General features: G+C 32.9%; 51 protein-coding genes and 1 pseudogene (1 of these 52 running past the window's edge). 27 read left to right on the top strand and 25 right to left on the bottom strand.

What is annotated here, in order from left to right; translation table 11 throughout:
* Together ACIQ2J_RS11880 and ACIQ2J_RS11875 are read left to right on the top strand one after the other, a co-directional pair.
* Positions 1–4,947, top strand: part of the annotated coding region (locus tag ACIQ2J_RS11880; RefSeq protein ID WP_396170054.1) for a T9SS type A sorting domain-containing protein (this coding region is incomplete at its 5' end). Its footprint begins 560 nt before the window's first position; 4,947 of its 5,507 annotated nt are in view.
* Between the two features lie 664 nt (positions 4,948–5,611).
* Positions 5,612–5,806, top strand: coding sequence for a hypothetical protein (locus ACIQ2J_RS11875; protein ID WP_396170052.1), 195 nt, complete (start codon positions 5,612–5,614; stop codon positions 5,804–5,806).
* 174 nt (positions 5,807–5,980) lie between these two features.
* On the opposite strand, the gene rpoN is transcribed toward ACIQ2J_RS11875, so the two are convergent.
* From rpoN to ACIQ2J_RS11860, 3 genes are all read right to left on the bottom strand, one after another.
* Positions 5,981–7,444 (bottom strand): RNA polymerase factor sigma-54, encoded by a 1,464-nt coding sequence (rpoN, locus tag ACIQ2J_RS11870; protein WP_396170050.1) that lies wholly within the window; start codon positions 7,442–7,444, stop codon positions 5,981–5,983.
* 73 nt (positions 7,445–7,517) lie between these two features.
* A complete protein-coding gene (gene asnS, locus ACIQ2J_RS11865) occupies positions 7,518–8,954 on the bottom strand; it encodes an asparagine--tRNA ligase (RefSeq protein WP_396170047.1) in 1,437 nt (478 codons plus the stop codon).
* A gap of 53 nt (positions 8,955–9,007) precedes the next feature.
* Entirely contained in the window at positions 9,008–11,425 is a 2,418-nt protein-coding gene (locus ACIQ2J_RS11860) for an RND family transporter (RefSeq protein ID WP_396170045.1), read from the bottom strand.
* Positions 11,426–11,611: 186 nt separating this feature from the next.
* On the opposite strand from ACIQ2J_RS11860, the gene ACIQ2J_RS11855 reads away from it, so the two are divergent.
* Positions 11,612–13,882: a cation:proton antiporter gene (locus ACIQ2J_RS11855; protein WP_396170043.1), complete on the top strand. Its 2,271-nt coding sequence runs from the start codon at positions 11,612–11,614 to the stop codon at positions 13,880–13,882.
* Between the two features lie 249 nt (positions 13,883–14,131).
* On the opposite strand, the gene ACIQ2J_RS11850 is transcribed toward ACIQ2J_RS11855, so the two are convergent.
* Positions 14,132–15,049 (bottom strand): hypothetical protein, encoded by a 918-nt coding sequence (locus tag ACIQ2J_RS11850; RefSeq protein ID WP_396170041.1) that lies wholly within the window; start codon positions 15,047–15,049, stop codon positions 14,132–14,134.
* A gap of 276 nt (positions 15,050–15,325) precedes the next feature.
* On the opposite strand from ACIQ2J_RS11850, the gene ACIQ2J_RS11845 reads away from it, so the two are divergent.
* Positions 15,326–15,547 carry a helix-turn-helix transcriptional regulator gene (locus tag ACIQ2J_RS11845; protein ID WP_396170030.1) on the top strand — a complete coding sequence of 74 codons (222 nt, stop codon included), beginning with the start codon at positions 15,326–15,328 and terminating at the stop codon, positions 15,545–15,547.
* Positions 15,548–15,702: 155 nt separating this feature from the next.
* On the opposite strand, the pseudogene ACIQ2J_RS11840 reads toward ACIQ2J_RS11845, so the two are convergent.
* From ACIQ2J_RS11840 to ACIQ2J_RS11820, 5 genes and pseudogenes are all read right to left on the bottom strand, one after another.
* Positions 15,703–15,900 (bottom strand): annotated as a pseudogene (locus ACIQ2J_RS11840) (cysteine peptidase family C39 domain-containing protein); the annotation flags it as partial.
* Positions 15,897–16,568 (bottom strand): thioredoxin domain-containing protein, encoded by a 672-nt coding sequence (locus ACIQ2J_RS11835; RefSeq protein ID WP_396170039.1) that lies wholly within the window; start codon positions 16,566–16,568, stop codon positions 15,897–15,899. The pseudogene ACIQ2J_RS11840 and the gene ACIQ2J_RS11835, both read right to left, overlap by 4 nt.
* 287 nt (positions 16,569–16,855) lie before the next feature.
* Positions 16,856–17,452, bottom strand: coding sequence for a hypothetical protein (locus ACIQ2J_RS11830; protein ID WP_396170037.1), 597 nt, complete (start codon positions 17,450–17,452; stop codon positions 16,856–16,858).
* A gap of 6 nt (positions 17,453–17,458) precedes the next feature.
* Complete coding sequence (locus tag ACIQ2J_RS11825; RefSeq protein WP_396170034.1) at positions 17,459–18,856, bottom strand: TlpA family protein disulfide reductase; 1,398 nt, start codon at positions 18,854–18,856, stop codon at positions 17,459–17,461.
* A gap of 76 nt (positions 18,857–18,932) precedes the next feature.
* Positions 18,933–19,166: a hypothetical protein gene (locus ACIQ2J_RS11820; RefSeq protein WP_396170032.1), complete on the bottom strand. Its 234-nt coding sequence runs from the start codon at positions 19,164–19,166 to the stop codon at positions 18,933–18,935.
* Positions 19,167–19,457: 291 nt separating this feature from the next.
* Here ACIQ2J_RS11820 and ACIQ2J_RS11815 point away from each other — a divergent pair, with 291 nt between their 5' ends.
* The gene (locus ACIQ2J_RS11815; RefSeq protein ID WP_396170030.1) at positions 19,458–19,679 is read left to right on the top strand and encodes a helix-turn-helix transcriptional regulator; all 222 of its coding nucleotides are present in this window, start codon (positions 19,458–19,460) and stop codon (positions 19,677–19,679) included.
* Positions 19,680–19,760: 81 nt separating this feature from the next.
* Here ACIQ2J_RS11815 and ACIQ2J_RS11810 read toward each other — a convergent pair whose 3' ends face one another.
* The 3 genes from ACIQ2J_RS11810 to pyrH form a co-directional block, all read right to left on the bottom strand.
* A complete protein-coding gene (locus tag ACIQ2J_RS11810) occupies positions 19,761–22,241 on the bottom strand; it encodes a DUF5686 family protein (protein ID WP_396170028.1) in 2,481 nt (826 codons plus the stop codon).
* Positions 22,242–22,345: 104 nt separating this feature from the next.
* Positions 22,346–22,906 (bottom strand): ribosome recycling factor, encoded by a 561-nt coding sequence (gene frr, locus ACIQ2J_RS11805; protein ID WP_396170024.1) that lies wholly within the window; start codon positions 22,904–22,906, stop codon positions 22,346–22,348.
* A 67-nt stretch (positions 22,907–22,973) separates the two neighbouring features.
* Positions 22,974–23,681 carry a UMP kinase gene (gene pyrH, locus ACIQ2J_RS11800; RefSeq protein ID WP_396170022.1) on the bottom strand — a complete coding sequence of 236 codons (708 nt, stop codon included), beginning with the start codon at positions 23,679–23,681 and terminating at the stop codon, positions 22,974–22,976.
* A 182-nt stretch (positions 23,682–23,863) separates the two neighbouring features.
* Between pyrH and ACIQ2J_RS11795 the strand changes: the two genes are divergently transcribed.
* Positions 23,864–24,457 carry a thioredoxin family protein gene (locus ACIQ2J_RS11795; protein ID WP_396170020.1) on the top strand — a complete coding sequence of 198 codons (594 nt, stop codon included), beginning with the start codon at positions 23,864–23,866 and terminating at the stop codon, positions 24,455–24,457.
* Between the two features lie 2 nt (positions 24,458–24,459).
* Here ACIQ2J_RS11795 and ACIQ2J_RS11790 read toward each other — a convergent pair whose 3' ends face one another.
* The 5 genes from ACIQ2J_RS11790 to ACIQ2J_RS11770 all read right to left on the bottom strand — a co-directional run bounded on the left by ACIQ2J_RS11790 (position 24,460) and on the right by ACIQ2J_RS11770 (position 27,536).
* Positions 24,460–24,795 (bottom strand): type II toxin-antitoxin system RelE/ParE family toxin, encoded by a 336-nt coding sequence (locus ACIQ2J_RS11790; RefSeq protein WP_396170017.1) that lies wholly within the window; start codon positions 24,793–24,795, stop codon positions 24,460–24,462.
* Entirely contained in the window at positions 24,771–24,935 is a 165-nt protein-coding gene (locus tag ACIQ2J_RS11785; RefSeq protein ID WP_396170015.1) for a hypothetical protein, read from the bottom strand. The genes ACIQ2J_RS11790 and ACIQ2J_RS11785 overlap by 25 nt, the downstream gene beginning before the upstream one ends.
* A 91-nt stretch (positions 24,936–25,026) precedes the next feature.
* Positions 25,027–25,410: a DUF4296 domain-containing protein gene (locus ACIQ2J_RS11780; protein ID WP_396170013.1), complete on the bottom strand. Its 384-nt coding sequence runs from the start codon at positions 25,408–25,410 to the stop codon at positions 25,027–25,029.
* 8 nt (positions 25,411–25,418) lie between these two features.
* Positions 25,419–26,759: a dihydroorotase gene (locus ACIQ2J_RS11775; protein WP_396170010.1), complete on the bottom strand. Its 1,341-nt coding sequence runs from the start codon at positions 26,757–26,759 to the stop codon at positions 25,419–25,421.
* A gap of 51 nt (positions 26,760–26,810) precedes the next feature.
* Positions 26,811–27,536 (bottom strand): polyprenol monophosphomannose synthase, encoded by a 726-nt coding sequence (locus tag ACIQ2J_RS11770; RefSeq protein WP_396170008.1) that lies wholly within the window; start codon positions 27,534–27,536, stop codon positions 26,811–26,813.
* 106 nt (positions 27,537–27,642) lie between these two features.
* On the opposite strand from ACIQ2J_RS11770, the gene ACIQ2J_RS11765 reads away from it, so the two are divergent.
* Positions 27,643–28,308, top strand: coding sequence for a DUF4271 domain-containing protein (locus tag ACIQ2J_RS11765; RefSeq protein WP_396170006.1), 666 nt, complete (start codon positions 27,643–27,645; stop codon positions 28,306–28,308).
* A gap of 17 nt (positions 28,309–28,325) precedes the next feature.
* Positions 28,326–29,075, top strand: a complete 750-nt coding sequence (locus ACIQ2J_RS11760; protein ID WP_396170056.1) for a uroporphyrinogen-III synthase — start codon at positions 28,326–28,328, stop codon at positions 29,073–29,075.
* A 325-nt stretch (positions 29,076–29,400) separates the two neighbouring features.
* On the opposite strand, the gene ACIQ2J_RS11755 is transcribed toward ACIQ2J_RS11760, so the two are convergent.
* The 3 genes from ACIQ2J_RS11755 to ACIQ2J_RS11745 form a co-directional block, all read right to left on the bottom strand.
* Positions 29,401–30,777: a saccharopine dehydrogenase family protein gene (locus ACIQ2J_RS11755; RefSeq protein ID WP_396170003.1), complete on the bottom strand. Its 1,377-nt coding sequence runs from the start codon at positions 30,775–30,777 to the stop codon at positions 29,401–29,403.
* Positions 30,778–30,890: 113 nt separating this feature from the next.
* Positions 30,891–31,205, bottom strand: a complete 315-nt coding sequence (locus ACIQ2J_RS11750) for a hypothetical protein (protein ID WP_396170001.1) — start codon at positions 31,203–31,205, stop codon at positions 30,891–30,893.
* Between the two features lie 2 nt (positions 31,206–31,207).
* Positions 31,208–31,969 (bottom strand): DUF3108 domain-containing protein, encoded by a 762-nt coding sequence (locus ACIQ2J_RS11745; protein WP_396169999.1) that lies wholly within the window; start codon positions 31,967–31,969, stop codon positions 31,208–31,210.
* Between the two features lie 123 nt (positions 31,970–32,092).
* Here ACIQ2J_RS11745 and ACIQ2J_RS11740 point away from each other — a divergent pair, with 123 nt between their 5' ends.
* Together ACIQ2J_RS11740 and pckA are read left to right on the top strand one after the other, a co-directional pair.
* Positions 32,093–32,479, top strand: a complete 387-nt coding sequence (locus ACIQ2J_RS11740; protein ID WP_396169997.1) for a DUF423 domain-containing protein — start codon at positions 32,093–32,095, stop codon at positions 32,477–32,479.
* A gap of 82 nt (positions 32,480–32,561) precedes the next feature.
* Positions 32,562–34,187 carry a phosphoenolpyruvate carboxykinase (ATP) gene (gene pckA, locus ACIQ2J_RS11735; RefSeq protein ID WP_396169995.1) on the top strand — a complete coding sequence of 542 codons (1,626 nt, stop codon included), beginning with the start codon at positions 32,562–32,564 and terminating at the stop codon, positions 34,185–34,187.
* Positions 34,188–34,409: 222 nt separating this feature from the next.
* Here pckA and ACIQ2J_RS11730 read toward each other — a convergent pair whose 3' ends face one another.
* From ACIQ2J_RS11730 to ACIQ2J_RS11720, 3 genes are all read right to left on the bottom strand, one after another.
* Positions 34,410–35,390: an acyl transferase gene (locus ACIQ2J_RS11730; RefSeq protein ID WP_396169993.1), complete on the bottom strand. Its 981-nt coding sequence runs from the start codon at positions 35,388–35,390 to the stop codon at positions 34,410–34,412.
* Between the two features lie 78 nt (positions 35,391–35,468).
* Positions 35,469–36,464: a T9SS type A sorting domain-containing protein gene (locus ACIQ2J_RS11725; RefSeq protein WP_396169991.1), complete on the bottom strand. Its 996-nt coding sequence runs from the start codon at positions 36,462–36,464 to the stop codon at positions 35,469–35,471.
* A gap of 94 nt (positions 36,465–36,558) precedes the next feature.
* Positions 36,559–36,894, bottom strand: a complete 336-nt coding sequence (locus ACIQ2J_RS11720; RefSeq protein WP_396169989.1) for a T9SS type A sorting domain-containing protein — start codon at positions 36,892–36,894, stop codon at positions 36,559–36,561.
* Between the two features lie 278 nt (positions 36,895–37,172).
* Here ACIQ2J_RS11720 and ACIQ2J_RS11715 point away from each other — a divergent pair, with 278 nt between their 5' ends.
* Entirely contained in the window at positions 37,173–37,856 is a 684-nt protein-coding gene (locus ACIQ2J_RS11715; protein ID WP_396169987.1) for a response regulator transcription factor, read from the top strand.
* A 32-nt stretch (positions 37,857–37,888) separates the two neighbouring features.
* Complete coding sequence (locus ACIQ2J_RS11710; RefSeq protein WP_396169985.1) at positions 37,889–38,932, top strand: sensor histidine kinase; 1,044 nt, start codon at positions 37,889–37,891, stop codon at positions 38,930–38,932.
* Here the strand turns inward: ACIQ2J_RS11710 and ACIQ2J_RS11705 are convergent.
* Entirely contained in the window at positions 38,906–39,976 is a 1,071-nt protein-coding gene (locus ACIQ2J_RS11705) for a glycosyltransferase (protein WP_396169983.1), read from the bottom strand. The two genes, ACIQ2J_RS11710 and ACIQ2J_RS11705, sit on opposite strands and share 27 nt — an antisense overlap.
* 94 nt (positions 39,977–40,070) lie before the next feature.
* Here ACIQ2J_RS11705 and trmB point away from each other — a divergent pair, with 94 nt between their 5' ends.
* The 9 genes from trmB to ACIQ2J_RS11660 all read left to right on the top strand — a co-directional run bounded on the left by trmB (position 40,071) and on the right by ACIQ2J_RS11660 (position 46,696).
* Positions 40,071–40,745 carry a tRNA (guanosine(46)-N7)-methyltransferase TrmB gene (trmB, locus tag ACIQ2J_RS11700; protein WP_396169981.1) on the top strand — a complete coding sequence of 225 codons (675 nt, stop codon included), beginning with the start codon at positions 40,071–40,073 and terminating at the stop codon, positions 40,743–40,745.
* Positions 40,746–41,381 (top strand): LysE family transporter, encoded by a 636-nt coding sequence (locus ACIQ2J_RS11695; protein ID WP_396169978.1) that lies wholly within the window; start codon positions 40,746–40,748, stop codon positions 41,379–41,381.
* The gene (locus ACIQ2J_RS11690) at positions 41,381–41,704 is read left to right on the top strand and encodes an MGMT family protein (RefSeq protein WP_396169976.1); all 324 of its coding nucleotides are present in this window, start codon (positions 41,381–41,383) and stop codon (positions 41,702–41,704) included. The genes ACIQ2J_RS11695 and ACIQ2J_RS11690 overlap by 1 nt, the downstream gene beginning before the upstream one ends.
* A 49-nt stretch (positions 41,705–41,753) precedes the next feature.
* Positions 41,754–41,891: a hypothetical protein gene (locus ACIQ2J_RS11685; protein ID WP_396169974.1), complete on the top strand. Its 138-nt coding sequence runs from the start codon at positions 41,754–41,756 to the stop codon at positions 41,889–41,891.
* A gap of 4 nt (positions 41,892–41,895) precedes the next feature.
* Positions 41,896–42,318 carry a type II toxin-antitoxin system VapC family toxin gene (locus tag ACIQ2J_RS11680; RefSeq protein ID WP_396169971.1) on the top strand — a complete coding sequence of 141 codons (423 nt, stop codon included), beginning with the start codon at positions 41,896–41,898 and terminating at the stop codon, positions 42,316–42,318.
* Positions 42,319–42,601: 283 nt separating this feature from the next.
* On the top strand, positions 42,602–43,186 hold the full coding sequence (locus ACIQ2J_RS11675) for a YceI family protein (protein ID WP_396169969.1): 585 nt from the start codon (positions 42,602–42,604) through the stop codon (positions 43,184–43,186).
* 23 nt (positions 43,187–43,209) lie between these two features.
* Positions 43,210–44,592, top strand: a complete 1,383-nt coding sequence (locus tag ACIQ2J_RS11670) for a hypothetical protein (RefSeq protein WP_396169967.1) — start codon at positions 43,210–43,212, stop codon at positions 44,590–44,592.
* A gap of 56 nt (positions 44,593–44,648) precedes the next feature.
* Positions 44,649–45,215 carry a YceI family protein gene (locus ACIQ2J_RS11665; protein ID WP_396169965.1) on the top strand — a complete coding sequence of 189 codons (567 nt, stop codon included), beginning with the start codon at positions 44,649–44,651 and terminating at the stop codon, positions 45,213–45,215.
* Positions 45,216–45,472: 257 nt separating this feature from the next.
* Complete coding sequence (locus tag ACIQ2J_RS11660) at positions 45,473–46,696, top strand: TlpA family protein disulfide reductase (protein WP_396169962.1); 1,224 nt, start codon at positions 45,473–45,475, stop codon at positions 46,694–46,696.
* 353 nt (positions 46,697–47,049) lie between these two features.
* On the opposite strand, the gene ACIQ2J_RS11655 is transcribed toward ACIQ2J_RS11660, so the two are convergent.
* Positions 47,050–47,802 (bottom strand): PKD domain-containing protein, encoded by a 753-nt coding sequence (locus ACIQ2J_RS11655; protein WP_396169960.1) that lies wholly within the window; start codon positions 47,800–47,802, stop codon positions 47,050–47,052.
* A gap of 312 nt (positions 47,803–48,114) precedes the next feature.
* Between ACIQ2J_RS11655 and ACIQ2J_RS11650 the strand changes: the two genes are divergently transcribed.
* The 6 genes from ACIQ2J_RS11650 to trxA all read left to right on the top strand — a co-directional run bounded on the left by ACIQ2J_RS11650 (position 48,115) and on the right by trxA (position 56,343).
* Positions 48,115–48,387 (top strand): helix-turn-helix transcriptional regulator, encoded by a 273-nt coding sequence (locus ACIQ2J_RS11650; protein ID WP_396169958.1) that lies wholly within the window; start codon positions 48,115–48,117, stop codon positions 48,385–48,387.
* 193 nt (positions 48,388–48,580) lie between these two features.
* A complete protein-coding gene (locus ACIQ2J_RS11645) occupies positions 48,581–49,711 on the top strand; it encodes a P-loop NTPase (protein ID WP_396169956.1) in 1,131 nt (376 codons plus the stop codon).
* A 45-nt stretch (positions 49,712–49,756) separates the two neighbouring features.
* Positions 49,757–49,996: a NifU family protein gene (locus tag ACIQ2J_RS11640; RefSeq protein ID WP_396169953.1), complete on the top strand. Its 240-nt coding sequence runs from the start codon at positions 49,757–49,759 to the stop codon at positions 49,994–49,996.
* Between the two features lie 94 nt (positions 49,997–50,090).
* On the top strand, positions 50,091–51,143 hold the full coding sequence (locus ACIQ2J_RS11635) for an NAD(P)/FAD-dependent oxidoreductase (protein ID WP_396169950.1): 1,053 nt from the start codon (positions 50,091–50,093) through the stop codon (positions 51,141–51,143).
* A 232-nt stretch (positions 51,144–51,375) separates the two neighbouring features.
* The gene (gene dnaE / locus ACIQ2J_RS11630) at positions 51,376–55,911 is read left to right on the top strand and encodes a DNA polymerase III subunit alpha (protein ID WP_396169947.1); all 4,536 of its coding nucleotides are present in this window, start codon (positions 51,376–51,378) and stop codon (positions 55,909–55,911) included.
* A gap of 111 nt (positions 55,912–56,022) precedes the next feature.
* Entirely contained in the window at positions 56,023–56,343 is a 321-nt protein-coding gene (trxA, locus tag ACIQ2J_RS11625) for a thioredoxin (protein WP_396169945.1), read from the top strand.
* The last annotated feature ends 1,328 nt before the right edge of the window (positions 56,344–57,671 follow it).

The following is a 57,671-nucleotide window of genomic DNA, read 5'->3' as shown; positions in this document are numbered from 1 at the left end:
GCAACTACGGAATATACTTTTACACCAACTGCTGGTCTTTGCGCTACAACCGCTACATTAACCATCACGGTTAATCCAAATGTAACACCAACATTCGATGCAGTTGATGCTATTTGTTCCGGAGCAAGTTTAACAGCATTACCAACAACTTCTAACAATTCGATTGAAGGAACATGGTCTCCAGAATTGGATAATACGGCAACTACGGAATATACTTTTACACCAACTGCTGGTCTTTGCGGTACAACCGCTACATTAACCATAACGGTTAATCCAAATGTAACACCAACATTCGATGCAGTTGCTGCTATTTGTTCAGAAACAAGTTTAACAGCATTACCAACAACTTCTAACAATTCGATTGAAGGAACATGGTCTCCAGAATTGGATAATACGGCAACTACGGAATATACTTTTACACCAACTGCTGGTCTTTGCGCTACAACCGCTACATTAATCATCACGGTTAATCCAAATGTAACACCAACATTTGATGCAGTTGATGCTATTTGTTCAGGAACAAGTTTAACAGCATTGCCTATAACTTCTAATAATTCAATTGAAGGAACATGGTCTCCAGAATTGGATAATACGGCAACTACGGAATATACTTTTACACCAAATGTTGGTCAGTGCGGTACAACCGCTACATTAACCATAACAGTTAATCCAATACTTACAGCAAGCGTAACTATTACATCTGACCCAACCGACTATACTATATGTGCTGGAGGCACTATAATCTTTACGGCAGCTCCAGTTTCTGGTGGGGATACACCAACGTACCAATGGAAGAAAGATGGAAATGATATTCCAGACGCAACCGAAGAGACATTTACTGCTTTAGACTTAACAAATGGACAAATTATTTCAGTTGTTATGACATCAAGCGAAACAAGTCAATGTTTGATTGGTAATCCTGCAACTTCAAATGGAATCAATGTTATTGTTAAACCAATTCTTGAAATAGTTACTCAACCAGTTCCAACAAATATTTGTATTTCTTCAGTAGAACCAGCAATTATTTCGGTTACTGCAACTGGAGGTTCCACTTCGGGATTGTCCTATCAGTGGCAAGTAAAAACTAGTGGAGAAGATTCACCATGGACTATTATTACTAACGATTCTGTTTATAGCAATTCGGACACAGCAAATTTAAGCATAGCACATGAAGAGGGTTCTTTAGCATTAAATGCAAATTCATATAAAGTTATTATTACTGATTTAAGTGATTCTGCTTGTGTTGCATCTATTACTTCCGATGAAGCTACTTTAACAGTTAATACTTTACCGGTGTCAGGAACTGTTTTTGGAAGATATGGAGAAATTTGCCCTAACTCACCCAAAACATTAATTAATTATAATGGTAGTGGTGGTATTATTCAATGGGAAGAATCTTTAGATGACATAACATATACTCCAATTGTTGGGGCTAATTCTTACTTATATTTAGCTAATTATTCAGAAAATAAGTATATTAGAATTGTAAGAACAAATGGCGCTTGTCCATCTGCAATTACAAATCCATTTGTAGTTCAAGTTAGCAGTACATCTGTTGCAGGAACTATTTCAGGAGGCGCTATTACTATTTGTTCTGGTCAAGATTTTGAGTTAACTCTAAATAACTCTTCCGGTAATGTGCTATGGCAACAAGCTGTTGTTACAAATGGTGTTCCAGGTAATTATATTGATACGAGCAAAACGGATAAGACATTTTCTAACGCTTACTCCTTTTCAACACCTCAATCTATTCGTCTTATTAGAGCAAAAGTAACTGTTGGAGAATGTTCAACAACAGAATATACGGAACCTGTAACAATAACTATTTTAAAATCAGTAGCAGGAACTATCTCTGGAGCAGGGAGTATCTGTTCAGGAGATTCAAAATTATTAACATTAGGAACGCATACTGGTGATGTTCAATGGCAGTCATCGACTAATGATCTAGATTGGAATGATATTGAACTAGCAATTGGAAACAGTTATTCCGCACAACCAACAACTAATACATCTTATAGAGTAAAAGTTACAAGCGGTGGTTGTACTTCTGCATATAGTAAAGTTGTTAAGATTATTGTTAATGAACAAGTGACTCCTGGAACTATTACAGAAGGTAATTTTTCAGTTTGTTCTGGTGTTTCTTCATCATTACATTTACTTGGCAATTCGAACAACAACATAACTTGGTATAAATCAGTTAATGGGGACGCAATAAATCCAACTTGGACAAAAATTTTAAATACAACTTCTTTAACACTAATTACAGATGATGGAATTACATTAAGTACAGGTAATTTAGTAGCTTCTACATGGTACAAAGCCACTTTAACTAATGGAGTTTGTAGTACATCTACTCCAATAATAAAAGTTACTGTTACACCAGTTGCGAAAGCCGGTACTATTACTACTGATACTTCTTCGGTATGTATAGGAAATGACATTACTTTTACTTTAAATAATAATGTAGGTACGGTTCAATGGCAGTCTGCAACAATTGCATCTGGTAGTTTTTCAAATATTGCTGGTGCAACAGGAACAAGCTATACTTTATTAAGTCCAACAGCAACTTCCAATAAAAACTATAAAGCAGTTGTAACAACAGCAAACGAAAATGGTGTTTGTTTTACAGCATCAGTTGTTAAATCAATAGTTATAAATCCATCAGCAATTGGCGGAACTATTATAGGTGGTGGAACTGTATGTTCTGGTAGCTCAAGTACATTAAAAATATCAGGATCTGTGGGAGCTATTCAATGGGAATATTCTATAACCGGAGATGAGGATAGTTATATTCCTGTTCCAGTAGGAATAGATACACCAGCTGCAACTTTTACGTCTAATTCTCTTACTAGAACCAATACTACCTATTTAATAAAAAACATTATAAATCCAACTTTCTTTAGAGCAAGACTTACAAGTGGAGTTTGTGATTCTAATAATTCTAATGCGGTTCAATATATTATAGGAACATCTTCAGTTGGAACAATTGCATCACTAGATTCTACAGTTTGTAAAGGTACAGGTACTACAATTAGTTTAGGAGATTCAGAAGGAACCGTTTCTTGGTATAAATCTACAACTTCTGTGGATTCAGCTTCTGCAGCAGCGGATTGGACTTTAGTTCCATTATCTACAACAGTTACAAGAACGGCATTACCTACTGGAAATTTAACAGCTACTACTGCTTATTATGCTAAAGTAACTATTGGAGAATGTTCTTCAACAACTTCAGATGTTGTTATAGTAAGTGTAAGTCCACTTACGGTTGTGAAAACAATTACAGGCGCTGGAGCTATTTGTAACGGAGCAAGTAAAGTACTTACTTTGGCAACAGGTTCTGTTGGTTCTATCCAATGGCAATCATCTATTACATCGGCTACAGCAACAGATTTTGCAGACATAAGTGGCGCTACTGATTCAGTGTCATTAACAGTAAGTCCAACAGTGACCACTTGGTATAGAGTGGTGGCTACAAGCGGTGTATGTTCTTCAAAAGTTAGTGCAGCAGTTGCAGTTACTGTAAGTCAAACAACAGCTGTTGGGACACTTTCAGCCCTTGCTACAACACTTTGTACTGGTGCTGGAACTACAATTAGTTTAACTAGTGCTACCGGAACTATTTCATGGCAAAAAGCTAAAGTTACTAATGGAGTAATTGGAACATTTGCTGCAGTTTCAGGAAATGTAACTACTACATTAGCCACAGGAAATCTAACGTCTACTACTGCTTATAAAGTTTTAGTGTCAGCTGTCGGGGCTTGTACTGCATCTTCCTCTGATCCAATAATAATAAATGTAAATCCTATTTCTGTTGTGAAAACAATTTCAGGAGGTGGAGCTATTTGTTACGGAGCAAGTAAAGTACTTACTTTGGCAACAGGTTCTGTTGGTTCTATCCAATGGCAATCATCTATTACATCGGCTACAGCAACAGATTTTGCAGACATAAGTGGCGCTACTGATTCAGTGTCATTAACAGTAAGTCCAACAGTGACCACTTGGTATAGAGTGGTGGCTACAAGCGGTGTATGTTCTTCAAAAGTTAGTGCAGCAGTTGCAGTTACTGTAAGTCAAACAACAGCTGTTGGGACACTTTCAGCCCTTGCTACAACACTTTGTACTGGTGCTGGAACTACAATTAGTTTAACTAGTGCTACCGGAACTATTTCATGGCAAAAAGCTAAAGTTACTAATGGAGTAATTGGAACATTTGCTGCAGTTTCAGGAAATGTAACTACTACATTAGCCACAGGAAATCTAACGGCTACTACTGCTTATAGAGTTGTAGTGTCATCTGGTGGAGCTTGTTCTGCATCTACTTCTGATCCGATAACAATTACCGTTAGTCCTGCAGCAAAATCTGCAGCAGTTACTGGTCATTCAGGAGCTACTACTTTAGCTACGGCTGTTTGTAGTGGAGCAAGAACATTAACGTTAGCTTCAACTTCTGTGGGTTCTATCCAATGGCAATACTATAATGCTGGAACTAGTACTTCAACTATTACTAATACGAGTGTAGTTTCTTGGACTGATATTGTTGGAGCAACTACTGCTACCAATAGTGCAGCTAGTTTATTAACTGGTAATGTTTGGTTCCGAGTTAAGTTAACAAGTAGTCCATGTGCTACATTAGCCTATACTACGCCTGTAAACGTTTGGATTAAAGCTTGTACTTCAGTTAGATTAGAAGATACTTCTATAGACTTTAAAGCTACGGCATATCCAAACCCATTTTCTGAAAACTTCAAGCTAGATGTTAAAACTAGTAGTGAAGAAGCTTTACAAATTAAAGTTTACGATATGTTAGGTAAATTAGTTGAAAACCGAATCTTAGAAACTACAGAAGTAGAAGGATTTGAAGTAGGTTCTAACTATTCATCTGGAGTTTACAACTTGATTATAAGCCAAGGAGATATTGTTAAAACACTTCGAGTTATTAAACGATAACCTATAAAGATTCTACATATTCAAAACCTCCTCAAGTAATTGTGGAGGTTTTGAAGTTTTAAATCTTTAGATAATGTAATTGTTGAATATTTTAATTTGATACTTAACCCGATTATCTCAATTTGCTTTTTTGTAATAGTTCGATGCTATTTATTTGAAATACTTTCTAGCAGATAAGGGAAAGGATTCTTTTACAGACGAGGGATTTGAATATAATGCAGAAAAAATTGAAAAGGAAAAATTATATGTTCCAATGTGTCTTTTGCAGATGATGATCCTCGATGCTGTCCTTCTCTTAAGAAAAAAATTTATTTAGTGTTTCAGAAAAATAAGATTGTTAAGCCAAACCAGAAAGCAAAAGTTACTAAACAGCAAAATTAACGTGACTTAACAACTAGCGTTTCATTAGTGTGCAAATTAACAATGCAACCACCAATCTAGCGTATTTGCTTCTGATAAAATGCATTTCACTTTAAATGGAACGCGGATTAAACGGATGCTTTGCAACGCGGATTATGGCGGATTTTTTACCACAAAAGGCACAAAAGATTTTTTAGGAGATGACACAATAACGCTTCGCTTTGGATGGACGCGGATTAATGCGGATTTTTTACCACAAAAGGCACAAAAGATTTTGTAGTATAACTATAACGCTTCGCTTTGGATGGAACGCGGATTATACGGATGCTTTTGCAACGCGGATTATGGCGGATTTTTTACCACAAAAGGCACAAAAGTTTTTGAGGTTTTACGTATTAAAAAAATAGAAGCCATCAAAAGTGAATTTGGTGGGTTTTTTATGGATGGGTTGGGATTGCTTCGTGCCTCGTATGGACAACTTGACGGGGAAGTTTATTAGGAATTTTGCATCTATTCGATACCATTGCTAACTAGCCCCGATTGTAGTGGAAATCCTGGCATTGCGATGAATGAATAGTATTATTAGATTGCTTCGTGCCTCGCAATGCCAGATTGGAACGGAAAGCGGGAATTGCCTTTGCTAAAATGCGCAAGCTTTTCGCTCCTGAAAAAACTATATTTTTTTTCGCATTCGTGCTACGGGAATATCCAGTTGCTCTCTATATTTTGCAATGGTTCTTCGGGCTATTGGGTAGCCTTTTTCTTTTAATATGTCTGCTAGTTGATCGTCGGGAAGGGGCTTGTGCTTGTCTTCGGCTTCGATTACGTTTTGCAGAATTTTCTTGATTTCTAGGGTAGAAACATCTTCGCCTTGGTCGTTTTTCATGGCTTCGGAGAAGAATTCTTTGATGAGTTTGGTGCCATAAGGCGTGTCGACATATTTGCTGTTGGCTACACGAGAAACGGTGGAAATATCCAATCCTACCATGTCGGCAATGTCTTTAAGAATCATGGGTTTTAGGCTGGTTTCTTCGCCATCTAAAAAGTATTCTTGTTGGAAGTGCATGATGGCGTTCATGGTCACGTAAAGCGTTTCTTGACGTTGTTTTATGGCATCGATAAACCATTTGGCAGAGTCTAGTTTTTGCTTGATGAACTGCACCGCATCTTTTTGGGAATTGGATTTGTCTCGCGATTCTTTGTAGGTTTGCATCATTTCTTGGTAGTCTTTGGAGACGTGCAAAGAAGGTGCATTTCGACCGTTAAGGGTTAGTTCTAGATCGCCATCGTTGATGCGAATGGCAAAATCGGGAACGATATTTTCGGTAACTTTATTGTTTCCGGTGAAGGAACCCCCTGGTTTTGGGTTTAGTTTTTCTATTTCGTGAACGGTCTTTTTTAACTGTTCTTGCGTAATAGCATATTTTTGAAGTAACTTATCGTAATGCTTTTTGGTAAAGGCTTCAAATTGGTTTTCAATAATATCCATTGCCAAAGCAATGTCTTGGGTTGGGGTTTTGTGCTTGAGTTGCAACAACAAACATTCTTGTAGGTCTCGTGCACCAACTCCCGAAGGTTCTAGTTCGTGAATGACATGAAGCATGCGCTCTACATTTTTCTCGTCGGTATAGATTCCTTGTGTGAATGCCATATCGTCTACAATGTCTTGCACGGTTCTGCGAATGTAGCCCATATCGTCTATACTACCCACTAGAAATTCGGCAATTTCACGGTCGGTTTCGTTTAGGATAAAGGTATTTAACTGGTTGATTAAATCTTGGTGGAAACTTACAGGCGATGCAAACGGATTTTCTCTTTCTTCATCGTCGCTGTAATTGTTAGTTTGTAATTTATAATCGGGCGTTTCGTCGTTGCTTAAATATTCGTCGATGTTGATGTCGTCGGCTTCAATGTTGTCGCTGCCTTCGTAGTCGTCATATTCTTCGTTGTTATCGAATTCGTCTTTTTCGTAAACTTCTTCTTCGTCTTTTCCGGTTTCTAAAGCCGGATTTTCATTCATTTCTTCCAACAAACGTTGCTCAAATGCCAATGTAGGCAACTGAATTAACTTCATCAACTGGATTTGTTGTGGAGATAATTTTTGAGATAGTTTGAATTGTAAGTTTTGTTTTAACATTGTAGTTTGTGGTTTGTTGTTTTTGGTTTGTAGTTGAAACGATTAACTACAAACCAAAAACTATAAACAATTTTTAGAATTCTGCATTCATTGGTGTTCTTGGAAAAGGGATTACGTCTCTAATATTGGTCATTCCAGTAACGAATAATACTAATCTTTCAAATCCTAATCCGAAACCAGAGTGTACTGCCGAACCAAATCTTCTGGTGTCTAAATACCACCAAAGTTCTTCTTCGTCAATTCCGAGTGCCTTCATTTTTTCAACCAAAACATCGAATCGTTCTTCTCTTTGCGATCCACCAACGATTTCTCCAATTCCAGGAAAAAGGATGTCCATGGCACGAACTGTTTTTCCGTCTTCGTTCAATCGCATGTAAAACGCTTTAATATTAGCAGGATAATCGAATAAAATTACCGGACATTTAAAGTGTTTTTCAACTAAATAACGTTCGTGTTCGCTTTGTAAATCGGCGCCCCATTCGTTAATGATATAATTAAATTTTTTCTTTTTATTTGGGGTACAATCTCTTAAAATATCGATGGCTTCGGTATACGAAACGCGTTTGAAATTGTTTTCTAAAACAAAATTTAATTTTTCTAGCAATGCCATTTCGCTTCGTTCGGCTTGTGGTTTTGCTTTTTCTTCGTCTAATAAACGAGCTTCTAAGAATTTCAAATCGTCTTGGCATTTATCCATCGTGTATTTAATAACGTGTTGGATAAAATCTTCAGCCAAATCCATATTGTCGTTCAAATCATTGAAAGCCACTTCGGGTTCAATCATCCAAAATTCGGCCAAATGGCGGGAAGTATTGGAGTTTTCGGCACGAAAAGTTGGTCCGAAAGTATATACTTGACCAAGAGCCATTGCATAGGTTTCGGCTTCCAATTGTCCGGAAACGGTTAAGTTGGTTTCTTTCCCGAAGAAATCTTCTTTGTAATTAACTTTTCCATCTTCGGTTCTTGGAGTTCCGTCAAATGGCAAAGCGGTAACTTTAAACATTTCACCAGCACCTTCAGCATCGGATCCTGTAATGATTGGCGTATTTACATATACAAATCCTTTTTCTTGGAAGTAGTTGTGCACCGCAAATGACAGTACCGAACGCACTCGCATGATCGCTCCGAACATATTAGTTCGTGCACGTAAATGTGCGTTTTCACGAAGGAAATCTAAACTTGGTTTGTTTTTTGGTTGTATTGGAAATTTCTCGGCATCGCAATCTCCTAGAATTTCTAATTTAGAAACTTGAATTTCGTATTTCTGTCCAGCACCTTTGCTTTCCACTAATTCTCCAGTAACGGAAACTGCAGCACCGGTGGTAATTCGTTTTAAAATATCTTCTGAAGTATTTTCAAAATCAACAACACATTGAATATTATTTATAGTTGAACCATCATTTAAAGCAATAAATTGATTGTTTCTAAAAGTTCTAACCCAACCTTTTGCATTTATTTCATGTAGCGTTTTGGTGCTATTTAATAAGTCTTTAACTTTTGTATGTTTCATTATACTATTGATTTTTGATTTAATATGTTACTGTATTGTTGTGCAAATATAAATTATTTTTTTCTTTCTAATTCGTCCAATTCTTCGTCGGTATGTTCTAAAATATCGATGGTTGGAATAATGAATTCCTGCTTATTAGCTAATGTTTTATTTAAAGTTAAAACTAATGAAGGTAGTAAAACTAAGTTGGACAGCATTCCGAAAAACAAAGTCAAGGCTACAAGTCCTCCTAGAGCTACGGTTCCGCCAAAACTGGAAAGCATAAAAACGGAGAATCCAAAAAACAAGATTATAGAAGTGTAAAACATGCTTATTCCAGCATCATCAAAAGTGGCAAATACCGATTTTTTAATTTTCCAATCGTTTCTGGATAGCTCTAATCGGTATTGTGCTAAAAATCGTAAGGTATCATCCACCGACATTCCGAAGGCAATTCCAAAAACTAAAATGGTAGATGGCTTAAGAGGAATCCCTAAGAATCCCATTAATCCGGCAGTCATTAACAATGGAAGTAAATTTGGAATTATGGAAACCAATACCATTTTAAACGATCGAAACATAATTGCGACTAATCCAGCAGTAAGAAGAAAGGCAAATAATAAAGAGGATAATAAATTATTTAATAAATATTTAGTTCCCTTTTGAAAAACAGATGCTTTCCCGGTAATGATAACCTCATATTTAGGAGATGGAAAAATTTTATTGACTTTGTTTCGAATATGTTGCTCAATAGCTTCCATTTTTTCACCATTTTCATCTTTAATAAAAGTGGTCATCCTAGCAACACTTCCGTTGGATGCTATGTAACTCTTTAATTGATTTTCTTTCGATTTGTTCAGTGAATTTTTTATATAGGGAAGGATGAAAGCTTCTTCTTGCGATGTTGGAAGTGCATAAAAATCGGGATTTCCATTGTAATAAGCTTGTTTAAAGCTTTTGGCTATATTTACAATAGAAATTGGTTTAGAAAGTTCTGGAATATCCGTGATGGTTTCTTCTAAATCTTCCATTCTTCTTAAATTGGTCAGTCGTAAAGCGCCATTTTTCTTTTTGGTGTCGATCATGATTTCTAATGGCATAACACCATCAAATTCTTTTTCGAAAAAACGAATGTCGGCAAAGAAATCGGTTTTCTTTGGCATGTCTTCAATAATACTTCCAGAGATTTTTATTTCATAAATCCCAATAATTCCTACTACTAATAAAATAACAGAGGTAATATAAACTCCTACTCGATTGTATTTAACTGTTTTCACAATCCAATTCATAAAAGCGGTTAGATATTCTCGTTCTAAATGGCCTAAATGTCTAGGAATTGGTGCAGGTGTGTAACTAAAAAACACGGGGATGATTAGTAAACACAATAAATAAATTGCAATAATATTAATTGAAGTTACTATTCCAAATTCGGTCAATAAAGTGTTGTTAGTCGCAATAAAAGTAGCAAAACCAAAAGCCGTTGTTAGGTTGGTCATTAAAGTTGCCGTTCCGGTTTTAGTGATAACTCGTTGGAGTGCTTTTGCCTTATTGGAGTGTTTTTGGTATTCTTGATGGTATTTATTGATAAAGAAAATACAATTCGGAATTCCGATTACAATAACTAATGTTGGCACTAATGCGGTTAGTACGGTAATTTCATAGCCTAATAAACCTAAAATCCCAAACGACCACATTACTCCAATAATCACAATGACTAAGGATACTAAAGTGGCTCTAAAAGAACGGAAGAAAAAGAAGAAAATAAGAGAGGTAATTAATAAAGCTGCCCCAATAAATAGGCCTATTTCGTCTATAATTGTTTTGGCGTTTAGTGTTCTAATATAGGGCATTCCCGAGGTATGCAAATCGACACCTGTTTCTTTTTCAAATTTTTCAATTTCTGGAATTAGGATGTTTAATACGTAGATTTTTCGAGCTTTTGTATTAACAATTTTTTTGTCTAAATAAATTGCCGATCGAATTGCTCCTGATTTTTTATTGAAAAGTAATCCTTCATAAAATGGTAGCTTATTAAATAATTCAAGTTTTATTTGTTTTAAATAATTTGCATCTTGAATTTTATTTTTTTCTATTAAAGGTTTTAATTCGAAGGTTTGTTTCGATTCGTTTTTGGTTAATTTTTGCAAATTATCTACAGAAATAATCAAATCAACTTCTTTATCCGACTGAATCTTTTTCATTAAATTACTCCATGCCGTAAATACTTTTGGAGTAAATAATTTTTTATCTTTAGTAGCAATTACAATTAAGTTACCTTCTTCTCCAAAGTTTTTCAGAAAACTATTATAATCAACATTTACTTTATCATCTGCTGGAATTAAATTAGCTTCCGTTTGCGTAAATTTAATATCTTTCCATTGTGTAGCCATTAGAATTGTAAACAAAACAACCACACACAAAATAATAATTCTATTTCTAAGGATTATTCGGGCAATAATTTCCCAAAAACCGATACCTAACATCTTTTTCATTTGAAATTTTAAAAAGTGTCCAAAGGTAATGAATCGGCTTTAATCTAAGGGGTTTAAAAGCTTACTTTTAACTAAAAATTTCAATAGATTACAAATTTTAAATTTTATATTAATTTTATATTTAAATAACATTAAATGATTTTGTTTTTTATCATATTTGTATCTGAAAAATAGAAAATATTTTACATGAAAAATATTAAAAATGCTTTGTTTTATATAGGAGTAACTGGAGGGTTTACTGCGTTAATGGTTTGGATTGTTACTAAAGGAAAAACCTTAGAAATTGGCAGAAATATAGTTGCTAAATCCTCTAACGATAGTATGTTTGTTCAATTTTTGACTTCTCTAATTCATAATTTGCAGCATCCACTAGCAATTTTATTATTACAAATTATTACCATAATAATTGTTGCACGCTTTTTTGGATGGATCTTCCGAAAAATTGGGCAGCCATCCGTTATTGGTGAAATTATTGCTGGAATTTTTCTTGGGCCATCTATGGTTGGGATGTACTTTCCAGAATATTCTGCTATGCTTTTTCCAATAGATTCCTTAGGAAACCTTCAGTTTTTAAGTCAAATAGGTTTAATACTTTTCATGTTTGTGGTTGGAATGGAACTCGATTTGAAAGTTTTAAAAAACAGAGCAAATGAAGCTATTGTTATTAGCCATGCTAGTATTGTAATTCCGTTTACTTTGGGAATAGGTTTAGCCTACTTTGTATATTATCGATTTGCTCCTGAGGGAGTTCCTTTCTTATCGTTTGCCTTGTTTATGGGTATCGCAATGAGTATTACAGCCTTTCCAGTTCTAGCTAGAATTGTGCAAGAACGTGGCATTCATAAAACCAAATTAGGAGCAATAGTTATTACATGTGCTGCCGCCGATGATATTACCGCGTGGTGTATTCTTGCTGCAGTTATTGCTATTGTTAAGGCTGGAAGTTTTGCTAGTTCTATGTATATTATTTCGATGGCATTAGTTTATGTCTTACTGATGTTATTTGTGGTAAAACCATTTCTTAAGAAAATTGGAGATTTATTTGCAACTAGAGAAAACCTGAGCAAACCCGTAGTGGCTATCTTCTTAGTAACTTTAATTATATCTTCTTACATTACTGAAATAATAGGAATTCATGCTTTATTTGGTGCTTTTATGACGGGTGCCATTATGCCAGACATTACCAAAATTAGAAAAATTATAATTGAAAAAGTAGAAGATGTTGCGCTAATTTTATTACTGCCGTTGTTTTTTGTTTTCACAGGATTGCGAACCGAAATTGGGTTAATCAACGATGCTTATTTATGGCAAATTACCGGATTAATTATCTTGGTAGCAGTTGTTGGAAAGTTTTTTGGAAGTGCCTTGGCAGCAAAATTTGTTGGGCAAAACTGGAGGGATAGTTTAACCATTGGCGCCTTGATGAATACGAGAGGGTTAATGGAATTAATTGTATTAAATATTGGGTTAGATTTAAAAGTACTAACGCCGGAAGTATTTACCATGATGGTAATTATGGCTTTGGTTACTACTTTTATGACAGGACCGGCAATAGATCTTATTGATTTTATTTTTAATCGAAAGGTAAATTTTCTTCCAAAAGCGACAAATGATAATAGTAAGTTTAATATACTAATTTCCTTCGGAACAAACGAAAAAGGGAAGTCCTTACTTCGATTGGCAAATAGTTTTGTAAGAAAACAAAAAGAAAATTCTAATGTTACCGTGCTGCATTTATCTTTAAGTGACGAGGTGCATTCGTATAATTTGAAAGATTATGAAAAAGAAACTTTTGATCCTATTTTGTTGGAAGCAACGAATTTAAATCAAGAAGTTACGCCCATTTTTAAATCGACTTTAGATATAGAAAGTGACATTGCTGATATCGCTACTCGTGGGGAATTTGATTTGGTTTTAGTGGGATTAGGAAAATCAATTTTTGAAGGATCTCTTTTAGGAAAAGTACTTGGATTTACTACACGAATCATAAACCCGGAGCGACTTTTAGATAAATTTACAGGTAAAGAAGGTCTTTTTGAAAATTCGCCATTTGATGATAAAACCCGTTTACTAATTTCCAAAAGTAAAATGCCAATTGGAATTTTAGTCGATAAAGAACTAACCGAAATTAACGAAGTATTAGTGCCAATTTTCGGAATTGAAGATGCTTTTTTAATTGATTATGCTCAAAAACTTATTTACAACAACGACTCTAAAGTTACCGTTTTGGAAATTAACGATCAGGTGAAAAACAATTTCATCATTGAAAATGCAATAACAACTTTAGAAAATATTTATCCTAACTCTATATCCATTACTACTGAAGGAGAGATGAAAGCAGGCTTTTTGGCCAAGCAAGATTTGATGCTAATCTCTTTAGAAAGTTGGAAAAAATTGGTTGATGCGCAAAGCGTTTGGTTGAGTACCGTTCCTTCGGTGTTGATCATAAAACCGTAAGGTCTAAAATGCTGCTCAAAGTCCAGGCTTTAAGTAGCTTTAGAATATATATGTCATTTTTATTTTTTTTAAAGAATATATATGTTATTAATCTTTTTAAAAAGTAATCTTTTATAAAGATGGCTCAAAGTCGAGACTTTGCGCAGCGGGGGAACCAATCACATTTTGCATACAGCTCTCATTCAAAACAAATTTCTCATCAAAATCTTCTAATTTTCTCATAATAAATATATTTAATTGTTAATAATTCTATTTTAACGTAGGATAAATTTTATTTGTCTTCCAACTTTCATAATTTATTGATGGAAGCCCTATATTTCTTCTGTTTTCATTAATGACCTTTGTAGATGAATTTATTTTATTTTCAAAAGTGCCGTAATTTTGATTTTCTTTTCTATGCAACTTTAACCTATCAACCATGAATGCATACGTACTTGGGTCAGCTTTACCTTTACGAACATATTCAAATATTTTAGTTAAAAAGTATTGATTGTTTTTAGAGGTACTTGTATGATACAATATAGGATCAACTAAAACTTCTTTATCATCAATAGTGTAATTGCCAATTAAATCAATGTTTGGATAACCATAAGTGTCAAAAATCTTAATAATTTCAATCACATTTACAGAATCTGTAACTCTTCTCATATTAACTGTATTTGAATTCTTGTTTCCTATCCTGTACTTTTGGTCTTCTTCAACCAACATAACTATTTTTTTTCTTAGATCTAGATTGATTTTTTGGAGGTATAATTCTCTGTATAAATTATATTTTTTCTGTATATCTTTTTTAGAATCAAAGAATAAATTAAGAATAGAATCACTTTCAATCCAAATTTTGCTATATCCATACTGTGACATTAATTTAACAAAATCATTTTTTACTAAATTTTTCTTTAATATGATTTTAATCTTACAAAAAGTTTCATATTCATTAATTCTAAAGGTGTTTTTGGGTTGAAAAATGTTAAATAAGCTATCCAAAATTTTAAAACTTTTCTTATAATCTTTTATTATGTACAAACTATCGGCTTCATAAACCTTCAAATAATAAGGAATATAATTTACTTCTTTTTCAACTACATTTTTTTCAATTACTTGTCTATTTGATTTACAAGAAAAAACTAATATTAATAGCACGAACAAAATCAATCCAATTTTTTTCATATTTTATTTTCTCAAAATTAAGCCTTTGTCCTTTATTATCTTTCTCTTTTAATTTTTCTAAAAATGAATTTAAGAATAATTTTGTTTTACAAATATTATTTTTTTTTTTCAGCAGTACTAATCCTATAAGTTCTAAATAATACCTATTTCGTATAAAGTTGTTTTAAAAATAGTTGGTTATTTAAAAAAAATAGTTTTATTATTACAATCCCCAAACCTACTTAATATAGTAATCAATATGTAAAATGAAATTTTACTTATAAAAACATATGTAATATGAAGGATTTGGTTTTAAAAACGTTGCGTTCTATGCGAATTGAGAAAAACTATACCCAAGAAGACATCTCTATAGAACTCAATATATCACAAAGTTATTACGGGAGAATTGAAAATGGCAAAGCGGATCTTAATATAAGTAACCTTTATAAAATATTAATCATATTAGATACAGATTATATTGATTTCTTCTTACAAGTAAAAGCTAAAGAAGAAAAATAATTCAATTTTCAAGAAACAGATTCGTAAATTTTTTTACAATGAATTTCCTTAATTATAGCATCAACATCCGAAGTGGGTCACGCAAAAAATATTGCTAATCTAAATTTATTAAATTCCAACTTTATGGCACTTGGCATAATTTATTTCCCTAGCACAACCCCAAGCGAACGAAAACCAATACTTTCAGCAGTTTCAGATAATGTTAATAAATTACTTCCCTCTCTAGTTGTTTCCGATAACGTTCGTAATGTTTGAATATTTAAAACCTTGCCATAATACTTGGCAATGATTTTTAAACAAGTAGGACCGCAGTCTTTGGAGTCGGCTTGTTTGTAGGATGGGAAATTTTTCAAGTGAAATCTGTATCTTCAATAATCTCGTTAATAAAAAACTCAAGTTGTTCCCTTTCATAAACATTTGGGTATTCATATCCATTTATAAATATTGCAGGGGTATAATTAAAATTATTTTCTGTGCACCAATTTTCTAAACCTTTATAAATAGAATTAATTTTTATTTGTTCAATATTTTTATATTTATATTTTTTTAACCAATTAGTAAGATTTTTATTTGCAAACCATTCATTTAGTCTTTTACTAAATTCTTTTTCTCCATATTCAAAATAACTATTCAATAAACTTCTAAAAAACTCTTTTTCTTCATTTTTTAAATAATCAAAGCTGGTTTTTATTATTAATCGTACTTGTAAATTAAGAGTATTCCTTTCAATAATTCTATCAACGATTTTATGCACACCAGCACAATGTCCGCAAAACGGATTCGTTATTACGGTGATCATTATCTTACTATCCTGATTTCCTAAAATTATAGGAATATTTGGAAAATCAACTGTTTTTTTAGACAATAATGTGTTTTTAAAAAGTGAATAATTTCTTTGAAAACGGTTGGCCTTTAGTTGGTATTCTATTAACTCTTTTTGTTTAGTCAATAAAGATTTCAATGATTTCCATGTGTAAAAAATTATTATAAAAAGAAAACCAAAAAGAATAATATTTTTCAAAGTATAGTTACAACCAATATAATATAAAGAGCATAACTCTATGAAAACTAATGAAATTATCAATAAACAAATGGGACACCATTTTTTTTCAACGAATTTTTGAAAATATAAAGAAACAAATAGTAAGGGAACAGCCAACAAAAGCAATATTTTTTGGATACTAAAAAAATCTTGTGTTGTACTTGAAAAAATAGAAATAAGCAATCCTAATAATTGGCTACTAAAAAACACAATACTTAAATCACTAAAATTAAGATAGTCAAAAAGTTTCCATTTGTTAGATTTTACTATTTTTCACAACTTGTTGAATTAGTTAAATTACAAAAATTATTAATAATTTCAATTTTTGCTCCAAACAAATCTTTCAGTGCAGCAATTGAAAACAATACCCCCAAAGCTGGGAGCATTAAAAAAAGATTGGTGTAAAAATTACTTTTAAATACGTACAAAACAATGATTAGTAAACCTATTACAATATAAACATAATTAATTTTATGTTTTTCTTTAATCTCTTCATTATCTGTTTTTTCAATTAAAAAAACAACATCCAACCATTTTTCCTGCAACTCAAAATGAGTTATAGAAATTAGTTTCTTTTCTTTTAAAAACTGAAAAGAATTATTTTTTTTCTCTATAAAATATAGATTAGAATTGTTATTCTCTTCTTTTAAAAGTGCTATAAATCGATTTGGCAATAGTTCTATTTCATCAGTGGTAACTTCTAAAGCACCGTTTTCTATGTTAAAAAAAGTTAACGTATCTGAAATCGCCAATAATGAAGGATAATCGGGATGCGATTGAGCTTGAAAATCAAATTCACTTTTATCAATAGTCATCCTTTCCTTTTCTAAATATTGAAAAAGAAAATTAAAGTTTTTAAACATTTTGTGTTATTTGATTTTTTCTAAAATTTTTTCAAAAGAACTTGGTTCTTCTCTTGAAATGATTCGTCCTTTATCATCTATTAAAATAAATGTTGGATAAAATTCAACTTTTAATTTTTTTAATGTTAGGTTAAAAGGGCTTTCAGATTTTGGAATTATTGCCATTTTCCAATTCATGTTATGCTCTTTTATATAATTGACAACTTTTTCTTTTTTATTGTCAACAGCTACACTAACTATATTCAAGTTTTTAGAAAATTTTTGGTTTAGTTCTTTAAGTTTTGGTGTCATTGCCACACAAGGACCGCACCAAGTACCCCAAAACTCAAGTAAAGTATATTTCTTTTTCCCTACTATAGAATTTAATTTGAACGATTTATTCTGCAAATCATTAAATTCAAAATCACTTACATAATCTCCAACTTCATGTCCAAAATGGTTTCTTTTGCCAACATTTTTTAAATATAATTTTGATATATCTCTACTGATACTATCAATCATGTATTTATTATCATTAATTGTAATGGTATCTTTAATAGTTTCATTACCATAATATTTATGTGTGTATTGATTTTCGAAATAATCGCTGTTTTCATATTGCACTTCATTGGGTTTAACAGTTAATATGCCATAATCATTTCTATAACAATGGTATATAAAATCAATTTTCTTATTATCAACAGTTGCTTCTCCTTTCCAATAATCTCTAAATTTTAACACCGAAAAATATTCTCGTTCTTTTTTTGGATTTACTCCATCTGAAATTGAAAAACGGTTGTTTCTATCAGGATATATGATAAATTTTCTATCATATCTTTGAATATTTCCCTTATAACACCTTTCATAAGAATATTCACATAGGGGTTGCTTGTTTAGAACATCAATATGGTCTTCTGGATTGTTTCTAAAATTGATGCCGTATTCATATTTTATATCATCACTGAAATCTTTATTTCTATTAACATCAGCAATCATAAACTGTTGGTCTTTATAGAAACCAATAACAATGATTAGAGTAGATTTTAGTTTAATTTTTGAGTTATTTAAAGTATCTTTAAACTTATACGACTGATACCAATCTTCATCTTCTTGACTTAAATCTCTTAATTTGTGAAAATCTTCATATATAAATCGGTCGTCTATACAGCAATGGAATGATATGGAATCATTTTGAGGTATTCCTCTGTAATTATCTTTTAAATATTGAGTGTATTTTGGATGAGAATTAAAACTGGATATTTTGACAGAAGTATAATAATAATCACTATCTATAAAGAACTCATCATCAAATGATTTGTGAACCATATCTACCACTAAATCATTTTTAGATTGCTGTCTTAATTTAGGAACGACCTGATAACTAACTAAAGGAAGTATAATAAGTAGAAAGACTATTTTTTTCATGTTAATTTATTTAACAATTAGTTTTTATAATATGCTCAAACTTTAAATTTAAGCATATTATAAAGATATTTTTTTTTTAAGAAGTACCGCAACTAAACGACCAATCTGTTGAGGTTCCCCATTGATTTGAACAAAATGTTGGGCGACATTCTGGTGGCTTACCATTTTGGCATAACTTAGCTGGTGATTGAACTCTACAATCGTTTCCGCAAGAATGAAATCCAGAATCAAAGTATTTGATCGAACCAGCAATCACATTTCTCATTTCATTTCTTGAAAGAGCATTTTCAAAGTTTTTTAATGTTCCCATTATTATAAAATTTAGTTAAAAAAATTTTATAAAACCATCCTAATATCATTTTTTTATTCCCTCGTGCACTAGTTTTTATAAGAATGAATATAAGAATTATTTTATTTTACAAATTTTAATTACTTTTTTCAGTAATACTAATCCAATAAGTTCTAAATAATACCTATTTCGTATAAAGTTGTATTAAAAATATTTTGTTATTTTCAAAAATATTTTTATCTTATGTAACCAAATCTTTAAAAATAGTAATCAATAAGTAAAATGAAATTTTACTTATAAAAAATATGTAATATGAAGGATTTGGTTTTAAAAACGTTGCGTTCTATGCGAATTGAGAAAAACTATACCCAAGAAGACATCTCTATAGAACTCAATATATCACAAAGTTATTACGGGAGAATTGAAAATGGCAAAGCGGATCTTAATATAAGTAACCTTTATAAAATATTAATCATATTAGATACAGATTATATTGATTTCTTCTTACAAGTAAAAGCTAAAGAAGAAAAATAATTCAATTTTCAAGAATACTGATTCATAATTATTACATTATTTACGTTGCAGTAGATGATAGTGAAATCAGACCTAAAGAGTTTAAAACCCTAAATCCAATACATAAGAAATCTTTAAAGCCAAGTTGTCTTCCAGTTTTGGCAAACCATAAGGGCCATATCTAAAGAAAAAAGTAAGTCCGAAACCTTTATAAATGGAGTTGGCTTCAACACCACTTTCTAGAAATCCTTTTTCCAGAGTTTTATATTCCAATCCAACATGTTGTTGTGGTTGGTCCATAGTTCCAATTGCCATTCTAGTAACCACCGAAATTAGAGGTTTAATTTTATAGGCTAATTTCACTTTGTTGAAAGTGTGTTTGGCTTGAAAAGTAATATATTTACTAGAGAAAAATTCATTGAAATACATCGTTTCAAAACTGTTTTTACCTGCAAAAGTGATTCTTTTTAGCATGGAATCTTTATTCAAGTTATTTGGTGCAATACTATAAAGATGCGTTAACGGAATGTCGCCAAGTGCTAAACCTCCTTGTAAAATTAACGATGTCGTTTGCCCGGATAAAAACGGAATTTCATGTACAATTCGCAAATCAATTTTGGTAAAATCAAAATCACTTCCCATAATGTTGGCAAACGATTTGGTAAACTGAAACGATATTTTAGGATGTTTTTTATCAATTTCTAGTCTTCCTGTGGAGGTTTGCATATAATCGCTAAACGGATTCCATTGGATAGCAAATTGCAAAGTAGTACTATTGAAATTAGTGTATTCTTTGTCTTTTGCTAAAAATTTATAATCAAATAACGGATTGATTTCCGTTTTTGCAATAGCAAAATAAGTATCCGTTTTTGCAAAACACTTACTTTCTATAAAGGCAGAAAACATTTTATAATTATAAAATGTAGAAATATTTATAGGTCTTGGATCGTAAATTTTAAATCGTTTATTTTCAGTTGCAAACTGAATTTGCCCAATTTCTTTAAGATCATTAGAATAAGATGCACTTACCCAAGTGTTTTTTTCTTTGTTTAGCAAGTAGGACGGAGTAATACTATATTTTAGTTTATCGTCTTTAAAAGCATAGGCTACATAGCCACTAAACTTGTATTTATCCGATAATTTATTGTTAGTTACACCACCAATTCCTAATCGGAAACCTTCAAAATTATTATATTTTATTATCGATTTTAAATCAACATCAATTATGTTTACTGGATAATATCCGTTAAAAATTTTACGTCCAAGAAAGATTTTATGTTCAATTTTTCCTGCTTCCGATAAACTATCCAAACTTACATAAGTAGGAATTTTTCTAATATCTAAAGAATCCTTTTGGAAATTCACCCAATAGGAATCCGGTTTAGACCTACTTGTTTCTGGAACATCAATTTTAATAGCCGGATTTTTAAAAAGTACTTCGCGATTTATTTTAATATCAAAAGGAGTGGACTCTAATTTTAAATAACATTGATCGGATATGTCGTTGCTCATTCCATCTAACCCAGAATTGAATTTAATGGTGTTTCCAAGAATGTTTAAATCTTCGGCATTGTTCCCTTTTACCACCATAATTTTCCGTTTTTCGGGAAACCAAAGGGAATTTTCTTTCAAATAGTTAAAGGTATAGTGTGCATTAATATTGGCAATTCCGTAAATTCTAAAAAAAGCTTTGCACAAGGCATTACTTTGGGCATCAATATAAAGTAAGCCGCGTAACCTATTGGAGTTTAATTTTTTTGGCTGAAAATAAATGCGATAAGCGGTTCGTCCTTGAATTGTAACAGTGTCAATTATTTTAAAAACATACAGTTTTCTACCATAATTGGAAATAGGATTGTGTATGGAAACGCCAAGAATATCTAATTTGTTTTCGTAAAGTGAGTACGACATTAAATTTAAACCTAAATATTCATACAAAGGTTTTTTAAACCCTGCCATTCTTGATGCCAGAACCGTTTCTTTGGTGCCAAAATGATTGTACTGAATAAGATTTACCTTTTCGGTTTGGTACAGGTGTTGCTTCTCGGAAAAACGTTTAAACTTAAAATTAGTGGAGTCGAGTTTGATTTTTTTTCTACCAAAAAAACTTTTCTTAATAATCGTATCTATTTTTTCTGAAATAGAATCGGTGTTGGCGGAAACTAATAAATGTTCGTAATTTTTATATTCAAAAGTGGTAAGTGCTTTTTCTGGTTGGTTTTTTGGTTTGCCTTCAATTACATTTTTGATAATGGTATTGACTTGGTTTTCTGAAAAAATTTCTTTTTCTTTCAAAGAATTGTTGGTAACCATTTTGATTAAAAGAAATTTTACACCAACCGTTTGGTAGTAACTTTTATCGTAATATCCTTTATAGGTAAACTGAATAGGCTTGGAATCTTCTTGAATTTCAATACTAAATTTCCCTTCCCAATTAGAACTAATGGTTTTATTATTGTAAGTTATATTTGCGAAAGCTATGGGTACAGTGGTGTCGTAATCTATAATTTGACCTTGCATTGTTTTTTGAGAAAAAACTAAAGAACAACTAAAAAAAGACAGTAAAATCCAAAAATTTTTCATCCAGAGGATTTGATTTTGAAATAGAAAATTATAATTGGTACAAATGTAGTAATAAAAAAATCCGTGCCATAAAAGGAACGGATTTTAATATAGATTTAACGAAGTTAGACTTTCATTATTTCGGCTTCTTTATGCGCTAGATGCTCTTCAATTTTTTTGATAAAAGCATCGGTTAGTTTTTGAATATCTTCTTCTGCTTTTTTACATAAATCTTCCGAAGTCCCCTCTTTTTCTAATTTTTTAATATCCGAATTAGCGTCTTTTCTGTGGTTTCTAATTCCAATTTTAGCATCTTCCGATTCTTGTTTTGCTTGTTTTACTAAATCTCTTCGACGTTCTTCCGTTAATGGTGGCACACTAATAATTACTATATCACCATTATTCATTGGATTGAAACCAAGATTGGCAATCATAATTGCTTTTTCTATTGGGTGCAACATGCTTTTTTCATACGGCTGGATGGTAATTGTTCTGGCATCTGGCACGGTAACATTTGCAATTTGCGAAAGAGGTGTTTGTGATCCATAATAATCAACAAAAACACTTCCTAGCATTTGTGGCGATGCTTTACCAGCACGAATGTTTAAAAAAGATTTTTCTAAGTGGTCTACAGAACCATTCATGGCTTCTTTAGTGCCATCAATTATAAATTCAATTTCTTCCATTTTATTCTATGTTTGATATTAAGTTTATAGTTTGCATAACAATGAACAACAAACAATAAACCATTAACTAAATATTTACTACTGTTCCTACGTTTTCTCCTTCACAAATTTTTAAAAGATTGCCTTTTTTATTCATATCAAATACAACGATAGGTAATTTATTTTCTTGGCTTAAGGTAAATGCGGTAGTATCCATTACATTCAATCCTTTTTTTAATACGTCTTCAAAAGAAATATAGTCGAATTTAGTTGCGCTTGTGTCTTTTTCTGGATCTGAAGTATAAATTCCGTCTACTCGAGTTCCTTTTAAAATAACATCGGCATGAACCTCTACACCTCGCAATACCGCTGCAGTATCGGTTGTGAAATATGGGTTACCTGTTCCAGCTCCAAAAATAACTACTCTTCCTTTTTCAAGGTGGCGTACCGCTCTTCTTTTAATATAAGGCTCTGCAATGGCTTCAATTTTCAAAGCAGTTTGCAATCTAGTTAATATCCCTTTGTCTTCCAATGCGCCTTGCAAAGCCATCCCGTTAATAACGGTAGCTAGCATTCCCATATAGTCGCCTTGCACTCTGTCCATTCCGTTACTTGCGCCAGCAACCCCTCTAAAAATATTTCCACCACCAATAACAATTGCAATTTCCACCCCTTTGTCATGAATTTGTTTTATTTCATCTGCATATTCCGACAGAATTTTAGGGTCTATACCATATTGTCTTTCGCCCATTAATGCTTCACCACTTAATTTTAGAAGAATTCTTTTGTATTTCATTGCAGTTTTTTGGTGTTTGAAAAAGTTTTATTTACTCTTTTGGTGTTGTATTTATTAATTTATGATGCAAATATAAACATTTCCTTTTTTTATTTATAGGCAAATTATCAAGTTGTGTAACATTTCTTACAGTTATAATTTTATTGTAATTGTATATTTGCCCCAGAAACAAATAATTTACTATGAATTCGATACTAAATACGAGCATTGCCAAAAGCAGTTCTTATCAACAATACAGAAATCTTATTGCCAAATTAGCGCAAGACGGACAAACTTCTGGAACTAATATTAATCCAGATTATATCCATTATACTAAGTTAAATGAATCGCGCATGCATCGTTTAGACAAGACTTTAGAAGTGATTGAGGATGTGAAATTATTTTTAGAAAACTTATCTAAAGAGTATATTTGGTTAGTACTTGCCGAGAGCTGGTGTGGGGATGCTGCACAAATTCTTCCAGTTATTAATAAAATGGCTGAAGTTTCGGATAAAATTGATTTGCGAATTGTTCTTCGTGATGCAAATGAAGATTTGATGAATTTGTTTTTAACCGATGGCACTAAGTCGATTCCTAAATTGATTATTATAGATATAGTATCGGGAGCAGTTGTTGGTGATTTTGGCCCAAGACCAAAACCTGCAAAACAGTTGATTTTAGATTACAAAGCGACTCATGGAGTTGTGGATGAAGCAGCAAAAATTGAATTGCAAAAATGGTATTTAGCGGATAAAGGAGTTGCTATTCAGCAGGAGATTGTAGCGTTACTAAAGTAATATTATATTTTTACTTTCCGCACTTGCCTTATGATTCTTGGTGATCTGCTTCCGTGAAAAGCTCTTAGAACTTCTATTCTGTTTGCACGAATTCTATAAATTATTAGATAGGAACCTAAAATAATATTTCTATATATCTTGGTTTTGGTTTCCAAATGTCGGCATTCAGGATGAAGAAGGTATTGGGTTTGAAGTTTTCCAATATAAGAGTAAATTTCATCAATAAAACTAACTGCAAGTCTTTCTCCGAAAGTTGACTCTCCATATTCGTAAATGTCTAAAACATCAATAGTATCAAATAATTTAGAAGTGACTACTTCTTTCTTTGCAATCTCCATTCTTTAAACCTTTTTTCAGATTCTTCTAAACTTATAAATTCACCTGCTTCTGCTTCTTTTATCAAAGAAACAAAGTCTTCTTGCAACATCGGTTTACCTGGGGTGGCTAAGTTTTTTGGTTTTTGTTTTGCAGTTTTCATAATGACTTAAATTTAAACGTATTGTAAAAGTAAGAAAAAAAGAAATTAAAAAAAATCTAGAAAACGATTTTCTGAAGTTTTATAATAAAAATTATTTCAAAACTCCAACTTCAGGAGCTGAATCTACTGCTTTTACAATCTTTTTTCCGGTTAATTTAGCATTCGCAGCAGTAAGACGTTCTTTTACCTCATCGTACATTTTTTTATATTCTTTAATGTCTGATGCGTAATATTGGGTACTTTTGGCAAAAGTCAAACTATCAATTTTATATTTATTTTTAATGAATTCGGTTGGCTTTAAATAATTTTGAACCGAAGAATTTTGAGTTCTTGCAGCTTCCAAAATGGCTAAATCATATATAATATTTACCATTTTATCTTTTTCAATAAGATTTTTTGGTTTAGGAACAATCTCTTCTTTACAACTAGTAGCTCCAAAAAAAAGAACAGTAAAAAGTAAAACAAATTTTTTCATAGTATAAATTATCTATCAAAAAGCAATCTTTTAGCTGCTTTTAGCTCTTTAACTTTAGCATTTTCATAAACTAATTGCCCGTTTACAAAAGTATGAGATATCCTGGATTTAAAATTAGTTCCTTCAAAAGGAGACCATCCACAATGGTACAAAATATTGGCTTTGTTAACGCTCCATGGTTTAGACGGATTTACAATTGCCAAATCGGCATAAAATCCTTCTTTGATAAATCCTCTTTTTTCAATTTTAAAGATAATCGCAGGATTATGACACATTTTTTCTACGATTTTTTCTACTGATATTTTACCTTGATGGTAGGCTTCAAATAGAGCTACAACAGCATGTTGCACTAATGGTCCGCCCGAAGGAGCGCTGCTATAGTGTTGAGATTTTTCTTCTAAAGTATGGGGCGCATGATCGGTTGCTATCACATCAATAGTGTCATTAAGCAATGCAATCCATAAAGCATCTCTATCAGCAGCAGTTTTTACAGCAGGATTCCATTTGATGAAATTCCCTTTAGTAGCATAATCATCATTGGTAAACCAAAGGTGGTGTATGCAAACTTCAGCAGTAATTTGTTTTTCGGCTAACGGAATTTTATTTGAAAAAAGCTCCATTTCTTTGGCAGTAGAAAGATGGAAAACATGTAATCTAGCACCTGTTTTTTTAGCAAGCGCAATAGCTTTGGAAGAAGATATATAACAAGCCTCTTCACTTCGAATTAAATGATGCGCTGTAACTGGAATATCGTCTCCAAATTCGGCTGTATATTTTTCTAAATTTGCTTTAATTGTTCCTTCGTCTTCACAATGAACAGCTATTAGCATTTTGGTACTAGAGAATATTTTTTCTAGCGCTTCTTCATTATCCACCAACATATTTCCAGTTGAAGAACCTAAAAATAATTTTATTCCTGCAACATTTTTCGGATTGGTTTTTAAAATTTCCTCCAAATTATCATTAGTACCTCCCATCATAAACGAATAATTGGCATACGAACTTTTGGAAGCTATTTCATATTTTTGCTCCAATAATTCTTGAGTAATAGCATTCGGAACTGTATTGGGTTGTTCTATAAATGAGGTAATTCCGCCAGCAACGGCAGCTCTACTTTCGGAAGCAATAGTGCCTTTGTGGGTTAATCCCGGTTCGCGAAAATGCACTTGGTCATCAATGGCACCCGGAATTAAAAAATTTCCTTCGGCATCAATAACTTTGCAATTTGAACTTTTATGGCTAATACTTTGGGCTATTTCTTTAATAAATTCGCCTTCAATTAAAACATCCCCTTCAAAAATTCGCCCTTCATTTACAATCTTCGCATTCTTTATTAAAATGGTATTCATGATTTATTTTTCTTCTTTCCAAGTCCATGTTATAGGAACTTACGAATTTTATTATAGATTATTAAACATTTTTTTTATGCGTAAAGTCAAAACTCCAAATATGGCTTCCTTAATAATGGAACCACTCATTTTAGATTGTCCTTTGGTTCTATCGGTAAAAATAACAGGTACTTCTTGTATGTTGAAATGTTTAGAAAATGCTCTGTATTTCATTTCAATTTGAAAAGCATATCCAATAAACTTTATCTTATCTAAATTGATGCTTTCTAGAACTTTTCTGCTGTAGCAAATAAAGCCCGCTGTAGCATCCATGATTTTCATTCCTGTGATCATTCGTACATAAACCGAAGCAAAGTACGAAAGTAAAACCCTGCTCAAAGGCCAGTTTACTACGTTTACTCCTGTAACATAACGCGAACCTATTGCTAAATCGGCACCTCCAAAATGGCAAGCATCATATAACCGTTCTAAATCGATAGGGTTGTGCGAAAAATCGGCATCCATTTCAAAAACGAATTCATAATTTCGAGCCAGAGCCCATTTAAATCCGTGAACATATGCAGTACCTAAACCCGCTTTTTTTTCTCGTTGCTCTAAAAACAAATTAGCTGAAAATTCTTTTTGAAGTTCTTTTACCTTGTCGGCTGTTTTGTCTGGCGAATTATCATCCACAATAAGAACATGAAATGGTTTATTTAAAGAAAAAACTGCTCGCGCAACGCTTTCTATATTTTCAATTTCGTTATAGGTAGGGATAATTACAAGGCCACAATTCATATTTACAGTAAAAAAGTTCATGCAAAAATACTCATTTTATATTATCTTAACTCTTAATAAAATTATAATAGTAAAGGAAGAAATAAATTTAGTAATTTTGCTACCAATGATAGCGCAACAATTACATCAAAGAGTTATAGAAAATAAAGACTGGGCAACACTTGTTTTCTTGCTTTCATTGGTCTTAATTGCTATTGCAAAGTCAGCTTTCGAATCTCGTTTCAACGATTTCTTTAGATTGATTGTTTCTAATAAATACACCAAAATTTACAGAGAAAGTTCTCATTTAATGAGTGGATTTAATTTGTTGCTATTCGTAGTTAACTTAATATCCCTATCTTTTTTTATACAATTAATATTTTTTCATTTAGGATTGGGAGCTAAAACAGATTGGGTATTATTCCTGCGAATATTCACTTTATTAACAGTTTTCATACTTTCAAAATTCTTATTTGAAAAAATAATTGCTACTATTTTTGGTATTGAAGAGATTGCAGAACAGTTTAATTTACAAAAAGTTACGTTTAGAACCTATTTAGGACTATTATTACTCCCTGTTTCCATAATTCTTTTTTATACTAATTTTATTGCATATTCAGCAATACTTGTTATTATTGTTATTTTATTAACAATAAATTTACTTACTTATTTTATTTCTTTAAAAATTTATCAAAATATAATATTATCCAAGTTGTTTTATTTTATTTTGTATCTTTGCGCACTTGAAATAGCTCCTTATTATTTCATTTATTATTTGATTACAAAAAACTAGAGCACAACATGTCAAACTTGAAAGTAAGAACGATTTTGGTATCACAACCAGAGCCAAAAGTAGAGAATTCCCCTTATTTTGATTTACAACAAAAGCATAAGGTGAAAATAGATTTTCGCTCATTTATTCATGTAGAAGGTGTAAGCGCAAAAGATGTTAGAGCTCAGAAAATAGACCTTAATAATTTTACGGCTATTATTTTAACTAGTAAAAACGCAGTGGATCATTTCTTTAAAGTTGCTGAGGAAATGCGATATAAAGTTCCGGAAGACTTAAGATATTTTTGCCAATCGGAAGCAATTGCTTTTTATTTACAGAAATATGTAGTTTATAGAAAACGTAAGATTTACGTTGGACAAAAAGATTTTGCTGATATGGCACCTCTTTTTAAAAAATATAAAGACGAAAAATTTTTATTACCTGCTTCCGACCAGTTGAATGCAGACGCACCAACCACCTTAAACAACTTGAAAATCGATTGGACTCCAGCTATTTTTTACAAAACAGTTATGAGTGATTTATCGGATTTGGCTAATGTTTATTATGATGTTTTAGCATTCTTTAGTCCTACTGGAATTAAATCGTTGTTTAAAAATTTCCCAGATTTCAAACAAAATGAAACTCGAATTGCAGTTTTTGGAAGCACTACTCAAAAAGAAGCTTTAGAACATGGATTACGAATTGATATTCTTGCTCCAACACCAGAAACACCATCAATGACTATGGCGTTAGAACGTTATGTAGCAGAAGCCAACAAAGGAAAGTAAATTAAAAATTTCTAAATATTGAAATCCCAAATTCACTCCGAAGTATCGGAAGAATTTGGGATTTTTTGCTTATCAATTAATATATTGTGCAATTTCTCTATTCGTTTAATGCTCTATCTGAATGCTAATTTCACAAAAGCCAAAACCTGTATAGCCCCGATTGCAGTGGAAATCCTGGCATTGCGTTACCGTTTAGTGTTATTAAATTGCTTCGTTCCTCGCAATGACAGATTGCAACGTAAAGCGGGAATGACGTTTATTAAAATGCCTTCACTTTCGCTCCTAAAAAAAACTTAGAACCCTAGAATATCAGCCCTTTAGTACCTTAATTAGAAGTCACTAATTTATCCGGATTGTAGCCAATATAAGGCATTGCGGTTTCGTGGAAAATTACTCCAAATTCTTCTAATTCTTTTAAAATAGGCTCGTAAACTTCTTTGCGAATGGGCAGTTGCACGCCTGGGGTTTTAATATTTCCGTTTAGGATTTGCAGGGTAGCAATAGCAACTGGTAAGCCCACAGTCTTAGCCATGGCGGTGTAGGTTTGGTCATCGCCTATGCATACCATTTTGGAATCGATTTGGTATTGTTGCCCTTGTATTTCGTAGCCAAATTTATGGTACATGACAATCATGTCTTTGTCTTTGGGTTGCAAGGTCCAACTATCGTTAAGGATGCGCTCTAAAATTTGTGCAGGAGTTGCATTTTTTAGTCCAACTATTTTGTTGGAGTTGAATAAATCGAGTTCTAATAGTTTGTCCCACATGATGTCGTCTTGCTCGATATTTAGGGCCATACGAGTTTTAATTTCTACAGAATCGGTAGGGTGGTAAGGCAAAAAAGAATTGGTGAATTCGCGGAAACTCATGTTTTCGGAGTTCTCCATAGTATAGGTATCGTCGGTCATGCCTAGTTGCACGAACATGTTCCAAGCCTTAGAAAAACCAACTCTTCGGATGGTGCCTCGATAAAGCGTAAGAGCATCGTCTAGACCATATACGCTGCGGTATTTTAAGGAATCTCTATTGGCGTAACCTTCAAATTTTCCGTAACCTTCTACCATTAAAAATTCGGTTCTTCGGAATAGTTTGGTGTAAGGGATGTATTTGTATTTTCCTTCTTGAATGAATTTGGCTGCGCCACCTTGACCTGCAAGAACTACGTTTCTTGGTGCCCAAGTGAATTTGTAGTTCCAAAGATTGTTGTCGCTTTCGGGTGCTACTAGTCCGCCACAAAAAGATTCGAAAAGTATTATTTTGCCGCCTTTTTCTCGTATCTCTTCAATTACTTTCATGGCGCTCATGTGATCGATACCAGGATCTAGACCAATTTCATTCATGAAAATTAGTCCGTTTTCTTTGGCGGCAGCATCTAATTCTTGCATGGCATCCGAAACATAAGAAGCCGTAACCATGTGTTTTTTGTATAGGATGCAGTCTTTGGCAACTTCAATGTGCAAATGTGCCGGAAGCATCGAAATTACAATGTCGGCTTTGGCAATTTCGGTATGGCGTTGCGATTCGTTAGTAATATCTAAAGCAATTGCAGTAGCATTAGGATGGTTATTGGTTTTTCGTTGCGCTAGTTCTAATGAAATATCGGCAATGGTAAGATGCAGATTTTCTTGTGTGGATTTATTTAAAAGGTATTGTATAAGGGAGGATGCCGAGCGTCCGGCACCTATGATTAGTATATTTCTCATAATTTGTTTGTAAATGGATTACAAATTTAGGAATTTGTAATGATTTGACACTCTTTTTTGACAAAAACAAAAAGCCCACGTAAAATGGGCTTTGGTGTTTGTTGAGAGCAGAATTACTCTAAACCTTCTAGATCTTTAATGTCTTCTTTTTTAGATTCTACTTTTTGTTGTTCCAATTGGGTGTCTTCTGCAACTTTATCTTTTATTAAAAAGGTTTTTCCTAACACTACTAATGCGCAGATATAGGTAACGATGAAAAGTATCTTGGTGAATTTTCGTTGCGCAACATCGGATTTTTTAAAAGTTAAGAAAATAAAAAACAATGCCAAACCTATAGGCGCAAGAGCTAAAGTATCTAAAGGCAAAACCGAAAAAATAATACTAACAATGGTTAAGACGATGGCAATAATTAATAAAGTTTTTCTCATGATTATATTCCGGTTGCTGAGGTTAATGCTAATTGACCGGTGCCAACAGGAATGCTAAATTTCATTAAAACCGGTACTTTTTTAGCATCGGCAGTTAAGTAAATTAGGTTTTTATCTTTCCCTTTTAGGACGTCGGTTTTGGCACCTATGGAAAGTTTATAACAATTTTTAGAACCTAAATTTCCAGCAGAAACGGTTTCGGTTCCTAATAATTTTACGGTTACTGGGATTTGTTTTTCATCAAAAACAGCCACAAAAGATTGCGATTGACCTGTTTTCATTTTGGCAATATCCATAGTTCTTAATTTATACATCAAGGAAACTACGTCTTGTGTGGAGCTGCCAACAGAAAAGGTTTTTGTGGTTTCGGGACTGTTTTTTCTTTTAGAATTACTCGTTACCGAATTACCTTTAAAAGTATATTTTTCTTTCTTAGTCCAGCCGCCTTCGTCAATACTTCGTTTGTAAAGACTAGGTTTTAAAGATATTGGATCTACATACGATTCGTAGGAATCTCTTATTTTGAAGAACTTATCCCATTTCGCATAAGTGGCTAATTCACAGTTAAGGTGCAAATAGGAATTTTTGGAGGTGTTCACCATTTCCGTTGAAAGGGTGACTTGGGCTAATTGGGTCATTAATCCGCTCATATTATAGGAGCCAACAAATATTAATTTTTCTCCTGAAGGAATTCCAGTAGTGTTTTCTGTTTTAAAAGAACAAAAAATCAAAATTAGTGCTAGTGAAAATAACGTTTTTTTCATAATCAATAAATTTAAATGCAAATATAAAAGTTTAAAATTGTTTAATCTAAAAGAAAACATAAAAGTCCTTTCGCAATTGATAGATAACTGATAAATTTGTTAAAAATTATACCCTATCCAAAAATGAATAACAAAATACTATCTACAGCAGCTTTTTTCGGAATGACCTCTATAGTTTTAGGCGCTTTTGGTGCGCATGCCTTGAAACAAGTATTAACCGCAGATCAATTAATAACTTTTGAAACCGGAGTTAAATACCAAATGTACCACGCTTTGTTTTTGTTATTTTTAGGATTAAACACTCATTTGTCTACTAAAGTTAAGAAAACTATCTTAGTTTTAACCATTTTAGGAGTAATTTTCTTTTCAGGGTCTATTTATTTGTTGGCTACCGATAGCTTGAACGCCTTTAATTTTAAGGCAATTGGCTTTGTAACTCCAATTGGAGGGTTGTTATTAATTAGTGCTTGGAGCATCTTAATGATTCAATTTTTAAAGAAAAAAGCATAATTAACTTATTAACTATAACGTTGTAATGATAATTTTTTTTACCTTTGTCCCCTAATTACTAATTGCAATACAACACATTTTTATGGATAATTACACTCCAGTTACGAAATCGATTTCGTTAGAAAAATACGGAATACGAAATGCACAAGAAATTATTTACAATCCTTCTTTTGAATTTTTATACAAAGAAGAATTAAATCCAAACTTAATAGGCTATGAGAGAGGTCAATTGACAGAACTTGGAGCCGTAAATGTTATGACTGGCGAGTTTACCGGTCGTTCTCCAAAAGATAAATATATTGTTAAAGACAGCATTACCGAAAATACGGTTTGGTGGAATTCTGAAAAAGCTGTTAACGACAACAAGCCTATTTCACAAACTACTTGGGATGCTTTAAAAGCAACCACAGCTGAACAACTTTCAGGAAAACGATTGTTTGTGGTAGATGCCTTTTGCGGTGCTAATGAAAATAGCCGATTAAAAGTTCGTTTTATTATGGAGGTGGCTTGGCAAGCACATTTTGTAAAAAATATGTTTATTCGTCCATCGGAAGAAGAGTTAGAAAATTTTGGTGAGCCCGATTTTGTTGTTATGAATGGTTCTAAAACTAGTTTTAAAGAATATAAAGATCACGGATTAAATTCGGAAGTGTATGTTGCCTTTAATCTTACCGAAAAAATGCAATTAATTGGTGGTACTTGGTATGGTGGTGAGATGAAAAAAGGGTTGTTCTCTATGATGAATTACTACTTGCCGTTACAAGGAATTGCTTCAATGCACTGTTCGGCTAATAAAGGTGCCGATGGTGATGTTGCTATTTTCTTCGGATTATCTGGAACAGGAAAAACCACTTTATCTACCGATCCAAAAAGAGAACTAATTGGAGACGACGAACACGGATGGGATAACGATGGCGTATTTAATTTTGAAGGAGGCTGTTATGCTAAAACCATTGATTTAAGTAAAGAAAACGAACCCGATATTTACGGTGCAATTACTAAAGACGCTTTATTAGAAAACGTTACGGTTGATGCCAATGGAAAAATTGATTTTAAAGATGGATCGGTTACGCAAAACACGAGAGTTTCCTATCCAATAAACCATATTCACAATATTGTGAAACCAGTTTCTAAAGCGGGTCATGCTACAAAAGTTATCTTTTTAACTGCAGATGCCTTTGGAGTAATTCCTCCAGTTTCTAAATTAACTCCAGAGCAAACTAAATATTATTTTCTTTCCGGATTTACGGCTAAATTAGCAGGGACCGAAAGAGGAGTAACCCAACCAGAGCCAACTTTTTCGGCTTGTTTTGGAAAAGCATTCCTTTCTTTGCATCCAACACAATACGGGCAAGAATTAGTTAAGAAAATGGAAGAACACCACGCTACTGCCTATATGGTTAACACGGGCTGGAACGGAACCGGAAAACGTATTTCTATTAAAGATACCCGTGCCATTATCGATGCTATATTAGATGGCTCTATTGAAAAAGCTGCAACAAAAACAATTCCAGTTTTTAATTTTGTGGTTCCAACTGCTTTGCATGATGTAAATCCTGCAATTTTAGACCCAAGGGATACGTATGCAGATGTTGCCGAATGGAACACCAAAGCAACAGATTTAGCAGGAAGATTCATTAAAAATTTCGTTCAATATACCCATAATGCTGAAGGTGAAAATCTAGTTCAAGCTGGACCTAAATTATAATACACAAACAAACTATACCTAAACGGAAAGAGTTCGGCAGTAATGTCGGACTTTTTTTATTAGAAGCGAATGGTTTGCGCATTTTAGAAAAGGCAATTCCCGCTTTTCGTTGCAATCTTTTTTAACTCCGACAGAGTTAAAAACTCTGTCGGAGTCAAAAAAGGATTTCCACTGCAATCGGGGCTCAGATAGGTTTTGTCTTTTATTAATATAAAAGTATAATTATAAAACCATTAAATTGCAACCCCGAATGTCGGAATTATCAAATCTTCCTAACACTTCGAAGGAATTATTAGGATATTTCTTACCTAAATCTTGCGTAGCAATAAAGGAACAGGAATTTATATTGGCTAAATCAATAACGTTTATTCCACCGGTTTTCCCGACAGGAACATAAGTTAAGGGGTCTTCGGTATCGCGAATTAAAATATTCATCCAGTTAGGGCATTCAAATATTCCGTTACCTAATGAGTAGGCTTGCGATAATAATTCAGTCATGCCATATTCCGAATGAATGCTTAAAACGCCAAAACTGTTACAAAGAAGTTCATGTAATTCTTCTCGGATGATTTCTTTTCGTTTTCCTTTCATACCTCCAGTTTCCATGATAATGGTATTTTTTAATTCAAATTTTCGTTTTTCAATTAAATCCAGTAAAGCATAAGTAACTCCTATTAAAATAACATTTTGACCTAATGAATCCAATTCAATTAATTTTGAAATAAGCTCATCATAATTATTCAAATAAAAGCCACTGTTAAAGTTATTAGAAAGTTCAATCAAATCTTTCACCATATAGATTAATGAAGATCCACTGCGTTCTAAATAGGAGGGTAGCAATGCTAATACTACATAATCTTCAATGTTTCCGTAAAATTCAGAAAAAGCATTTCGATAACTATTTTCGTACAGAGTTACATCGGTAATTAAATGTTTGCTAGTAATCATTCCAGTTGTGCCGCTACTAGTAAAAGTCTCTTGAATAGAATCGGAATTAGAAACTATTTCATGACTCTTGAAAAACTGAATGGGTAAAAATGGTATCTGTTGTAAACTTTTTACACTGCCTTTTTCCACTTTTAATAGTTCGCAAAATTCACGGTAAACGGAATTGTTTTCGTGTTGGAAACGAAATACTTTTAAAGCAATTTTTTCAAATTGCTTTGCATTGGAAATTGTGAAAATATCTTGTGAAGTAATCAAGGTAATAATTTTTACAAAAGTAATAAAAATAAAAAAGCTCCAACGTGAATTGGAGCTTTTGAAATATAGATTAATTAATTATCTGATAACTAATTTTTTTGTTGCAGTTTTTCCTTCTTCTGTAATACGTACCATGTATACGCCAGTGTTTAATTGGCTTACATTAATTGCATTGGTAGAAGTTGTAGTGTTTAAAATTTGTTTTCCTAAAACGTCAAAAACAGTTACTGTTCTTTCTGCGTTAGCATCCGTATTAATGAATAAAGTTCCGTTAACAACTGGGTTAGGGTATATACTTAATCCAGAAATTTCTGATTGGTTATTTTTTAAGACTGCAGCAGTTACATAATCCCAAGTTCCACCAATTCTTACTTCATCTATTAGAATATTACCTGTTCCAGCAGTTGCTGTTCCAGCTTCTCTAATAGCAAACTTGTCTACTTGAGCAGGAGCTGCTGTAGTTCCTGTTGCATTAGTTACTGTTGCAGTTCCTTCGGTGCTTCCTATTGCAGGATTTACCCATAAGCTTGCAGTATTTGAAGTAAAATCAAATTTAACAACTACAAAATAAGTAGTATTTATGCTGTAATCTGTTGCAGAAAATGTTGGAGCAGCTGTTCCGCCAGATCCATTTAATATACCTAAATTAAAAGTATCCGCTACTGAGCCAGCACGAATATATAATCTAGAACTAAAAACGGTTAATGTTGGAGGTGTTGTTGAAGATGAAGTACCCAGCATTAAAAAATAATTTCCAGTAGTTGTGTTCGCAGCCTGACCAGTTACATTGGGTAGGTTTATTAATGCAGAGTAATAAGCTACGCCTGTTAATGCAGTTGCAGAAGTAAGATTAACGTCTTCAGTGTTTCCAGCAACAATTTGAGTTTGATTTCCACTTGAAGTTAAGCCTGTGTAATTTAGAGACCCTGCTAATGTTGTCATTTGTCCAGAAATGCCACTATGAGTAAGCCATCCGTTTGCATTTAGTGCTCCAGTGTATGGAAAAGCATCTGAGCCCTGAGCAAAAGTTGCTGTTGATGCAATCAGTAAAGATAAAATGTAAAGTTTTTTCATGATTTTTAAAATAAAATTATTTGACAAAGCTAATCACTATTTCTTTCAAATTGGAAAAATCCATGTAAAAAAATAGTTAATGAATGGTTTTTAATTATCGGATAATTAATTTTCTAGTAGCACTAGATTCTCCTTCTTCAATTTTGATAAAATAAACACCTGGGGAAAGTGTAGCAACATTTAATTCTTTAGATGTTAAAGTTGTTTGAAGAACTTTTTTTCCTAAAACATCAAAAATTGTAATTTGCTTATCGTCATTAGATTTGGAGGAAATGTATATCTTTCCATTGGTTACAGGATTAGGGTAAAAGTTCAAACCCTCAATTGTATTGTCCTGAACCTTTGGTTGCTGTTTTGTTTCTTGAGCTGCAACACTAAATGTGCTTAAGCAAAAGAATAACAATAAAGTATAAAAGTAAATTTTCTTCATTTGTTTCATTTCGTCCTAGCAAAGATATAATATTAATTTGAATAAAATTCCAAATTATTTCTAATTTGTTATTAATTTTATGTTAATATTAAAATAAAGGCAATAATAGTTTTTGATAGGATTAATAAAGATTGTTAGTTTAATGCTTTATTTTTTTTATTTGGGATGCTTTTGTTTTTAAATAGTTACGTTAATGTTATCATATTGTTTTCTAGTTAATAAATTCTATACTTTTGTACTATCTTTACAATCGGACCCCGAAACAAGTTTTTACTTTTATGAAAAAAAAAGAGATTAAAATATTATTAGTTGATGATGAACAAGATATTCTTGAAATTGTTAGTTATAATTTAAAGCAAGAAGGATATATTATTATCACTGCTTCTAATGGAAGAGAGGCTATTGCAGTTGCAAAAAAAGAACGACCACAACTGATTATTATGGACGTAATGATGCCTGAAATGGATGGCATGGAAGCTTGCGAAAATATTAGAAAAATTCCAGAATTAAGCAGTACTATTATTGCTTTCTTAACAGCTAGGAGTGAAGATTATTCTCAAGTTGCAGGGTTTGATGCTGGAGCAGATGATTATATTGCAAAACCTATCAAACCTAAACTGTTAGTTAGTAAAGTAAAAGCACTTTTAAGAAGGTTGAAGGAAGATTCTTTTTCAAGTGAAAATTTAAATGTTGGCGGAATCTTAATAAACCGAGAAGAATATAAAATAGTAATGGAAGGCCGCGAAATTGTGCTTCCAAGAAAAGAATTTGAATTGTTTTATTTGCTTGCTTCCAAGCCTGGAAAAGTTTTTAAAAGAGAAGAAATTCTCGATAAGGTTTGGGGTAATGATGTAATTGTGGGCGGACGAACAATAGATGTACACATTAGAAAATTACGGGAAAAAATTGGAGATAATTTTTTTAAAACCATAAAAGGTGTCGGTTATAAATTTGAAGTATAATTTTTTTATATAAATCAGAATACACTATATTAATGTCGTTAAACTTTAAGAAAACGTATACTTTTGCTGTAATTTCTACTCTATATATTACACTTTTTTCTACTGCTTTAGTTGTTGGATTGTTATTTTTATTTGCTACTTTTTCTTGGCAATTCGCTGTTGCTTTTGCATTTTCTATTGCTTTTTTTTCATTTTTCGTTTTGCAATATCGTGTGGAGCATTTTATTTATAGAAGGGTAAAAAAAATCTATGACGATGTATCTCTTTTAGATTCCTCTACACTAAGAACACAATCCATAACTACCGATATGGCAACGTTAACTCGAGAGGTTAAAAAATTTGCTACCGATAAAAAACTCGAAATAGAAAATTTAAAAGTCCGTGAGGAATACCGTAGAGAATTTATGGGAAATGTTTCCCACGAGTTGAAAACCCCACTTTTTACTGTACAAGGCTATCTTTCTACTTTGCTAGATGGCGCAATGAAAGACAAAGATCTTCGCAAAAAATATTTAGAAAGAGCAGAGAAAGGCGTAGAAAGACTTATATATATTGTTGAAGATTTAGATATGATTTCTAAATTAGAAATGGGTCAATTAAACTTGGAATATTCAGAATTTAATATTGTAGAATTGATTCAGAATGTTTTTGATTTGTTAGAAATGAATGCCGATAAAAAGAACATTATTTTAATGTTCGACAGAAAATACAACAAGGCAATTAATGTTATTGCCGATCAAGAAAAAATCCAACAATCAATAACCAATTTAGTTATAAACTCTATTAAATATGGTAAAGAAAATGGCACCACTGAGGTTGCTATTGAAGATTTAGTAGAAAATAAAATTATCGTTAGAGTTAAAGATAATGGCGAAGGAATTGAACAACAATTTATACCAAGACTTTTTGAACGTTTCTTTAGAGTAGATAAGAGTGGAGCACGAAGCGAAGGTGGATCCGGACTTGGTCTTTCAATTGTGAAACACATTATTGAAGGGCACAATGAAAAAATTTATGTAGAAAGCGAATTTAGTAAAGGATCTGAGTTTTCATTTACTTTGGAAAAGGTTAAATAATTCAATCCAATTGGTTTCTGATTTTATTTTTGGTAAACCTCTATATAAATACATAGCACTTAAATGTTCAAATCTAAATGTATGTTGTCTGGAACTCGCAATCATACCCGCAAATTTATATTTACTTGCTAAATACTCTTGTTCGTATTGTCCCGGAGTTGGAATAAAATAGGCTTTCTTTTCTAATTTTGTCAAATCCATAATCGTTGTGTAACCAGATCTTGAAAGCACCATTTCACTTTCATTAAAAGTTTTTTCTAATTGTTTCGTTTGCATATAATTATAATATGTAACGTTCCCAATTTGCTCTATTTTTTGCTCTGCCTCTACCTTTCCTTTTATAAATACTACTCTATAGGTATAGTTTTGGAGTCTTTTTGTAAGTTTTTCTTCTAATAGGCTTCTTTGTGGCTCTGGTCCAGACAGCAGCACCATTAGTTCGTATTTAATTGGAACAATCTCTTTCTTCATCCGGCTTAACATACCAATGTATTTAATAGTAAGATCGGTTTTTTTCAAATGGCCCAATTCGCCAGATAAATTTGGAGTTCCCATAACATCAGGCACCCAACATTCATTAAATTTTTTAATAAAAAAGGCATGAATTTTACTCGTAATCCAGGTAGTATTTCCCGACATAACCTTTAATTGGTGCGTAATATAAACCGAAGGTACGCTTTCACTATAAACTCCAAAGCGATTATCTGAAATAATTCCTTTAAGTGAATATTCTGTAGTCCATTTTTTTACCAATTTTTTTTCCGAAATAATTGCTTTAGCTATTAATGGACTATTTAGTACTATTTTCCATTTAAAAAACCGAGGATTTTTGGGGTATTTAATCCTGTAGGAAGGTAATTCCAATGCAGTTAAATGCGGAAACTCTTTTTTTAACAATAATAAGGAGTCTCCGTCGGATGCAATTATCGGATTAAAGCCATTTTTTTCTAGCTCTTTAATTATAAGAATACATCGCGTTGCATGGCCTAAGCCCCAGTTTAAGGGCGCTACCAGGATGTTAGTAGGTAAGTTATTTGTTGTCATAGGGTATACGACTTTATTAATTTCTGCAGTGCAATATATAAAAAAAAATGTAAACTAATATTTTCTTATTTTTACCAAAATATTAATTTTAGCCGTGGGAAGTAAAAACAAGTTAAAAAGGTTTAAGGAGAACGAAACATTCGAAAATGTTTTTCAACCTACAAGAGAAGAAGTAGTTAGCAATAGTTTTCCACTTCTAGGAAAATGGAACAGTGATTTCTTTAAAAATGACAATCCAATAATCATTGAATTAGGTTGTGGAAAAGGAGAATATTCTGTTGGTTTGGCCGCACTTTTTCCCGATAAAAATTTTGTGGGAATTGACATAAAAGGTGCCCGTTTTTGGCGTGGTGCAAAAACTGCAATAGACGAAGGAATGCACAATGTGGCATTTATTAGAACCCAAATTGAGTTAGTAAATCACATTTTTGCCGATGGCGAAGTAGATGAAATATGGATTACTTTTCCAGATCCACAAATAAAATACAAACGTACCAAGCACCGAATGACCAATTCGGATTTTTTACAATTGTATAAAAAAATATTAAAACTCAATGGTGTAGTGAATTTGAAAACCGATAGCGAATTCATGCACGGTTACACCTTAGGATTGTTGCACGGCGAAGGGCACGAAGTTTTGTATGCCAATCATAATGTATATAAAAATGAAGGATCGCCTAGCGAAGTAACAAGCATTCAAACCTTTTACGAAAAACAATATTTAGAAATTAATAAAGCAATTACGTATATTCGTTTTAAAATTAAATAAATGAATGTTTTTCTTCCGTTTTTCTGTGGATATTTAGCAGCAGTTATAGGGGTTATTCCACCAGGACTAATCAACTTAACTGCCGCCAAAGTGAGTCTTGTTGACGGAAAAAAAAGAGCAATGGTGTTTGTTTTAGGGGTATTATTGATAATATTTTTTCAAACCTACATTTCGGTAATTTTTGCTCAATACATAGATCGTCATAATGAGGTAGTAATTTTACTTCGCGAAATAGGACTCGTAATTTTTATAGCCTTAACCGTATATTTCTTGAAATTTGCCAAGAAACCTAATAGTAGTAACAATGAACACGCTGTTGTTAAAAGTAAACGAAGCCGTTTTTTTGTAGGCATGTTTGTTTCGGCAATCAATTTTTTTCCAATTCCATATTATGTATTAATTAGCATGACTATGGCTTCCTATAGTGTTTTTGCTTTTGAACCCGTTCCAGAATACAGTTTTGTACTTGGAGTAGTTTTGGGTTCCACAACAGTGTTTTATTTGTATGTAGCTTTCTTTAATAAAATGAAATCCAAAGCCGATTTTTTTATTAATAATATGAATAAAATGATTGGAACTATCACCGGAATTGTTGCGGTAGTAACGCTTATTAATCTAGTAAAGGAGTACTTTTAATGGAGGAAAATTTCTTTGAAAAAGTGTACACCATTGCAAAACAAATTCCCGAAGGCCGAGTTACTTCTTATGGTGCAATAGCCAAAGTATTAGGTACAGCTCGCTCTGCAAGAATGGTGGGTTGGGCAATGAATGCTTCCCATAATAGAGAGGACGTTCCTGCCCATCGCGTAGTGAATAGAAAAGGATTGCTTACGGGTAAAATTCATTTTGATGGCACTAACCTAATGCAACAACTTCTAGAAAACGAAGGCATTCAAGTAGTAGACAATCAAATTGTAGATTTTGAGAAGGTTTTTTGGGCACCTGAGATAGAAAACTAGTATATTTTATAAATTCTTTTTTTATATTTGTTCTTTAAATGAGTGCATTATGAAAACTACATCAAAAACTACTACCAAAACAGCAGAAAAAGACAATACTAAAAAAATGTCTAAAACATGGCTTGCAATGTTGAAAAATAAAGATGCAGGGAATAAGATAATTGACATGCGTGCAGTGTTAAAATAATAATATGGCTCGCTATTTATTAGATACTAATATTTTGGTTTATGTTTTATTATCCGAATTTGATAACATTTCCAAAGAAACAGAAGAGATTTTAAACGAGTATAACAACCAGTTATACACAAGTTCCATTTCGGTACTTGAATTGTTACAATTGTATAGAATTAAAAAAATACAAGCAAAGAAATATAAAACAGCAACAGAATTACATATTGCTATTGAAAAAGACTTCAATATCAAAATCATTCCCTTCACCAAAGAGCATACCAAAACACTATCTAAACTTAAAATCGCTTCCCATCACAACGATCCTTTCGATCACGCTATCCTATCACAAGCAATCACTGAGAATCTAATTCTGGTATCTTCTGATAAAAAATTCAAAGAATATACTTCACAACTACTACACTTTGTTTTTAATAAGAGATAATTTTTTACTGACGCAACAACTTCTAGTAAATGAAGGAGTTGCAGTTGTAAATAATCAAATTGTAGATTTCGAGAAGGTTTTTTGGGAACCTTCATTACAATAAATTTACCTTTTATATTCTTACTTTAGATTATCCTAAATCAATATCCCTCTACTCAATCGATTTCGTTAAACATCTGTTAATATTTTATAATATTTTTTCTTAAAACGTGATAAAAGTCATGTTAGTCCTTTCCTTTTTGTAGGAAATTTGCCCTATAATTAAAACAATAAATAGAGAGCAATGGAAACTTATGAAAAATGTCTGAAAATTATTCTTGTTGGATTTTTACTTTTTACGACCAACATCTTTTATGCCCAAGAATCAAAATTAAATTTAGCGGAAAGTAAATTAACCATATTTGGAACTTCTAATGTTCACGATTGGGATATCGTCGCTCATGCAATGAGCGGAAAAGCAACTTTTACTATCGAAGCTAATATATTAGAAGAAGTTAAATACTTAGATTTTTCTGTAGAGACCGAACAACTACTTAGCGGAAGATCTGGAATGGATGGCAATACCTTTAAAGCACTTAATAGTAAAAAGTATAAAACTATTAATTACCGTCTTACCAAAGTATTAAAAATTACCAAAACAGCTCCTAACACCTATTCCATAGAAACCCAAGGAGACTTAACTATTTCTGGTACAACAAAAAATATAACTCAAATTTTTACCGCAGTAGTTTCTGGAAAAAAAGTAATTCTTTCCGGAAAAACTAAAATTACAATGATGCAGTATAAAGTGACTCCTCCAAAAGCTTTGTTTGGAACCATCAAAACTGGACCAGATGTAACTATAGATTTTAAAGTAACTTATAATTAAAACAAAAATTAAAACCCCAAATCATGAAAAAATTTATTAAATTATCGTTGCTGATAGCCATTATAGGCTTCACAACCAGCATTAGTGCACAAACCACATTCGGACAGGTACAGAACAGTATTCCAAGAGATAAAGACGGAATAAATGTATTTGACGTTAAAAAAGACAGTGCCAAGTTCAAAGGAGTTAGTGTTTACTTAGGTGCGGCATTTGCATTACAATTTCAAGCATTAAATTCGTTCAATGACCATGAAAATCTTCCTGCGCCAATTGCAAATTACAGATTAAATAACCTTGCCAACAACTTGAATTTACCAATTGCCAACATGACATTTGGAGCGCAATTAGCAGATGGAGTTAGAGTTAATTTAGATCTTTATCTTTCTGCCAGACACCATAATGAAACATGGGTAAAAGGGGGGTATTTACAAATAGACAAATTAGATTTCATTAAAAAAGACTTCCTTGCCGATTTCATGAAATATGCTACAATTAAAGTAGGTCAAATGGAAAACAACTATGGGGATGCCCATTTTAGAAGATCCGATAATGGTAGTGCATTAGTAAATCCATTTATTGAAAATAACATTATGGATGCTTTTATCACAGAGCCAGGAGTTGAGGTTTACTACAACAGAAGCGGATTTGTAAGTATGTTAGGGGTAACCAATTCCAAATTGAATCAAAGTGTAGCCGAATTCATTCCTAGTAATGCAACTGTCACAGCGCCAGTTCCTAACACAACGGTTAGTCCAACTATCTTAGCTAAACTTGGATACGACAAACAAATAGATAAAGATTTAAGAGTAAGAGTAACCGGATCTTTTTACCATGTATCCAATATTAGTAGTGCTTTATACTCTTCTGATAGAGCAGGTAGTCACTATTATGCTGTAATGTCCCACCAAGCATATACTGGTGTAAGTGCTCCAGTAGCAAGTAATTTTGATGTAACAGCTAATAAAGATACTGGTAGATTTAATCCAAATTTTGGAAACTGGGCTACTTCTATTATGGTTAACCCATTTGTAAAATTCAAAGGTCTTGAAGTTTTCGGAACAATAGAATTTGCCTCAGGTGGTAACTTAAAAGGTTCTGACGAAACTCGTACCGTTAATCAATATTCAGGAGATGTAGTTTACCGATTCGGAAAATCAGAAAACCTTTATTTAGGAGCTAAATACAACACGGTTTCTGGAAAATTAACTAACACAGACGTGGATGCAATAAGTATAAACAGAGTAGAATTAGGTGGTGGTTGGTTTATGACCAAAAACATACTAGCTAAATTAGCTTATGTAAGCCAAAGCTATAAAGATTATTCTCAATTTACTGCAGGTAATCCTAACGATTTATATGGTGGTAAATTCAACGGTTTCATGTTCGAATCTGTTATCACGTTCTAGTAACAATAAACTAATACCAAAAGAGAAAAGTTTCGGCTTTTCTCTTTTTATAGGTTATGAAAGCATATAAAATTATAGTAGTAGTTTTAGTTTTTTTAAGTTTTGGTTTTACTTTTAGTACCAAAACCAAAGTCAAAATCACCTCTAAAAGTGAAATCACAATTCATGGAAAATCCAATGTAAATTCTTTTAAGTGCAAGTACAACTCTAATTTCCTAGAGGATGAAATTTTAGTTACGGTATTAAAAAATAACGAATCTAAAATGAGTTTTGCCAATGCTAAAATTGCTATAAAAAGTAAAGGTTTTGATTGTAGTAGTAAAATGATTACCAAAGATTTCAAAACTATTTTAAAAGCGGAGGACTTCGATAATATCAACATCGAATTAAAAGAATTAGATCTCAATGGTACTGCTATTACAACTAGATTACTAATTGAAATAGCAGGAAAAACGAAAGAGTATCTTATTCCGATGGCTTTCAACGCCAAAAATAATAATGTAAAAGGAACCTTAAAATTAAACATTAAAGATTTCGATCTCAAATGTCCCAAAAAAGTTTTTGGTTTAATTGAAGTTGATGATAATGTAGATATTAATTTCAATTTGTTTTTGCAGTATTAAAACAAGAAAGTAACACCTCCTATTGCTCCAAAGCCCTCAATTAAGTAAGCTTTCAATAAAATCAATAAGTTAAAATAATTACAAAAAAAAATGTTGACTTCAAACAATATTTTGTACAACCTAACGTTTTCTAAAAAAATAAAGAAAATGTAAAAATTTTCTTAAATAGTTTTAAAAATTATCCCCAAATTTATTAAAACTTTACGGATGTAATTTCTTAGGTAAAATGAGTATTTAGTAACTTAATTTATATCTAAATGAAAAAAAGCACACTAGTAGTGTTGTTATTGATAGCAACACAAGTAACATTTGGGCAAAATCCCGACTTAAAAGTAGGTCAAAAAACCCCCGATTTGGTAATTACAGATTATATTCTGAATACCCCAAAAGACAAGAATTTTTCTAATAAGTTCAAAGTTGTCGAATTTTGGGCAACATGGTGTGGTCCTTGTTTGGGAGCCGTGCCCCATTTAAACGAACTTCAAAACAAATTTAAAGACACTAACAATTTAGTGTTTATTTCTATTTCCGACGAAGCACCAGAAAAGATAAATAAAACGCTAAGCAAAATTAAATTTGAGACCATAGTGGTATCCGATCAAACTAAAAAGACCCATGAAAATTTAATAATGAGGAAGGATAAAAGTTATTCTATACCTGCCACAATACTAATTGATGATCAAAATATTGTTAGATTTATTGGGCGTCCAGAAATGTTAACTTCAGAATTAATAGATAAATTCATTAATGGCCAACTTCAAGATTTTAATGAAGTTAAAAAGGAAATAACCGAAGTAAACCAAACCACAGAGCCTGAAAATAAAGACGTTTCTGCTAGAGACTTGCTTAAAATTTATACTAGTGAGCGAGTAAATAAATCTGTTTTCTTAGCAGAATCAAATCCTAATCACAAACGGGATGTTCCCACTCTTTGGGATTTTTCAAAATCCAAATTAATGGTTTTTAATTGGGATTTACAATCCATTTTTGCAGCCCTTAATGAAGTTCCAGATTATAAAATAATAGTTTCAAAGGACATTTCAAGTCTAAAATATGATTTTTTGTTTATAGATAAAAATCTACTTGAAAATAAAGCATTATTTGAAAAGGATATGAAATTGTTTTTAATGAATACATTAAAATTAAAAGAAGTGAATACCACTAGGATTTCCGATGTGTATTTGTTAAAAATAATGGATGCAAAAAAATTAAAAGAAAACGAAAATACGGATGTTAATTCGGGTCATTCTGGTAGTACAGATCAATATTTCAATTTTGATGGAACAGATTTAAAATATGTTTCAGAAGGTATTTGTAATAATTTCAACATTATAGTTATAGATGAGAGTAACTCCAATGCTAAATATAATTTTTTATTCAAAAAAGGTAGCCTTGAAGATTTGATTAAAGAATTAAATGCTTATGGCTTAACTTTAGAAAAAGCCCAAAGAAATATAGATTGTATTCAATATGAAAAATAGAGTTTAGTTATTATTTTTATTGTTGATCAGATTGGGGATGAAAACATTCAAACCCAATCTTTTTTATTTCAAAAAACTACAGAATCATCCTAAGAAAACTTTAAACACCTAAACCCTTAAACTTATTACTGTCTTTGAAGTATATAATCTGCAATAATTAGAATTTATTGTAAATTAAAACATTAAATAAATATAATTCTTGAAAAATAAGAGATAAAAATAGTTGAAAATAAATGAATAAATTTTGAACAATATTTTTGGGGGCCTGAGATTAAATAAATTCACTTTCAATATCCAAAAAAAATAGGATTGATTATTAATCAATCCTATTCTAAGATATTCCTTATAAATTTTTAATACCAGATTAAGTCTAATTTAATAGTTATCCCATTTTGGTTTTTAGTAATGGATGTTGGATATGCAGTCGAACCAGTTGTATAATCAGTCATTAAGAAACCTACATAACTCATGTCGTCATCTGGAGTTCCTATAATTCCTAAATCATAATCAAAGAGTTGGATGAATCTTGATTGTGATAGATTAGTAATTGCAAAAGGTGTTGTTATGTTCCATCCAAACGGTAACATAGAAGGTGTTACATCAATTTTTCTGGCAGCAGATGTAGCATTAAACAAAATAGCACTATTCTGGTCTTGTATTTGAAAATATACATCAGGACCAGTGCCATCTAAATCCCAACCAGAGGTTCCTCCTGGTTTTGTAAATGGAATATTTAATAGTGTAACTGTAGTTATTTTTACGTTTGTTAATGGTGCTCCTATATTTACTGTTTTTATCGTTGATGTTGTGCCTCCTGCACCTGTAACTGTTAGTTTAACAGTATAAACTCCACCTGCAGTATAAAGATGTTGAGGGTTTGCTAGTGTTGAAGAGCTATTATCTCCAAAGTCCCATAAATAATTTACTGCATTTGTTGTTGTACTAGTAAATGATACTGTTGATGGTGCAGGGTTATTGGCACCTAAATAACTAAAATCTACTGTTGGAGCAGGAGTAACTGCTGGCGCAGTAGGAGAATCTTTGGAGCATGAAACTAGAATAGTTAAAATCGCTACCATTAGTGAAGTAAATAATTTTTTTTTCATTTTTTTCATTTTAAATTTCCCTACTCTTTTTGCTTTTCGGGTTCCGCACGAGTTAAATATAATTGGTTTATTAATTTTTAATAATGTTTCCTTTTTTGTGAGTTTTATTTTACAAATATATAAAATTATAGCAAATATGCTATAATTAATTTTTTTCTTTTCTCAGTGCATTTCTTAACACTTTCAGAGTTTTACGCAAACATTTAGTCTAATTTAAGGCTTATTAATATGATAATTTCACTTATTTTAATTCTTTAAAATTATAGCATATACGCTATAACAAAATAATATTAATTATCTTCATTTTGGTAAATGAAAAGGAGTGATAATATACCAAGAACATTTACATTTGATGAGGAAGGATTGCAGTTGTTAGCGAAGCGACTAAAAGAAATCCGTGCAGAAAAAGGTATAAGTCAAGAAGAGTTAGCTTATCGTTCCGAATTAACACTTTCACAAATTGCAAGGATTGAAACCATAAAAACAAATCCTACAATTAGTACTTTATTCAAATTAATCAGAACTTTAGAGATTTCCCCAAGTGAGTTATTCAATTTTGAGATATCTAAAAAAAATAATGAATAAGAAACTTTGCCTTGTTATTTTATAAATTGATAGAATTTAATTCTAAAAAACTACAGAATCATCCTAAGAAAACTTTAAACACCTAAACCCTTAAACTTTTAAACTTCTTACTATCTTTGCAATTCATATTCAGTTTAAATAAATTATGGTTTCCCCAACAACAAACCATAAACAACAAACGATAAACAAAAAAATGAAACTAGATAGAAAAGAAATCCTAAAAGCATTAGAAACTATTACTATTGCTGGCGAAGGAAAGAATATGGTAGAAAGCGGTGCTGTGAAAAACGTAATCACTTTTGGTGATGAGGTGGTAGTTGATTTAGTACTTTCTACACCGGCTATGCACATTAAAAAAAGAGCCGAAGACGATATAAAAAAATTAATTCACGAACAATTTTCTGCAGATGCAGTAGTGAAAGTGAATATTAAAGTAGAAGCCAAAGAAAATCCAAACGAAATCAAAGGGAAATCCATTCCAGGAATTAGCAATGTTATTGCGGTTGCTTCTGGTAAAGGAGGTGTCGGAAAATCAACCATTACTGCAAATTTAGCCGTATCCTTGGCTAAAATGGGCTTCAAAGTTGGCGTTTTAGATGCCGATATTTACGGGCCAAGCATGCCAATCATGTTTGATGTGGAAAACGAAAAACCAATTTCTATAGAAGTCGATGGTAAATCTAAAATGAAACCTGTAGAAAGTTATGAAATAAAATTACTTTCCATAGGATTTTTCACTTCCCCAAGTCAAGCGGTAATTTGGAGAGGTCCAATGGCAGCCAAAGCTCTAAACCAAATGATTTTTGATGCCGATTGGGGAGACCTTGATTTTATGTTAATCGATTTACCTCCAGGAACTGGCGATATTCATTTATCTATTATGCAATCCATGCCAATCACGGGAGCGGTAATTGTAAGCACTCCACAGGCAGTGGCTTTGGCAGATGCGAGAAAAGGAATTTCCATGTTCTTGTCAGAAAACATCAATGTTCCAGTTTTAGGAATTATAGAAAACATGGCCTACTTCACACCAGAAGAGCTGCCAGAAAACAAATATTACATCTTCGGAAAAGAAGGGGCTAAAAATCTTGCAGAAGATTTACAAGTGCCTTTCTTAGGCGAAGTGCCTTTAGTACAAAGCATTCGCGAAGCAGGAGACTACGGTCGTCCAGCAGCATTGCAAACAGCTTCTCCATTAGAAAAAGTATTCGAAGAAATTGCAAGAAATGTAGTGCAAGAAACGGTAAACCGCAATGAAAATCTTGCACCAACCGAAGCAATAAAAATAACCACAATGGCAGGATGTTCTGCGGTAAAGAAATAGACCACTTAGACTACTAGAAGTCTAAAAATCTAAATAATCTAAATTATGACACACGAAGAGTTGACTTTAAATATCGAAAAAGCACTAGAGGAAATCCGACCTTTCTTGAATTCCGATGGTGGCGATATTAGTTTGATTTCGATAGTAGATGAAAAGCATGTAAAAGTGCGTTTTCAAGGGGCTTGCACCAGTTGTAGTGTTAACCAAATGACTTTAAAAGCAGGGGTAGAGACTACGATAAAAAAATATGCACCGCAAATAGAAACCGTAGAGAACATTGCTTAGTTACTAGGTATGATAAAAATCATACATTTAAAAATTTATATTTTAGAATTTCGCATTCTCAACTTCTAAACGTATAAACTCATAAACTTCTAAAATGATTGAAACCGATATACTTATTATAGGGGCTGGTCCAACCGGACTTTTCGCAGTATTTGAAGCAGGATTACTACAATTAAAATGCCATATTATCGATGCACTTCCGCAACCGGGAGGGCAATTGGCAGAGTTATATCCCAAAAAACCAATCTTTGATATTCCGGGTTACCCCGAAGTTTTAGCAGGGGATTTGGTAACCAATTTAATGGAACAAATTAAGCAATTTCAACCCGGTTTTACCTTGGCGGAAACTGCAGAAACCATTGACACTTTAGAAGACGGAACGTTCATCGTTACTACCAATAAAGGAACCAAACACCATGCTAAAGCAATTGCTATTGCAGGTGGTTTGGGAACGTTTGAACCTAGAAAACCGCAATTAGAAAACATTTCTTTTTATGAAGAAAAAGGAGTGGAGTATTTTGTAAAAGATCCCGAATTGTTTCGCAATAAACGAGTAGTAATTGCCGGAGGTGGAGATTCTGCTTTAGACTGGAGTGTTTTCCTTTCTAATGTTGCATCTGAAGTGACATTGGTACACCGAAGAAATGAATTTCGAGGTGCTTTAGATTCGGTGGAAAAAGTGCAAGAATTAAAAAAACTAGGAAAAATCAACTTGATTACTCCAGCAGAAGTGGTTGCTGTTCAAGGAACCAACCACATTGAAAGTATCGTTTTAGAAAATGAAGGTGTGCAACAAGTTTTAGAAACCGATTTTTTCATTCCACTTTTTGGGCTTACGCCAAAATTAGGAGCGATTGCCAATTGGGGACTAGAGATTGAAAAAAATGCCATCAAAGTAAATAACGCCTTAGATTATCAAACCAATATTCCCGGAATTTATGCCATCGGCGATGTCAATATTTATCCAGGTAAATTAAAATTAATTCTTTGTGGTTTTCACGAAGCAACTTTAATGTGTCAAAGTGTTTACCAAAGAATCAATCCGGGTAAAAGATACGTGCTTAAATACACTACCGTTTCCGGTGTGGATGGTTTTGATGGAACTAGAAAAGAAGCAGAAAAAGCAGTGGTAAAATCGATTGATTGATTTCGTACTTCCAAAATTGATTAAGAATATTCAAATGGTTGACGATAAAGTCAGCCATTTTTTGTTTTTGTTAATAACTAAAATTGACAATTCGCTCCTTAAAACGTACTTTTGATAAATCCCAAAAATTAAATTTCCAATCCAATTTTATGGAATTCTTTTTGATTTTTGACATTGACTTTTGACATTGACTTTTGCCATTGCTATTGATTTTTGACATTGATTTTTTACTATGTATTTAATATTCGACACCGAAACTACCGGACTTCCTAAAAAATGGGCAGCACCAATTTCCGACACCGACAACTGGCCGAGATGCGTCCAAATTGCATGGCAGTTGCACGACGAAATGGGAAATCTACTGGAGCATCAAGATTATTTGATACAACCAGAAGGTTATAATATTCCTTACGATGCCGAACGCATTCACGGAATTTCTACCGAATTAGCCCAACAACAAGGGGTTTCGTTAAGTGAAATGTTGGAAAAATTCAATCTTGCTTTGTCGAAAGCCAAGTTTATTGTGGGTCAAAATTTAGGTTTTGATGTCAATATTATGGGTTGCGAATTCTTCCGCATGGGTATCCAATCCCCAATGTCTTCCATGCCAATTTTGGATACTTGTACCGAAGTTACCGCATCCTTATTAAAACTTCCAGGTGGTCGTGGAGGAAAGTTTAAATTACCAACGCTTACCGAATTACATCAATACCTTTTCAACCAGACATTTGCAGAAGCGCACAACGCCACTGCCGATGTAGAGGCAACCACCCGTTGCTTTTTAGAATTAATTCGAACCGAAGTTTTCACCAAAACCGAACTCGAAGTAGAACAAGAGTTCTTCGAAGATTTTCAACTGAAAAACCCAAGGTCTATTCAATTAATAGGATTACAACATAGCAATCTTAAAGAAGCTTCCGATAAAATTCGGCAGCAATTTGGCGATAAAGGAAATGTGCCTCTTTCCAAAGAAACTCTTTCCGAAAATAAGCAAATCCTAATCGATACCGATTTTGTTCATTTGCATAATCACACCCAATTTTCAGTATTACAATCTACTGTTTCAGTGAAAGATTTAGTGGCTGCAGCGGTTCAAAATAAAATGCCAGCGGTTGCAATGACCGATATCGGGAATATGATGGGGGTTTTTCACTTTGTGCGCGATATTTTATACCACAATAAAAACGCAGAAACCAAAAACAAAGCCGCTATTGATGCTGGCGAAACACCAACTGAAACTATCATTAAGCCTATTGTGGGCTGTGAATTTTTCGTTTGCGACAACCACAAAGATAAAACTAGAAAAGACAACGGCTACCAAATAGTTTTGTTAGCCAAAAACAAAAATGGCTATCACAATTTAGCAAAAATGTCATCCATTGCATACACAAATGGATTTTATTATGTACCAAGAATTGACAGAGAAATCTTACAAAAATACAAAGAAGATATTATTGTACTTTCGGGAAGTTTGTATGGAGAAGTACCCAATAAAGTATTAAATCTTGGTGAAAATCAAGCCGAAGAAGCACTTCTTTGGTGGAAAGAACAATTTGGCTCCGATTTTTATATCGAGTTAACGCGCCACAATCAAGAAGATGAAAACCGTGTAAACTCTTCCTTAATTACATTAGCAAGAAAACATAATGTAAAAATGGTTGCTACCAACAATTCGTTTTACATCCATAAAAAAGACGCCAACGCTCACGATATTTTACTTTGTGTTCGCGATGGCGAAAAACAATCTACACCAATAGGTCGCGGTCGTGGCTACCGTTTTGGATTGCCAAATCAGGAATATTATTTCAAGTCGAGTGAAGAGATGAAAAAACTCTTTTCCGATTTGCCTGAAGCCATTTCTAACATCACTGAAATTGTAGATAAAATTGAAATCTTCAATTTGGCGCGGGAAGTTTTATTGCCAAAATTTGATATCCCCGAAGAATTCTTGATTGCTGAAGATGTTGCCGATGCAGGTAAAAGAGGAGAAAATAAATTCCTTCATTATTTAACTTTTGAAGGAGCCAAAAGAAGGTACAAAGAAATCACACCAGAAATCCAAGAGCGTATTGATTTTGAATTGTTAACCATTCAAAATTCAGGTTATCCAGGTTACTTTTTAATTGTACAAGATTTTATTGCTGAAGCTCGTAAAATGGGAGTTTCGGTAGGGCCTGGGCGGGGTTCTGCAGCAGGATCGGTAGTAGCCTATTGCCTCGGAATTACCAATATCGACCCACTTTTATACAACCTGCTTTTTGAGAGATTCTTAAATCCAGACAGGGTTTCCCTTCCCGATATTGATATTGATTTTGATGACGAAGGAAGAAGTAAAGTCATGGATTATGTGATCCAAAAATACGGTTCCAAGCAAGTAGCACAAATTATCACTTACGGAACCATGGCAGCCAAATCTTCGGTTCGGGATACCGCTCGTGTTTTGGATTTGCCATTATTTGAAGCCGATAAAATCGCAAAGTTAATTCCGTTGAATTTAAATTTGGCTAAGATTTTTTCCATGGACGATGTGGGACTTAAAAAAGCGCTCCGTCCAGAAGATTTTGATAAAGTTAAAGAATTAATTGCCCTTGGTAAGGCTTCCGATTTAGGAGGAGAAACCATCCAACAGGCGCAAATTCTAGAAGGAAATCTAAGAAATACTGGTATTCATGCTTGTGGGGTTATCATCACTCCAGATGATATTACCAATTTCGTTCCGGTGGCAACGGCCAAAGATTCCGATTTATATGTTACCCAATTTGATAACTCGGTAGTTGAAAGTGCCGGATTGTTAAAGATGGATTTCTTGGGTTTAAAGACCCTAACTTTGATTAAAGATACTGTAAAATTAGTAAAATATAGAACTGGCAAAGACATCAATCCCGATGAATTTCCTATTGATGATTTAAAAACCTACGAACTTTTCCAACGCGGCGAAACGGTAGGTATTTTCCAATACGAAAGTCCCGGAATGCAAAAATACATGAAGGAATTAAAGCCAACGGTTTTCCCCGATTTGATTGCCATGAATGCATTATATCGTCCAGGACCAATTGCTTATATTCCTAGTTTTATCAAACGAAAAAATGGCGAAGAAGAAATCGTTTACGATATCGATGCCTGCGAAGAATTACTAAAAGACACCTACGGAATTACCGTTTACCAAGAACAAGTAATGCTTTTATCGCAAAAATTGGCCGATTTCTCAAAGGGGGATGCCGACGTTTTGCGTAAAGCAATGGGAAAAAAACAACGGGACGTACTGGATAAAATGAAACCCAAATTTATTTCGCAAGCCGAAGCCAAAGGACATGCTGCCGATAAATTAGAAAAAATCTGGAAAGACTGGGAAGCCTTTGCAGAATACGCCTTTAATAAATCGCATTCTACTTGCTACGCTTGGATTGCGTATCAAACCGCTTACTTGAAAGCCAATTATCCAGCCGAATATATGGCTGCGGTTTTGTCTAATAACATGAACGACATTAAGCAAGTTTCCTTCTTTATGGAAGAATGCAAACGCATGGGATTAACGGTTCTTGGGCCCGATGTAAACGAGTCGTTTTATAAATTTACGGTAAATGATAGCTATGCCGTTCGTTTCGGAATAGGCGCTGTAAAAGGCGTTGGTGCCAATGCCGTAGATACCATTGTACAAAATAGAAAAGATGCTCCGTATAAATCTATTTTTGATTTGGCTAAAAAAATCGATTTACGTGCAGCGAACAAAAAAGCCTTTGAAAGTTTGGCGTATGCCGGTGGTTTCGATTGTTTTGACAACACCCACCGTGCACAATATTTTCACATAGAAGGCGAGGGAATTACCTTTTTAGAAAAAGCCATTCGCTATGGATCGAAATTTCAAGAAAATGAAAATTCCTCCCAAGTGAGTTTGTTTGGCGAAAGTAGCGATGTTCAAATTGCAGAACCAGTCGTGCCTCCTTGCGACGATTGGAGCACCATGGAAAAATTAGCCAAAGAAAAAGAAGTGGTTGGTATTTACATTTCAGGGCATCCGCTGGACGATTACCGATTTGAAATGAAATATTTCTGCAACGTTCGTTTGGCGAATTTAAAAAGTTTAGAGACTTTGGTTGGCAAAACCCTAACCTTTGGAGGTATTGTAACCAACGTGCAATACCGCACTGGTAAAAACGGAAAAGACTGGGCAATGTTCACACTAGAAGGGTATGACGAAAGCCATGATTTCAGAATTTTCAATGAAGAGTATTTAAAATTCCGTCATTTCTTGGTGAATAACCAGTTTATTTATTTCAAAATTCATGTAAAAGACGGCTGGGTAAATCGGGAAACCGGTAAAAAATCCGAACCACAAATTAATTTTCAAGATGCTAAACTATTGGCCGATGTGTTGCCAACATTTGCTAAAAAACTTTCCATTCAATTGAATATCCAAGATTTACATCCTAATTTAATTCAAAAATTAAACGAAGTTTTCAAAGCCAACAGTGGAGAAAACGCAGTAAATTTTGAAGTTATAGAAACCGAAATTATTTCTAAGCCAGTAGAAGTGGTTAAGCCCTTGGAGCCAGTTTTAATTTCAAATAATGAAGAAGAAATTGATATCGAAAATCTAGATATTTCGGAAGTGATGGAAGAAGAGTTAATTGAAAATGAGCCTGTTGCAACAGAACAAGTAAAAAGAATTACTACTCTAGAAATGGCAAGTAGGAAGCTAAAAGTCAAAATCTCCAAAGAACTATTAACCGAATTAGATTTAATACAAGTTAACTTTAAACTCAATTAATCGATTAAATCAATTAAAAAATAGCTAAAAGTAATACATGTTACATTTGGATGACTAAATAATTATCTACATTTGCAATTGGAAACAAGTTAAACTTAAACAAAAAAATATATGGCATTAGCAATAACAGATGCTACTTTTGATGAAGTAGTATTAAAATCAGACAAACCAGTAGTAGTAGATTTTTGGGCAGCTTGGTGTGGACCATGTAGAATGGTTGGACCAGTTATCGACGAAATTCATGGGGAATACGAAGGAAAAGCAGTTGTAGGAAAAGTTGACGTAGATGCAAATCAAGAATTTGCTGCAAAATACGGCGTTAGAAACATTCCTACCGTGTTGATTTTCCAAAACGGTGAAGTAGTAGGTCGTCAAGTAGGCGTTGCTCCTAAAAAGACGTACACTGATGCTATTGATGCATTGTTAGTGTAATTTATTAAATTCAAAGATATCAAGTCTGGCAACTGCCAGGCTTTTTTTATGCCTAATTTTTTTTGTAGCGAAACATTAGGCATTTTAGCAATGGCAATTCCTGCTTTCGCCTTTAGTCTCGTTCCGTACCTCCACGAGAGCTACCGGCTCAATCAGGGCTATGCTCCCAGCAAATGGTATGAAATTCCAATTTTCTAAAACACCCTACTATATATAGTACAATCTACTTCCTATCCTAACAGGTTTCCAAAACCTATTAGGTTTGAAAGATTATGAGTTCCAACAAAAGACATAACCTAATTAAAAACCAAATTTCCCAAAACCATCAATAAATAAAACCCCAACTATATTTTCTATCCATGTTCCCCTCTCCTTTGGAGAGGGGTTAGGGGAGAGGAGAGCTATGTTTTTCTAAAACCAAGCGAAGCTTCTAATACCAAGAAAACTATGAAACTATGTGGTTTTAAAAAAAAAATCACGTTTTCCCTCTCCTTTGGAGAGGGGTTAGGGGAGAGGAGAGCTATGTTTTTCTAAAACCAAGCGAAGCGTCTAAAGCCAATAAAACTATGAAACTATGTGGTTTAAAAAAAAAATCACGTTTTCCCTCTCCTTTGGAGAGGGGTTAGGGGAGAGGAGAGCTATATTTTTCTAAAACCAAGCGAAGCTTCTAAAACCAATAAAACTATGAAACTATGTGGTTTTAAAAAAAAAAATCACGTTTTCCCTCTCCTTTGGAGAGGGGTTAGGGGAGAGGAGAGCTATATTTTTCTATAACCAAGCGAAGCGTCTAAAGCCAATAAAACTATGAAACTATGTGGTTTTAAAAAAAAAATCACGTTTTCCCCCTCCTTTGGAGAGGGGTTAGGGGAGAGGAGAGCTATGTTTTTCTAAAACCAAGCGAAGCTTCTAAAACCGAGAAAACTATGGAACTATGTGGTTTTAAAAAAAAAATCACGTTTTCCCTCTCCTTTGGAGAGGGGTTAGGGGAGAGGAGAGCTATATTTTTCTAAAACCAAGCGAAGCTTCTAAAACCAAGAAAACTATGAAACTATGTGGTTTAAAAAAAAAATCACGTTTCCCACCCTCTTCAAAGGAGAGGGAAAGAGGATAGCTTCCTTCTAAAACCCCACCAAACAAAAAAACTTTGCTCAACAACCTTCACGAATTCAGCGCATTAAAAAATACTTTCAAAAAAGGTATTGAAAACCCTTGCGAGAGTGAAAAAGAATGGTACTTTTGCACCCGCATTAAGGCAGACGTTCTTTACAAACTGAGACTACAAAACTAAAAAAATCTAAAAAAAAGATTTGCGAGAAACAAATAAAGGT

The organism is Flavobacterium sp., from assembly GCF_044357305.1.
Classification (GTDB): Bacteria; Bacteroidota; Bacteroidia; order Flavobacteriales; family Flavobacteriaceae; genus Flavobacterium.
This window is presented reverse-complemented; position numbering and strand designations above follow the sequence as displayed.

Excerpts from the sequence above, each read along its gene's own strand:
- ACIQ2J_RS11720 (WP_396169989.1), bottom strand. The coding sequence starts at position 36,894 with ATGAAGAAAATTTACTTTTATACTTTATTGTTATTCTTTTGCTTAAGC.
- ACIQ2J_RS11650 (WP_396169958.1), top strand. The coding sequence starts at position 48,115 with ATGAAAAGGAGTGATAATATACCAAGAACATTTACATTTGATGAGGAA.
- ACIQ2J_RS11855 (WP_396170043.1), top strand. The coding sequence starts at position 11,612 with ATGAAAAATATTAAAAATGCTTTGTTTTATATAGGAGTAACTGGAGGG.
- ACIQ2J_RS11740 (WP_396169997.1), top strand. The coding sequence starts at position 32,093 with ATGAATAACAAAATACTATCTACAGCAGCTTTTTTCGGAATGACCTCT.
- ACIQ2J_RS11765 (WP_396170006.1), top strand. The coding sequence starts at position 27,643 with ATGATAGCGCAACAATTACATCAAAGAGTTATAGAAAATAAAGACTGG.
- asnS (WP_396170047.1), bottom strand. The coding sequence starts at position 8,954 with ATGAAACATACAAAAGTTAAAGACTTATTAAATAGCACCAAAACGCTA.
- ACIQ2J_RS11875 (WP_396170052.1), top strand. The coding sequence starts at position 5,612 with ATGGAACGCGGATTATACGGATGCTTTTGCAACGCGGATTATGGCGGA.
- ACIQ2J_RS11665 (WP_396169965.1), top strand. The coding sequence starts at position 44,649 with ATGAAAGCATATAAAATTATAGTAGTAGTTTTAGTTTTTTTAAGTTTT.
- ACIQ2J_RS11830 (WP_396170037.1), bottom strand. The coding sequence starts at position 17,452 with ATGTTTAAAAACTTTAATTTTCTTTTTCAATATTTAGAAAAGGAAAGG.
- ACIQ2J_RS11705 (WP_396169983.1), bottom strand. The coding sequence starts at position 39,976 with ATGACAACAAATAACTTACCTACTAACATCCTGGTAGCGCCCTTAAAC.
- ACIQ2J_RS11845 (WP_396170030.1), top strand. The coding sequence starts at position 15,326 with ATGAAGGATTTGGTTTTAAAAACGTTGCGTTCTATGCGAATTGAGAAA.
- ACIQ2J_RS11715 (WP_396169987.1), top strand. The coding sequence starts at position 37,173 with ATGAAAAAAAAAGAGATTAAAATATTATTAGTTGATGATGAACAAGAT.
- ACIQ2J_RS11785 (WP_396170015.1), bottom strand. The coding sequence starts at position 24,935 with ATGAAAACTGCAAAACAAAAACCAAAAAACTTAGCCACCCCAGGTAAA.
- ACIQ2J_RS11790 (WP_396170017.1), bottom strand. The coding sequence starts at position 24,795 with ATGGAGATTGCAAAGAAAGAAGTAGTCACTTCTAAATTATTTGATACT.
- ACIQ2J_RS11680 (WP_396169971.1), top strand. The coding sequence starts at position 41,896 with ATGGCTCGCTATTTATTAGATACTAATATTTTGGTTTATGTTTTATTA.
- rpoN (WP_396170050.1), bottom strand. The coding sequence starts at position 7,444 with ATGTTAAAACAAAACTTACAATTCAAACTATCTCAAAAATTATCTCCA.
- pyrH (WP_396170022.1), bottom strand. The coding sequence starts at position 23,681 with ATGAAATACAAAAGAATTCTTCTAAAATTAAGTGGTGAAGCATTAATG.
- frr (WP_396170024.1), bottom strand. The coding sequence starts at position 22,906 with ATGGAAGAAATTGAATTTATAATTGATGGCACTAAAGAAGCCATGAAT.
- ACIQ2J_RS11640 (WP_396169953.1), top strand. The coding sequence starts at position 49,757 with ATGACACACGAAGAGTTGACTTTAAATATCGAAAAAGCACTAGAGGAA.
- ACIQ2J_RS11825 (WP_396170034.1), bottom strand. The coding sequence starts at position 18,856 with ATGAAAAAAATAGTCTTTCTACTTATTATACTTCCTTTAGTTAGTTAT.
- ACIQ2J_RS11745 (WP_396169999.1), bottom strand. The coding sequence starts at position 31,969 with ATGAAAAAAACGTTATTTTCACTAGCACTAATTTTGATTTTTTGTTCT.
- ACIQ2J_RS11815 (WP_396170030.1), top strand. The coding sequence starts at position 19,458 with ATGAAGGATTTGGTTTTAAAAACGTTGCGTTCTATGCGAATTGAGAAA.
- ACIQ2J_RS11860 (WP_396170045.1), bottom strand. The coding sequence starts at position 11,425 with ATGAAAAAGATGTTAGGTATCGGTTTTTGGGAAATTATTGCCCGAATA.
- ACIQ2J_RS11710 (WP_396169985.1), top strand. The coding sequence starts at position 37,889 with ATGTCGTTAAACTTTAAGAAAACGTATACTTTTGCTGTAATTTCTACT.
- ACIQ2J_RS11780 (WP_396170013.1), bottom strand. The coding sequence starts at position 25,410 with ATGAAAAAATTTGTTTTACTTTTTACTGTTCTTTTTTTTGGAGCTACT.
- ACIQ2J_RS11635 (WP_396169950.1), top strand. The coding sequence starts at position 50,091 with ATGATTGAAACCGATATACTTATTATAGGGGCTGGTCCAACCGGACTT.
- ACIQ2J_RS11750 (WP_396170001.1), bottom strand. The coding sequence starts at position 31,205 with ATGAGAAAAACTTTATTAATTATTGCCATCGTCTTAACCATTGTTAGT.
- ACIQ2J_RS11820 (WP_396170032.1), bottom strand. The coding sequence starts at position 19,166 with ATGGGAACATTAAAAAACTTTGAAAATGCTCTTTCAAGAAATGAAATG.
- ACIQ2J_RS11770 (WP_396170008.1), bottom strand. The coding sequence starts at position 27,536 with ATGAATTGTGGCCTTGTAATTATCCCTACCTATAACGAAATTGAAAAT.
- ACIQ2J_RS11725 (WP_396169991.1), bottom strand. The coding sequence starts at position 36,464 with ATGAAAAAACTTTACATTTTATCTTTACTGATTGCATCAACAGCAACT.
- ACIQ2J_RS11670 (WP_396169967.1), top strand. The coding sequence starts at position 43,210 with ATGAAAAAATTTATTAAATTATCGTTGCTGATAGCCATTATAGGCTTC.
- ACIQ2J_RS11675 (WP_396169969.1), top strand. The coding sequence starts at position 42,602 with ATGGAAACTTATGAAAAATGTCTGAAAATTATTCTTGTTGGATTTTTA.
- ACIQ2J_RS11810 (WP_396170028.1), bottom strand. The coding sequence starts at position 22,241 with ATGAAAAATTTTTGGATTTTACTGTCTTTTTTTAGTTGTTCTTTAGTT.
- ACIQ2J_RS11775 (WP_396170010.1), bottom strand. The coding sequence starts at position 26,759 with ATGAATACCATTTTAATAAAGAATGCGAAGATTGTAAATGAAGGGCGA.
- trxA (WP_396169945.1), top strand. The coding sequence starts at position 56,023 with ATGGCATTAGCAATAACAGATGCTACTTTTGATGAAGTAGTATTAAAA.
- ACIQ2J_RS11660 (WP_396169962.1), top strand. The coding sequence starts at position 45,473 with ATGAAAAAAAGCACACTAGTAGTGTTGTTATTGATAGCAACACAAGTA.
- ACIQ2J_RS11685 (WP_396169974.1), top strand. The coding sequence starts at position 41,754 with ATGAAAACTACATCAAAAACTACTACCAAAACAGCAGAAAAAGACAAT.
- ACIQ2J_RS11655 (WP_396169960.1), bottom strand. The coding sequence starts at position 47,802 with ATGAAAAAAAAATTATTTACTTCACTAATGGTAGCGATTTTAACTATT.
- ACIQ2J_RS11755 (WP_396170003.1), bottom strand. The coding sequence starts at position 30,777 with ATGAGAAATATACTAATCATAGGTGCCGGACGCTCGGCATCCTCCCTT.
- ACIQ2J_RS11645 (WP_396169956.1), top strand. The coding sequence starts at position 48,581 with ATGAAACTAGATAGAAAAGAAATCCTAAAAGCATTAGAAACTATTACT.
- pckA (WP_396169995.1), top strand. The coding sequence starts at position 32,562 with ATGGATAATTACACTCCAGTTACGAAATCGATTTCGTTAGAAAAATAC.
- ACIQ2J_RS11850 (WP_396170041.1), bottom strand. The coding sequence starts at position 15,049 with ATGAAAAAAATTGGATTGATTTTGTTCGTGCTATTAATATTAGTTTTT.
- ACIQ2J_RS11795 (WP_396170020.1), top strand. The coding sequence starts at position 23,864 with ATGAATTCGATACTAAATACGAGCATTGCCAAAAGCAGTTCTTATCAA.
- ACIQ2J_RS11690 (WP_396169976.1), top strand. The coding sequence starts at position 41,381 with ATGGAGGAAAATTTCTTTGAAAAAGTGTACACCATTGCAAAACAAATT.
- dnaE (WP_396169947.1), top strand. The coding sequence starts at position 51,376 with ATGTATTTAATATTCGACACCGAAACTACCGGACTTCCTAAAAAATGG.
- ACIQ2J_RS11695 (WP_396169978.1), top strand. The coding sequence starts at position 40,746 with ATGAATGTTTTTCTTCCGTTTTTCTGTGGATATTTAGCAGCAGTTATA.